Annotated in this window: 44 protein-coding genes and 3 pseudogenes; 17 read left to right on the top strand and 30 right to left on the bottom strand. The window is 57.9% G+C overall.

The window, feature by feature from the left end; all coding sequences use genetic code 11:
- Positions 1 to 551: 551 nt before the first annotated feature.
- Positions 552 to 755 (bottom strand): hypothetical protein, encoded by a 204-nt coding sequence (locus IEX84_RS12465; protein WP_188872915.1) that lies wholly within the window; start codon positions 753 to 755, stop codon positions 552 to 554.
- 230 nt (positions 756 to 985) lie between these two features.
- Between IEX84_RS12465 and IEX84_RS12470 the strand changes: the two genes are divergently transcribed.
- Together IEX84_RS12470 and IEX84_RS12475 are read left to right on the top strand one after the other, a co-directional pair.
- Positions 986 to 1,342, top strand: a complete 357-nt coding sequence (locus IEX84_RS12470) for a DUF7541 family protein (protein ID WP_188872916.1) — start codon at positions 986 to 988, stop codon at positions 1,340 to 1,342.
- Positions 1,339 to 1,620, top strand: coding sequence for a hypothetical protein (locus IEX84_RS12475; RefSeq protein WP_188872917.1), 282 nt, complete (start codon positions 1,339 to 1,341; stop codon positions 1,618 to 1,620). Before IEX84_RS12470 ends, IEX84_RS12475 begins: the two co-directional genes overlap by 4 nt.
- Here IEX84_RS12475 and IEX84_RS12480 read toward each other — a convergent pair.
- Positions 1,617 to 2,357 carry a CPBP family intramembrane glutamic endopeptidase gene (locus tag IEX84_RS12480; protein WP_188872918.1) on the bottom strand — a complete coding sequence of 247 codons (741 nt, stop codon included), beginning with the start codon at positions 2,355 to 2,357 and terminating at the stop codon, positions 1,617 to 1,619. The two genes, IEX84_RS12475 and IEX84_RS12480, sit on opposite strands and share 4 nt — an antisense overlap.
- 178 nt (positions 2,358 to 2,535) lie before the next feature.
- Here IEX84_RS12480 and IEX84_RS12485 point away from each other — a divergent pair, with 178 nt between their 5' ends.
- From IEX84_RS12485 to IEX84_RS12500, 4 genes and pseudogenes are all read left to right on the top strand, one after another.
- Complete coding sequence (locus IEX84_RS12485) at positions 2,536 to 5,130, top strand: heavy metal translocating P-type ATPase (protein ID WP_188872919.1); 2,595 nt, start codon at positions 2,536 to 2,538, stop codon at positions 5,128 to 5,130.
- Positions 5,131 to 5,188: 58 nt separating this feature from the next.
- Positions 5,189 to 6,121 (top strand): cation diffusion facilitator family transporter, encoded by a 933-nt coding sequence (locus IEX84_RS12490; RefSeq protein ID WP_188872920.1) that lies wholly within the window; start codon positions 5,189 to 5,191, stop codon positions 6,119 to 6,121.
- A gap of 79 nt (positions 6,122 to 6,200) precedes the next feature.
- Entirely contained in the window at positions 6,201 to 8,540 is a 2,340-nt protein-coding gene (locus tag IEX84_RS12495; RefSeq protein ID WP_188872921.1) for a heavy metal translocating P-type ATPase, read from the top strand.
- Between the two features lie 79 nt (positions 8,541 to 8,619).
- Positions 8,620 to 8,953 (top strand): annotated as a pseudogene (locus IEX84_RS12500) (helix-turn-helix domain-containing protein); the annotation flags it as partial.
- A 160-nt stretch (positions 8,954 to 9,113) separates the two neighbouring features.
- On the opposite strand, the gene IEX84_RS12505 reads toward IEX84_RS12500, so the two are convergent.
- From IEX84_RS12505 to IEX84_RS12515, 3 genes are all read right to left on the bottom strand, one after another.
- The gene (locus IEX84_RS12505; protein ID WP_188872922.1) at positions 9,114 to 10,523 is read right to left on the bottom strand and encodes an ATP-binding protein; all 1,410 of its coding nucleotides are present in this window, start codon (positions 10,521 to 10,523) and stop codon (positions 9,114 to 9,116) included.
- A gap of 125 nt (positions 10,524 to 10,648) precedes the next feature.
- Positions 10,649 to 11,023, bottom strand: a complete 375-nt coding sequence (locus IEX84_RS12510) for a hypothetical protein (protein ID WP_188872923.1) — start codon at positions 11,021 to 11,023, stop codon at positions 10,649 to 10,651.
- Complete coding sequence (locus tag IEX84_RS12515) at positions 11,020 to 11,973, bottom strand: ParA family protein (protein WP_188872924.1); 954 nt, start codon at positions 11,971 to 11,973, stop codon at positions 11,020 to 11,022. The genes IEX84_RS12510 and IEX84_RS12515 overlap by 4 nt, the downstream gene beginning before the upstream one ends.
- Before the next feature lie 1,667 nt (positions 11,974 to 13,640).
- On the opposite strand from IEX84_RS12515, the gene IEX84_RS12520 reads away from it, so the two are divergent.
- Positions 13,641 to 15,005: an orc1/cdc6 family replication initiation protein gene (locus IEX84_RS12520; RefSeq protein ID WP_188872925.1), complete on the top strand. Its 1,365-nt coding sequence runs from the start codon at positions 13,641 to 13,643 to the stop codon at positions 15,003 to 15,005.
- A gap of 301 nt (positions 15,006 to 15,306) precedes the next feature.
- Here the strand turns inward: IEX84_RS12520 and IEX84_RS12525 are convergent, their stop codons facing one another.
- A complete protein-coding gene (locus IEX84_RS12525) occupies positions 15,307 to 15,639 on the bottom strand; it encodes a hypothetical protein (protein WP_188872926.1) in 333 nt (110 codons plus the stop codon).
- A 195-nt stretch (positions 15,640 to 15,834) separates the two neighbouring features.
- On the opposite strand from IEX84_RS12525, the gene IEX84_RS12530 reads away from it, so the two are divergent.
- Positions 15,835 to 16,002: a DUF1931 family protein gene (locus IEX84_RS12530; RefSeq protein ID WP_188872927.1), complete on the top strand. Its 168-nt coding sequence runs from the start codon at positions 15,835 to 15,837 to the stop codon at positions 16,000 to 16,002.
- A gap of 104 nt (positions 16,003 to 16,106) precedes the next feature.
- On the opposite strand, the gene IEX84_RS12535 is transcribed toward IEX84_RS12530, so the two are convergent.
- The 4 genes from IEX84_RS12535 to IEX84_RS12550 all read right to left on the bottom strand — a co-directional run bounded on the left by IEX84_RS12535 (position 16,107) and on the right by IEX84_RS12550 (position 18,776).
- Positions 16,107 to 16,922: a hypothetical protein gene (locus IEX84_RS12535; protein ID WP_188872928.1), complete on the bottom strand. Its 816-nt coding sequence runs from the start codon at positions 16,920 to 16,922 to the stop codon at positions 16,107 to 16,109.
- Positions 16,923 to 17,113: 191 nt separating this feature from the next.
- On the bottom strand, positions 17,114 to 17,284 hold the full coding sequence (locus tag IEX84_RS12540) for a hypothetical protein (RefSeq protein WP_188872929.1): 171 nt from the start codon (positions 17,282 to 17,284) through the stop codon (positions 17,114 to 17,116).
- 139 nt (positions 17,285 to 17,423) lie between these two features.
- On the bottom strand, positions 17,424 to 17,699 hold the full coding sequence (locus IEX84_RS12545) for a PadR family transcriptional regulator (RefSeq protein WP_188872930.1): 276 nt from the start codon (positions 17,697 to 17,699) through the stop codon (positions 17,424 to 17,426).
- A gap of 141 nt (positions 17,700 to 17,840) precedes the next feature.
- On the bottom strand, positions 17,841 to 18,776 hold the full coding sequence (locus IEX84_RS12550) for an ImmA/IrrE family metallo-endopeptidase (RefSeq protein WP_188872931.1): 936 nt from the start codon (positions 18,774 to 18,776) through the stop codon (positions 17,841 to 17,843).
- A gap of 214 nt (positions 18,777 to 18,990) precedes the next feature.
- Here IEX84_RS12550 and IEX84_RS12555 point away from each other — a divergent pair, with 214 nt between their 5' ends.
- Positions 18,991 to 19,266, top strand: coding sequence for a hypothetical protein (locus IEX84_RS12555; RefSeq protein WP_188872932.1), 276 nt, complete (start codon positions 18,991 to 18,993; stop codon positions 19,264 to 19,266).
- 42 nt (positions 19,267 to 19,308) lie between these two features.
- Here IEX84_RS12555 and IEX84_RS12560 read toward each other — a convergent pair whose 3' ends face one another.
- From IEX84_RS12560 to IEX84_RS12650, 19 genes and pseudogenes are all read right to left on the bottom strand, one after another.
- Entirely contained in the window at positions 19,309 to 19,611 is a 303-nt protein-coding gene (locus IEX84_RS12560; RefSeq protein ID WP_188872933.1) for a hypothetical protein, read from the bottom strand.
- Positions 19,612 to 19,683: 72 nt separating this feature from the next.
- Positions 19,684 to 19,896 carry a hypothetical protein gene (locus tag IEX84_RS12565; protein ID WP_188872934.1) on the bottom strand — a complete coding sequence of 71 codons (213 nt, stop codon included), beginning with the start codon at positions 19,894 to 19,896 and terminating at the stop codon, positions 19,684 to 19,686.
- A gap of 62 nt (positions 19,897 to 19,958) precedes the next feature.
- A complete protein-coding gene (locus IEX84_RS12570; protein WP_188872935.1) occupies positions 19,959 to 20,222 on the bottom strand; it encodes a DUF7389 domain-containing protein in 264 nt (87 codons plus the stop codon).
- 18 nt (positions 20,223 to 20,240) lie between these two features.
- On the bottom strand, positions 20,241 to 20,624 hold the full coding sequence (locus IEX84_RS12575) for a DUF6166 domain-containing protein (RefSeq protein WP_188872936.1): 384 nt from the start codon (positions 20,622 to 20,624) through the stop codon (positions 20,241 to 20,243).
- Between the two features lie 392 nt (positions 20,625 to 21,016).
- Positions 21,017 to 21,508, bottom strand: coding sequence for a hypothetical protein (locus IEX84_RS12580; RefSeq protein WP_188872937.1), 492 nt, complete (start codon positions 21,506 to 21,508; stop codon positions 21,017 to 21,019).
- A 187-nt stretch (positions 21,509 to 21,695) separates the two neighbouring features.
- The gene (locus tag IEX84_RS12585; RefSeq protein ID WP_209590425.1) at positions 21,696 to 21,917 is read right to left on the bottom strand and encodes a hypothetical protein; all 222 of its coding nucleotides are present in this window, start codon (positions 21,915 to 21,917) and stop codon (positions 21,696 to 21,698) included.
- 419 nt (positions 21,918 to 22,336) lie between these two features.
- Complete coding sequence (locus tag IEX84_RS12590; protein WP_188872938.1) at positions 22,337 to 23,200, bottom strand: biosurfactant protein 1; 864 nt, start codon at positions 23,198 to 23,200, stop codon at positions 22,337 to 22,339.
- 67 nt (positions 23,201 to 23,267) lie between these two features.
- Positions 23,268 to 24,188, bottom strand: a complete 921-nt coding sequence (locus IEX84_RS12595) for a transcription initiation factor IIB (protein ID WP_188872974.1) — start codon at positions 24,186 to 24,188, stop codon at positions 23,268 to 23,270.
- A gap of 85 nt (positions 24,189 to 24,273) precedes the next feature.
- A complete protein-coding gene (locus IEX84_RS12600; protein WP_188872939.1) occupies positions 24,274 to 24,720 on the bottom strand; it encodes a hypothetical protein in 447 nt (148 codons plus the stop codon).
- On the bottom strand, positions 24,717 to 25,292 hold the full coding sequence (locus IEX84_RS12605; protein WP_188872940.1) for a DUF7342 family protein: 576 nt from the start codon (positions 25,290 to 25,292) through the stop codon (positions 24,717 to 24,719). The genes IEX84_RS12600 and IEX84_RS12605 overlap by 4 nt, the downstream gene beginning before the upstream one ends.
- Positions 25,293 to 25,347: 55 nt before the next feature.
- The gene (locus tag IEX84_RS12610; protein WP_020220543.1) at positions 25,348 to 25,614 is read right to left on the bottom strand and encodes a type II toxin-antitoxin system HicB family antitoxin; all 267 of its coding nucleotides are present in this window, start codon (positions 25,612 to 25,614) and stop codon (positions 25,348 to 25,350) included.
- A 467-nt stretch (positions 25,615 to 26,081) separates the two neighbouring features.
- Positions 26,082 to 27,407, bottom strand: a complete 1,326-nt coding sequence (locus IEX84_RS12615) for a Cdc6/Cdc18 family protein (RefSeq protein ID WP_188872941.1) — start codon at positions 27,405 to 27,407, stop codon at positions 26,082 to 26,084.
- Positions 27,408 to 29,660: 2,253 nt separating this feature from the next.
- Positions 29,661 to 30,575 (bottom strand): hypothetical protein, encoded by a 915-nt coding sequence (locus IEX84_RS12620; protein WP_188872942.1) that lies wholly within the window; start codon positions 30,573 to 30,575, stop codon positions 29,661 to 29,663.
- 144 nt (positions 30,576 to 30,719) lie between these two features.
- Positions 30,720 to 31,322, bottom strand: a pseudogene (locus IEX84_RS12625) (transposase); the annotation flags it as partial.
- 269 nt (positions 31,323 to 31,591) lie between these two features.
- Positions 31,592 to 32,263: pseudogene (locus tag IEX84_RS12630) on the bottom strand (IS4 family transposase); the annotation flags it as partial.
- 101 nt (positions 32,264 to 32,364) lie between these two features.
- Complete coding sequence (locus tag IEX84_RS12635) at positions 32,365 to 32,739, bottom strand: hypothetical protein (RefSeq protein WP_229732373.1); 375 nt, start codon at positions 32,737 to 32,739, stop codon at positions 32,365 to 32,367.
- 59 nt (positions 32,740 to 32,798) lie between these two features.
- A complete protein-coding gene (locus IEX84_RS12640; RefSeq protein ID WP_209590421.1) occupies positions 32,799 to 33,431 on the bottom strand; it encodes a DUF6735 family protein in 633 nt (210 codons plus the stop codon).
- 102 nt (positions 33,432 to 33,533) lie between these two features.
- The gene (locus tag IEX84_RS12645; protein ID WP_188872944.1) at positions 33,534 to 33,794 is read right to left on the bottom strand and encodes a hypothetical protein; all 261 of its coding nucleotides are present in this window, start codon (positions 33,792 to 33,794) and stop codon (positions 33,534 to 33,536) included.
- Positions 33,795 to 34,109: 315 nt separating this feature from the next.
- Positions 34,110 to 36,368, bottom strand: a complete 2,259-nt coding sequence (locus tag IEX84_RS12650; protein ID WP_188872945.1) for a DNA cytosine methyltransferase — start codon at positions 36,366 to 36,368, stop codon at positions 34,110 to 34,112.
- A 179-nt stretch (positions 36,369 to 36,547) separates the two neighbouring features.
- Between IEX84_RS12650 and IEX84_RS12655 the strand changes: the two genes are divergently transcribed.
- From IEX84_RS12655 to IEX84_RS12680, 6 genes are all read left to right on the top strand, one after another.
- Positions 36,548 to 37,339, top strand: coding sequence for an HhH-GPD family protein (locus IEX84_RS12655; protein WP_188872946.1), 792 nt, complete (start codon positions 36,548 to 36,550; stop codon positions 37,337 to 37,339).
- A gap of 370 nt (positions 37,340 to 37,709) precedes the next feature.
- Positions 37,710 to 40,427 (top strand): hypothetical protein, encoded by a 2,718-nt coding sequence (locus tag IEX84_RS12660; protein ID WP_188872947.1) that lies wholly within the window; start codon positions 37,710 to 37,712, stop codon positions 40,425 to 40,427.
- Positions 40,428 to 40,432: 5 nt separating this feature from the next.
- Positions 40,433 to 44,248: a helicase-related protein gene (locus tag IEX84_RS12665; RefSeq protein WP_188872948.1), complete on the top strand. Its 3,816-nt coding sequence runs from the start codon at positions 40,433 to 40,435 to the stop codon at positions 44,246 to 44,248.
- Between the two features lie 6 nt (positions 44,249 to 44,254).
- Positions 44,255 to 46,216, top strand: a complete 1,962-nt coding sequence (locus IEX84_RS12670; RefSeq protein ID WP_209590418.1) for a hypothetical protein — start codon at positions 44,255 to 44,257, stop codon at positions 46,214 to 46,216.
- Positions 46,217 to 46,243: 27 nt separating this feature from the next.
- Positions 46,244 to 47,176, top strand: a complete 933-nt coding sequence (locus tag IEX84_RS12675) for a phospholipase D-like domain-containing protein (protein ID WP_229732374.1) — start codon at positions 46,244 to 46,246, stop codon at positions 47,174 to 47,176.
- A gap of 158 nt (positions 47,177 to 47,334) precedes the next feature.
- Positions 47,335 to 51,450 carry an Eco57I restriction-modification methylase domain-containing protein gene (locus IEX84_RS12680; protein ID WP_188872949.1) on the top strand — a complete coding sequence of 1,372 codons (4,116 nt, stop codon included), beginning with the start codon at positions 47,335 to 47,337 and terminating at the stop codon, positions 51,448 to 51,450.
- A gap of 117 nt (positions 51,451 to 51,567) precedes the next feature.
- Here the strand turns inward: IEX84_RS12680 and IEX84_RS12685 are convergent, their stop codons facing one another.
- Positions 51,568 to 53,148, bottom strand: a complete 1,581-nt coding sequence (locus IEX84_RS12685; RefSeq protein WP_188872950.1) for an Nmad2 family putative nucleotide modification protein — start codon at positions 53,146 to 53,148, stop codon at positions 51,568 to 51,570.
- 126 nt (positions 53,149 to 53,274) lie between these two features.
- On the opposite strand from IEX84_RS12685, the gene IEX84_RS12690 reads away from it, so the two are divergent.
- Positions 53,275 to 56,217, top strand: a complete 2,943-nt coding sequence (locus tag IEX84_RS12690; RefSeq protein ID WP_188872951.1) for a helicase-related protein — start codon at positions 53,275 to 53,277, stop codon at positions 56,215 to 56,217.
- Between the two features lie 47 nt (positions 56,218 to 56,264).
- Positions 56,265 to 57,629, top strand: coding sequence for a DNA cytosine methyltransferase (locus IEX84_RS12695; protein ID WP_188872952.1), 1,365 nt, complete (start codon positions 56,265 to 56,267; stop codon positions 57,627 to 57,629).
- Positions 57,630 to 57,671 lie beyond the last annotated feature (42 nt).

A 57,671-nucleotide genomic window follows, 5' to 3' on the forward strand; every position in this document is an offset into this window, starting at 1 on the left:
GTCGTCTATAACATCAAGCGGGCTGTGAAACAGTGAATTCCACCGCCGTATGGCGATTCAACACAGCCTGCGAAAGAGAATATCCATCTCGTAGCATGTCGAACTCTCGTACCGGTCGTGGGCCTCGAAGCGAAAGTAGGCCAGCGGGATCGAACAGACGAACTGCTCAACCGAGTCATGATCAGGGTGCGTAAACCAGACACCCGAGACGACTCGAACATCCGATTCTAACCCAGCGAGCGAGGTGCGATCGTACAGCGGTGTCGAGTCATATTCGGGCCACTTGACGTGCTGGTGTGCGATTCGTCGAAAGACGCTGCGCCGAAACTCGCGAGTCGCAACCACTACAGAAGAATAGCCCGGAGACACTCAAGAGTCCGTCCAACCGACCCGTAGAGGAAGAGTTCTGTGCTCTGTTGGATCCCTCAATCGCGAACAGGACTGGTGCAGCTAATCGTTAGATATAGCTGATTCGACTTTCAACACGTGCCAGCGCCGCCTCCCCTTAACCTTATCCTGAACAACAGAGACAGAGATGCTGTTAAGCTTGCTCAATGCGCCTCAGATTCAGTTCCTGTCGCTAAGGATACAATAAGACCGATGATGAGAACGCCAACAACGCCTAGAAGTCCCTGAATAACCAGTTTCACACTACCTGATTTTGCTGGGCCGGGGTACATGAGGAAGAGAACTGTGATTACGAATAGCAGTACAGTCATGAGACCGACACTGGCGTCTCCGAGAATTTTATTCATAGCCGTATTTTTGGAGATGGGTGGCTTTGTTGAAATCCTTTAGAGTTGACAGTGGACAGAGCCCTTCTTCTCATCGGATTCTACGGATACAATGAAAAACTAGCGCCTCAGAAAATCGCAAGACGGCAAGAGGGTTTCAACAGAGCCAGATGGGTTATTATCTCATTCGGATTCTGAACGCTCAGTTGTGCGACCGGTCGGCTCTTATATCGGTCGTCCAAAGGGGGTGTATGGCTGAGAGTGGTCTTGCAGCAGGCTACCAACGATCGAGTCCATGGCCCGTCTTCCTTGCGCTTGGACTTGTCCTTTCCGAGGTTGGCGTCTTCCTTGCGGGTGTACTCCTCCCGGTCGCAGTCGGTGGACTCCTACTTCTCGAGATGTATATTATCGGAATCTTCAGAGAATCCGGGTATGCACGTACGCTCTCGCGCCCAGCCCTTGGAATCGGGAGTCTCTTCACAACGGCCGGACTCGTATTACTCGCGGCAACAACATATTGGATACGCGGCGTTACAGTGCTCGCTGCTGGTGTCCTAGCAGCTATCGGTGCAATTGTGTGCTGGCTCTACGAGACACGTCAACTATGAGTGAGCGTGCCCCAACCCGATCCGGTTCTCATATCGTAATCGCGATGCTCATCGTCGCCATTCTTACAGCCGCTGGATTCGGATACGCGGTCGGTGCCTCCGTCCTTCAGAGCGCTGTTGAGAAAGGGATAGAGGCGACGCTTGGTCCGATATCGTTCGCACTCTCCCCATTCAACCTCTTCCTCTACGGGATGATTTCGGTCAGCATTGGGATGGCCGTCATACTGGGTATTGTGTTCTTCCTCTCGAAGTATGATACTGCGTCCCTGAGAGACTAGCCGAGAAGCACTGCGGGTGCTGAAGAGAGAGAGAAATACGCGACGCCGAATTGGACCGCGTTATACGTCGCATGAACAAGTGCTGGGACGGCGAGGTTCTCTGTATATTCGTAGAGGACACCGAGGACGAGTGCGATGAGGAACACACCACCGAGGTAGACAAGCTTTCCGTCGCCGGAGAGCGAAGAGACATGCAGAACTGCGAAGGTTGCACTCGCGATCGGGATCGCAACAATCGGTGTGAACTCGCTACGGAGCCGTCCTTGGATGGCGCCACGGAAGAGCAATTCCTCGCCAGGCCCAACAAGGAGGTAGGAGAGCGGGATCATGAGGAGGAGGACGGCGGGGTTTTCGGCTGCCGTAGTCACGACTTGGTTTGTCGCCGAATCAAGCCCGAGGAAACTCGCCGTCATGGAGAGACCGACCCAAAGCGCGAGTGTCGCGACACTTCCAGCGGCGATAATCGCGAGATCACGCCGCGATGGAACCGCTACCGGGAGTGGTGGAGATGTATTGCCAAGTCGGCTGTAGAGGAGCGCGACCCCTCCAAACGCAATACCTTGGAGAAGTGTGGCGCTAAGTACGAGTTGAATAGCGGGACGGTCAAAGACCGGAATACCAACAGCAGTGAGGAGTCCGGCTCCCGTCGCGACGAGGAGTGTACCGACACCGAACCCAACAATAGCGAGTGCGATGGTGAGAGTCACCGATCGGACACGGTCCGAGATCGCATTCATACACAAAGATGTGCGTTGGCCGTAGAAATGCGGGTCGGTCTTGACCATCACTCTATTATATACGAATCAGTTCACCCAGCTGAAATAATAATATGGAGGGTTAAATTGGCAATACAGGCCATATAGACCGTTTCAGTTAACAGGTGGATTAATAACTGTATGGTGGTTATCTCCGAGTATGAGCGATCCACCAGCATCAGCACACGACCATAATCACGACGATGACGACCATGATTACGACCACGATCATGGCCACGAGCATGATGAGCCAGTGGCGGACCTGTTGAACGGAGAGGTAGTACAGTTGTCCGTTCCGGAGATGGACTGCCCGTCCTGTGCCGGGAAAGTCCGGAACAGCGTGCAGCAACTCGACGCCGTCGAGACGGTCGACCCGCAGATTACCACCGGCACCCTCACCGTCCGCTACGAGGAGGGAGAAACCACGCCAGAGGCCATCGCCGAGCGCGTCAAGGAGGCCGGCTATACCGTCGAATCTGGCGTCGGTGAGACGACCGAGACGTTCACCGTTCCGGAGATGGACTGCCCGTCCTGCGCGGGGAAGGTTGAGAACGCCCTCGATAACCTCACTGGCGTCAGCACCTATCAAACCCAACCCACGACTGGGAAAGTCGTCGTCACGTACGACCAGGCGCACGTGTCGGCTGACGACGTGACACGGGCGATCGAGAGCGCTGGCTACGACGTCACTAAGACGACGGTCTCCGGGGAGGGAGGGAGTAGTGGACTGGCAGAGACGGACGGGGTCTGGCAGAGTGATCGCGCGACGAAGACATGGATTAGCGGTGGGTTTGTCGCGCTCGGCCTGCTCTTCGGGTTCCTCCTGAGCGGCCAGAACGCCACGCTCCTCTCGGCGCCGATTCCCCTCTCGCTCGCGGACGGCCTCTTCCTCGCCGCCGTCGCCGTCGGCGGCCAGGAGATTCTCGAGGGCGGCTACTACTCGCTGCGCAACCGGAACCTCGACATCGACCTCCTGATGTCCATCGCGATTACCGGGGCGCTCGTCGTCAGCGTCGGCTTCGACGAGGGTCTCTACATGGAGGCCGCGATGCTCGCCTTCCTCTTCAGCGTCGCCGAACTCCTCGAACGCTACTCGATGGACAAGGCCCGCAACTCCCTGCAGGAGTTGATGGACCTCTCCCCGGACGAGGCCACCGTCAAGCGCGACGGCGAAACCGTCACCGTGCCGGTCGACGATGTCCGCGTCGGCGATATCGTCGTGGTGCGGCCGGGCGAGAAGATTCCGATGGACGGCGAGGTCAGCGTCGGCGAGAGCGCGGTCAATCAGGCCCCCATCACCGGCGAGTCCGTACCCGTCGACAAGACGGACGGCGACGAGGTGTACGCGGGCACCATCAACGAGGAGGGCTACCTCGAAGTCCGAGTCACCTCCGAGGCCGGGGACAACACGCTCTCGCGCATCATCGAGATGGTCGAGGACGCACAGGCGAACAAGACCGAGCGCGAGCAGTTCGTCGAGCGCTTCGCGGGCTACTACACCCCGGTCGTCGTCGCGTTCGCCGTCCTCGTCACCCTCGGCACGCCGTTCGTCCTCGGGGCGACCTGGACGCAGTCCATCGTCTATGGCCTCACCTTACTCGTGCTTGCGTGCCCGTGCGCGTTCGTCATCTCGACGCCGGTGTCGGTGGTGTCGGGCATCACGAGCGCCGCGAAGAACGGCGTCCTCATCAAGGGCGGGAGTCACCTCGAAGCGATGGGCGACGTCGAGGCCGTCGCGCTCGACAAGACCGGCACGCTCACCAAAGGCGAACTCGCTGTGACGGACGTCATTCCGCTCAACGAGAACACCGAGGACGACGTCCTGCGGTGTGCGCGCGGCCTCGAATCGCGCTCCGAACATCCCATCGGCGCAGCCATCGTCGACCACGCCGCGGAGAACGACGTCGGGAAGCGCTCGGTCTCCGAGTTCGAGAGCGTCACCGGGAAGGGCGTGCGCGCCGACCTGGACGGCGAGACGCACTACGCGGGCAAGCCGGGGTTCTTCGAGGAACTCGGCTTCGACCTCTCGCACGTCCACGCCGTCACCGACGGCGGGGTCGTCACGCAGACCAGCCAGCGCCTCTGCGAGCGGAACAACTGTCTCGACCTCCTCGAGGACACCATCCCCGACCTCCAATCCGAGGGGAAGACGGTGATTCTCGTCGGGACGGAGGACGAACTGGAGGGCGTCATCGCCGTCGCGGACGAAGTCCGCCCCGAAGCGCGTCGCGCCGTCGCGCGCCTGCACGACCTCGGCGTCGAACACGTCGTGATGCTCACCGGCGACAACGAGCGCACCGCACGCGCCATCGCCGAGGAGGTCGGCGTTGATGAGTTCCGCGCGGAACTCCTGCCCGACGAGAAGGTCGAAGCCATCCAGGACCTCGACGGCGAGTACGACGGGGTCGCGATGGTTGGCGACGGCGTGAACGACGCACCGGCGCTCGCAACGGCGACTGTCGGTGTCGCAATGGGTGCGGCCGGCACGGACACCGCCCTCGAGACGGCGGACATCGCGCTGATGAGCGACGACCTCGCACGCCTCCCCTACCTCTACGAACTGTCGCACGACGCGAACGGCGTGATTCGGCAGAACGTCTGGACGAGTCTCAGCGCGAAAGCCGCCCTCGCGCTCGCCGTGCCTTTTGGCCTCGTCCCCATCTGGGCGGCCGTCCTCGTCGGCGATGCCGGGATGACGCTCGGCGTCACCGGCAACGCGATGCGCCTCTCCCGAATCACCCCCGAGGACGACTAGAGCGCTCACCCAGTCGCACTACACTCTCACTGATGCGCTTCCACTCGTTCCCAAACTAATGGAGAGCCACAACCATGACACGACGACAGATTCAGACCACGACCACGGCGACGGCAACCACACCGAGCCGCGAAGTATACGTAAACTCGGCGTCGTCGCCGCGATTAACACGGCTGGCTTCGTCATCGAACTCGCCGGTGGTCTCCTGTTCGGATCGCTTGCACTCCTGAGCGACGCCGTCCACATGCTCTTCGATGCGCTGTCGTATCTGATGGCGTTTGCAGCCACCTATGTCGCCGACCGGTACGAGGAGCGCGATTTGTGGACGTACGGACTCCACCGACTCGAACCGTTCGCCGCCCTCCTCAACGGGGTGCTCCTCGTCCCGATGGCGCTCGTCATCCTCTACGAGTCCTACCAGCGATTCTACAACCCCGTCGACCTCGACCCGACGATGACCATCCTCCTCGCCACGGGGGGCCTCGTCGTCAACGTCGCGTCCGTCGGCTACCTCCACGGTGACGAACTCAGCTTGAACGAACGTGGTGCGTTCTACCATCTGCTCGGCGATACCGGAGCGTCCGTCGCAGTCATCATCTCAACCGCCATCGTCGCCGTCTTCGAGATCCGCATGGTAGACCCGATCACGGCCGCGCTCATCGCTGTCGTCATCATCTGGTCGGCATACACCGTGTTGCGTGACAGCCTCGACCTCCTCCTCGAACGTAGCCCGATTCCGATCGCCGACCTGCAGGCATCCCTCATGTCGATCGAGAGCGTTGAGGCGGTCGAGGACTGCCACGTCTGGCAGGTCTGTAGTCGGCTTACCATCGGGACAGTTCGAGTCAAGGTCTCAGTCGATTCGCTCAATACCCAAGAGGAGCTACGGGCGACTATCCACGAGAGACTCCGCGACGCCGGCCTTGACCACGTCACTGTCGAACTCGTGAACGAAGCAACGACGCACCGCACAACTACCCATACACATTAGCGACCGTGACGCCCACCATGATCCAGAGACACACCCCGCTAGCTCAGGCGCGTCTCCGTTCGGACTCTACGAGGCGACCGTGACTACGTGTTCGTTCTGCGGCCGCGAGATCGATAGCGAGCCGATTCGTGATAACGGGGAGGTGTTCTGCTCGCGTGGCTGCCAACAGGGGGAGACGAGAACCAGTGGCGCACACATCGAACACACTCCTGAGACAACGCAGCAGACTGACGGCGAGACGGCGTATTTCTCGATCAGCGGCATGCATACGCACGCATGCGAGTCGTATCTCGAGCGACGCGCCGTGACACTCGATGGCGTCAACGGTGCGTCCGCGAGCTATACGGCCGAGATGATGCGCGTCAGCTACGACCCCGAGGCGGTTGAGCGTGACACCATCGAGGACACACTTTCTGCATGGGGATATCGAGCCTCTGCGCCCACACCAGAGGAAACCCCCGCCGACCGGAACGACTTCGACTTCGACCATCTCCGCACGATTTTCTCCGTGATTGCCGTCGCACCCATCTACATCATCTATGCTGCCTTCTTCTACCCCGTCTATCTCGGACTCCTTCCGACCTCCTCACTCGATAATCACGCAATCGTTACTGGTCTCTACGGGCCTGTCGCGATGTTCACCACGATCACTATCTTCGGCGTCGGATTCCCCATCCTCCGGTCGGCCTACATCAGTCTCCACGAACGCCAGCTTACCGTCGACGTCCTCATCTCCATCACTGCGGTGAGCGCCTACGCGTACTCCATGGTCTCACTGCTCTATCTCGACCGTCTCTACCTCTTCTTCGATATCGCGACGGCAGTCATCGTTCTCGCGACAATCGGGAATCACGCCCGTGCCCGATATAAACGCCAGGCGGTCGAAGACCTCACCGAGTTCGTCGACGAGACAGAGACCGCTGCACGCCGCCTCCTTGAGGACGGGACAACGACGGTCGTCCCACCCGAGGACTGCACGACTGGGGATCGGCTTCTCGTCCGGCCGGGCGAACGAATCCCACTTGACGGCACGATCGTCGATGGCCGCGGAACGGTTAACGAGGCGCTCATCACTGGCGAGGCACGACCCCAGCGGAAAGTCGTCGGCGACACGGTCATCGGTGGCTCCATTGCCGCCGACGGCTCATTCGAAATCACGGTCGACGAGGGGGCGACGAGCACACTCGACCGACTCCGCGACCTCGTCTGGGATCTCCAGACCGAACAGTCCCCGGCCGAGCGGCTCACGAACCGTGTGACAGCAATCTACATCCCGGTTGTCTGTGTCTTCGCACTCGTCACACTCGGTGCGTGGACGGTTGCTGGCGCGCCAGCCGAACCCGCACTTCGGACGGCACTCACCGTGCTGATTATCGCCTGCCCCGTCTCCCTCAGCCTCGTCACACCACTCGCCGTCGGTCGTGGGCTCTCAACGGCTGCCGAGCGAGACGTCCCGGTTTTTGATCAGACGATCCTTGAACGGGTGACCGACGCAGACGTCATCGCGTTCGACAAGACCGGAACACTCACCACCGGCGAAATGCGTGTCGCCGCCGTCCACGCAGTTGAGGAGTGCGATAGTAAGGCGGTTCTTCGGCGGGCAGCGGCCGTCGAGTCACGTTCGAGCCACCCGATTGCCGCCGCAATCCGCGACCGTGCACCGGACCGCTCACAAGCGGTTACGTCGTTCGAACGGTACCGCTACGGTGTCGTGGCCGACGTGGACGCGTCGCGGACGGCCGTCGGAAACCCCGCACTCTTCGACGACCTCAACTGGAGCATTCCCGAAGCCATCCGTGACACAATCGACCGTGTCCGTGACCGTGGTGAGCTCCCAACGGTCGTCGGCTGGGAGGGGACCGCAACAGGCGTGATCACACTCGAAGATCAGCCCCGCGAGAAGTGGACGGAAACTGTCGCGGAGCTCGCGGCCGACGACCGACAGATCGTGGTCATCACGGGCGATGATTCACGCGTTGCACGGCAGTTCGAGGCACACCCGGACGTCTCCAAGGTCTACGCGGACGTCCCACCAGAAGCGAAAGAAGAGCTCGTCCGTCGCCTCCGCGATGAGGGTGTCGTCGCAATGGTGGGGGACGGGACGAACGACGCACCAGCGCTTGCCGCTGCTGATCTCGGTGTGGCGATGGTCTCCGGAAGTGACTTCACCGTGACTGTCGCGGACGCTCTCGTAACGGCCGACGATCTGACGCCGTTCCGCGATCTCTTCGGAATCGCGCGTGGGACGCGGCGTCGCCTTCTCGAAAATCTCGGACTCGCTCTCACAGTGCCTGCTATCGGTGTCCCGCTCGCTGCCGTTGGGTTCGTCACACCGCTCGTCGCGACGACGCTAATGGCGACCGGAACCATACTCGTGCTCGCAAACAGCTACCGCCCCCTCACCAGCAACTTGTGTTGACATCCTCCCGCGCCTGAAGACATCCCCAGAACGCTTAGTGGTTAGGGGAAGTTATGGAGGTGGCGCCTGATATGAGAGTATGCCCGGAGATCGCCGCAAAGAGATCGTCCGTCACCTCAGTGAGGACGATCTCGACCGGCTCCTTGCGGAGTCTACTGACGAGAAACTCACTGAGCGGCTGATCTTCGTCAAACGTCTCTACAAGGGAGCGACGCTGGAGGACGCTGCCGACGATGTCGGCAGGTCCTCCGGGACGGGAACACGCTGGGGCCCGCCGGTGGAACGAAGGTGGTCTCGGTCTCCTGATGCCGAACTTCGGGGGCGGCAGGCCCCCGAAGCTCGGCGACGACCAACGCGAGCACCTCTTGGAACTCCTTCGTGACGGCCAACCGTGGAAGAAACAGCAAATACAGCTCTGTTGAATAGCGGTGATTGGGCTGGCGAGCAGATTATGAGTCGGCTCGTGAGCGGGTGACTCCCAAGGTCTCAAAATCGGGGTCACTTGACTCCCACTCAGAGTTCGCTATTCAACACAGCACTGAACTCTACTATAGTAGCAATTCACTTCGATCGCTACTCCGTGATCAGTCCAACGACGTCATTGACGGTCAACAGGTGAAGATCGTCCCGTTCCGATTCGGCTTCCTTGACTGCGGATGAGAATCCAGACCGACTGAATAGCGCATACGTGTACTCTGGGTCACCACCGCTGTCTGGATGCCAGTCTACTTTTGGGGCTTCAGATTCGAGTCGACTGAGAACGTCATATCCAACCGCGTCCTGTTGGAATTTTGCCTCACCGACGAGGAGTGTCGCTCCATTCGTCGGCGCAACGATGTCGATCTCGCTTCCGCTCCCATCCCACCAGTTCCCGGGCTCCTCTACGAAACGATACTCGTCACCGAATGCGTATAAGACAGCACGCTGGCATAACTGTTCGAACGTCCCACTGACGAAGTCTGGCAGTTCTGGGTCGATGAGGTCGATATAAGCGTCCTCACCATATACCTCGTACCGCGCTGTCCGCCCATAGACGAATCTGAACCAGAACCGGAATAATGGATCTGTAATCGTATACCGGCCTTTCCGGCTTCGATCTGGGTCGACGGTGACCGGGTAGTCTCGTTCAATAATGCGCAAGTCATTCAGTCGGTTGAGATAATAGCCGACACTACTATTACTGATTCCGGCACCCTGGGCGACTTCGTTCTTGACTCGGTTTCCTTCCGCAAGCGACTTTAATATCGCAAAATACCGGTCAACTTCGTCCAGTTCTCGGTGGAGCACGTTTTCAGGCTCCTCGTGGAGCCCTCCATCACGCCGTAACAGCGTTCTCGTGACGTTCTCCTCAAGTGTCTCGTGATCTTCGACGGCTCGCAAATACTCTGGCGTCCCGCCGAAGACACCGTAGGTCATCACCTGTTCAACGGGGGAATAATCAGCGAAAAACGACATCGCCGCCTCAAAGTGAAGTGGGCCAACTTCGATTTCCCCGTTCGGGTTCTTGGCGACGCGACCGTACAACGGCGCTGTTCCTTCAAGCGCATACTCATGCATCATTCCGATAGCGGACCCGGTCAGCACGAAGGTCGTTGCAGTTTTCTCAGCGGTATGGTCCCAGACGCGCTGCAAGATCGATGGGAGTGCGTCCGTTTGCTCAACAAGATACGGAAACTCGTCGACGATGATGACTGCATCCTGCTCGGCAAGAAATTCGAAGAGCGGTTCCCACTCTTCACGGATCCGCGTGATCCCTGGATACACCTCGGCAGCGTCGTTGATGAACGAGGAAATCTGCTGGTCTGCAGTCCCTCTAGTCGCCTGGTAGTAGACGGCGTCGTTGCGGTCTCGGATCGACTCGATTGCGAGCGTCGTTTTCCCCATTCGCCGTCGTCCCCAAACTACCGCCAGTGCTGCCGTATCGCTCTCGTAGAGTTTCTCGAGGCGTTTTAGTTCCCGTTTCCGGTTTACAAATCCAGTCATGGTGCTCACTTTGAGGGGAGCACGTAAAACTGTTCCTCTAAAAGAGTTTGAACTAACTTAGTTTAGACTAACGTATCTTCGGCACCCATAAACGAGTTCTTGATGCTGTAGTATTCCAATATCAGTTAGTTATCGGGGTCAAGCCCGCGTCCTTCCATAATTAACTCTCCGAGGCGCTCGGGATTCTCGATAGCCATTCGATAGAGCGCATCATGGATTTCGCGCGTCTCAACATTCTTGACGCCTCGTGTGACGAGAAACGGCTGCACCTCGGCCGTATCAATCTGCTGGAATTTTTCGAGAATATCCTCGCGCGGGTACGTTGAATACTGACGAACGTCTTCCGTTCCAAATGGTGGCTCTTCCTTCGGATCCACCACTTCCTCGCTAGTGGTGTCCTCTACTGACGGTTCTGTCTGCTCCACGTCTTCGACTGACTCCTGGTCGGCCGGATCGTCGTCTGCATCTTCTGCGCTTTCCCCAAGGTCAAATCCACTCATGCCTGAATCCCTCCATTCTCGACGATATCAGCAAGCGTTTCGAAATGTGCTAACTGCGCGTTCTCTGGGTTGTACGCTGTCAGCGGCTGGCGTTCCTCGTAGGCGTCCCCGAACTCGCCGGAATGCCGAATCCCTGGCTTGAGATGGAGATCACCGTTATCGATCTGTTCCCACTGGTCGGGCGTAATTCGTGCGAACGGCGGGATGTGTTCGTCCAGAACTGTCTCAACGTCGACGCCGTCATGAAGTTCGGGCTGGCTGCCCGTCCAGTCGGCACGGCGGCCAGCTTCAAGGTAGGCAGCAAAGGTAGGGTCAGTGTTCATCGCCTCAAGCAGGTTGCGATCCTTCGTCCGCTGGTCGATTCGCTGTGAGAGATTGTTCGGTATAGTCGCTAGAATCTCGAAATCGAAGGCTTGCCGAATATCCATCACGAGCTTCTTTGAGGTTTCTCGCAGGCCGTTCAACGCTTCTGGAGCCGGCATAAGCGGGAGAATCGCATTTGGTGCGCCGACGACAGCGTTGTTTACGAGCTTGTTTCGCGAACCCGGGACGTCAAAGAGGATATAATCGTAGTCATTTCCAAGCAATGGGTCGACGAGCTCGTTTTTGAGTTTCATATCGCTCGCGAACACGTCGTCGCGGGCGAGATCGTCATTGACGCGTTCAAGGTTAAGTGCGGGAACGAAGTCGAAGCCGTAACCAGGATGCTTGATTATTTGTTGAGGGTCGGTTTCATTGAGGAGGACGTCTCCGAGGTCGGCTTTATCTTCGTCTTCGCGCGTATAGTAGCCAAGTCCGGTGGAGAGGTGGCCTGCTGGGTCAAGGTCTGCGACGAGGACGTTGTGACCTCGGTTGCCGAGAACGCCGCCAAGCGTGTTCGCACAGATTGATTTGCCGAATCCACCTTTGAGCATCGCAAATGATACGGCGCGTGGTGTTGGCCCGTTCATTGTGATAATTTCTATAATTCACACCATCTTAAAACCTTGCGCGACCTTGAGAGATTGTATAATTTCTATAAAGTATAAGATGTAGAGGAGAGACGTGGATGTTGAATCCAGTATATGCATTTCGGGAATTTTGTAAACCATGCAGATTTTAGAATTTTTGTAGTTTCCAAGATTTTCAAAAATTATAGGAATTTCTAAGATGCTACGATGACTAGAGCGGAAGATGGTGGCTCACAGAAGACCGATATATCGGACAAGGGTTGCCTGATACGAGGGAGTGAGGTACCACGGGTGGGGTGGGCCGTGGCTTCGCCGTAGTCTCTGGCACGAGGGCGCGACACAGGCCCGGCGCACCGCGTCGTATCCCGGAGTGGGGTGCGCGGGTTTTGCGAGGCTGATAACGTGGGTTCCATCTCACAGTAGGGCGTCCAGATAGTTGAAAACAGGGACGCAGCCGAGCCCACGCGCTTCACCCCCGCCCCACCGTGGGCGGGGAACTCCCGCTGTCTCTCCTTTAGATTCGGGATTCCCCACTACGAGCAATACCGAGCCAGACGCTCTTGCGCGGGGTTCCAATGGGAGATTCCTCCAAGACACTCACGGACTGGGCTACCTGATCATCCTGCATCGGAGCGAGCTTAATGTACCCTCCACGCTGTTCAACTTGCTGTCGGTTACGGATGTGTGTCTTCATGGTCGGGTGAAGGCAATCAAGATCGCCTCTGCCCATCCTGGGCGTGAAAAAACCGGCATATAAGGATCGATCACTCACAATTCTTCTCTCGGACGGGAACACCCACACCCCGTGTGCGAGATGAAATCTCTATGAGGACTGCAGGCTGATTTCAGTAAGAGCGACTGATTTGGACGCATAGTCCAGAAAATAGGAGGTAGAAGCCCTCATCCAATTGTTTAGTCTTATCCTGTAGTAAGAGGAAGATTTATTACTTTATCGACTCAACCAGACCCGTAATGCAATTACAAAACAAGCAAGATAATTTATTATTAGATATTAATACATTTTATGCTGACTATCTGTAGAGGCTCTACAATGCAAATATTGGACCTCTAACCCCCTAAATCACTATTTCTCCTCTTCAGATTAGTCTGCACCACTTCCGGTTTCATTTCGCACACGGGGTGTGGGGGTAGTCGCTAAACCATTCGTCTTTAGCTAAGACTAGTAGTAATATTTTAACTCTGTATTATTCCCTGTAGTATTAGAAGAGCGAAACCAGGGACTGAGACGCTCTTGCTACTGAGAATAGGCAGTCCACGGCGTCTGAAAACCGTGTTTTTGCCCCGTATCGAACGTGTTGCGACGTAATTCGCCTGTGAAACGCAGCTGTTCGGTATTACTGTGAGTATTAGCTAAAGACGAATGGTCGCTAAACTTACTGCAAGTACGTCCCGCTCCTGATCTCATTTTGCAGACGGGCTACCGATTCTCTTTTGGGTAAATCAGTTCCTCACCCTTGTTTCCCCCGACCTGTTCGAGATTTCATTTCGCACACGGGGTGTGTCCCCCTCAAAATTGATTTTGCCCGCGGTCATCAACATCATCTCCACAGGGTGCTATAGAAGGCCTGAAACGCTTGTAAATAGATGATTTAATCTGGCACACGGTCACCCATATCTATTTACGCGAGGCTGCTCACACCAGTACTATGACAGACCGAGACGGGGTATCGGAGGACGACGGACAGTCCTCACTCTCGCAGTCTATCAAGGGGCGTCTCCAAGAGGGTGCGAAGAACTCCGTCTTCCGTGAGAAGGCACTCCTTGATCCCGACACCGTAATCGATGAGGACCGAATTGTCGGTCGCGACCAGCAGCTTGATGACGTCATCACGTACCTCCGCCCGACTCTCCAAGGGAACCGCCCGCCAAATATGCTACTCTATGGGCCCTCTGGCACGGGGAAATCGCTCATCATCAACGCGGTCTGCGAGCAAGTTGCTGAACTCGCTGAATCGCAGGGCAGTCGATTCGGTGTTATCAACATTAACTGCCAGACGATCAAATCGCACGACCGCGCCGTCTACCGGCTTGTCGAACGTGCTGCAACTCAAGCTGAGGTTGATCCAGGTGTGCCGCAGAGTGGGGTCTCGACTGACCAGAAGCTCGGCCGCTTCTACGATATTCTGAGCGAGCACTTCGACTCGGTCATTATTATCCTCGACGAAATCGATCTTCTCATTGGTCGACAGCGTGACCCAAACGAGGAGCCTGCATACTCGAAACTTCTCTATCAGCTTTCTCGTGCGTCGCAGCTTGGGCGCATCGATGGGGATGTCTCCGTCGCCGCGCTCACAAACGACCCGCGGTTCATGGAGGAACTCGACGGGCGTGCTGAGAGCTCATTCAACCCACAAGACGTTGTCTTCTCAGACTACGATGCGAACCAGCTTCAAGTGATCCTTGCACGGCGGAAGGATGCCTATCATGATGAGGTTCTTGAGGATGGGATTATCCCGTTGAGTTCTGCGTTCGCCGCTCAGGATCATGGTGATGCTCGGAAAGCGATTGATCTCTTTCGGAAAGCGGGAGAGATTGCGGACCGCCGTGGTGACAATGAGGTTGCTGAGGAACATGTTCGTGACGCCCAGACGGAAGCTGAGCGGGATCGAACGCTGGCGCAGATGAAGGGTCTGTCCTCGCAGAAGAAAATCTCTCTTTATGCGACGGCAGTTGTCCCGATCTACTCAAGACGCAATCTCACGGCAGTTCCAACTACTATCGCGTACCGTGTGTACCAGTATCTCACTGAGATGCTTGGCGTTGACGAGAAATCCCGGGACTCCTATCTCCGGTATATGAGTGAGGCGGAGACATACAATTTTGTCACGACAGAAAAACGAGGGAGAGGCTACGGAAATGGTGTTCATAAGGAGTACACTTTGGTTGATGACCCTGAGGTTGTCGCAGAGACGCTTCAGGCTGACGTTCGTCTTAAGGAGGCTATGGAGGACGAGGACCTCATCCAATCTGTGGTTAACGCACAAGTCACTGAGTTCTTTGAGGGGAAGTAGCTATAGGAGGGTTCTATAGCTAGATATCGAGGGTCTACATTTCGCACACGGGGTGTCTGACGAATCTTGTTTGTCAGCTACACCGAATTGGCGTGGTGAGGGATCGTCTTATTCCTGATTGTGTCTCTCTCACACTATTTCATCTCGCACACGGGGTGTGTCCCCCCATCTCCACTTTCAGATTTCATCTCGCACACGGGGTGTGTCCCCCCATCTCCACTTTCAGATTTCATCTCGCACACGGGGTGTGTCCCCCCATCTCCACTTTCAGATTTCATCTCGCACATGGGGTGTCCCCCGACTAGCCTGTCTCTTCATCGTCGCCGCTGACCGGACCTTTATACCGAGAGCGAACTTTCTCGCCATCACGCCACTGCCAGTAGTAGTAGCGGTTACCGTTGATTTCTTTGGTGGTAAGCGTCGCTCGCGTCGGAACGTCGTCCGGCAGCTCTTTGGGACGATCCTCTACTTCGTCCTGGTTTTCCTCTGTAAGTCGAGTCTCTCGCTCACGGTACTGGGTGAGCGCGTCGGCATAGCGCTCAACCGCTCGGAGTTCCTCCGCTGAACAGCACTCTATCGATTCGACAAGGTCGCGTGAGAGCTTCTGTGGTGGTTTCGGTGGTGAATCGGACATCGTGTAGTCGTCTTAACCAACAGACACGGGAATTGCTTAGATGTGTTGGTTAACACTCTCAGCCAACTCTTCAATTTCGAGTCGAACGGGCTCTCCGCCGAGACTAACTCAGGCTCCGATCTGTCCCTGTCAGCTACCGCATTCTGATACTCTCACCCCTACTTATATGTGATCGATGGACGAACTCGATGCTGTATGTCGGATCTTGTTGTCAAAGCTGCGGTGAAGGATGCACTGGCAGAGAAGAACGCTGCTGGCGATTTCTACGAGGCGCTGGACGAGGAGGTCGAAGAACTGCTCGAGGAAGCAGGGGCACGCGCTGAGGCGAACAGCCGCAAGACGGTCCAGCCGCGCGACCTCTAAACTGGCTCTCAACGGCCTTTTCCCAACTCTCACCGCCTGACCGCTAGCTGGCCGTGCCCACCACTGTTAACCAACAATGACCTGCCCTCGCAGTCTCATGTTGGTTAACTCTCCGACCTCGGAATTTCGGGAAGTCGGCCATCCGGCCGTGGGACTCGTCCGTGCTTAATCTCGTAGTCGACGCGACGGAGGTGCTTGCAACTGCCGTCAGGTTCTCGCTTCTGGTAGTCCGGACAGGTACACGTCTCGGCGATGATGTCGACGTCGTAGATGCTTCCCGAGGCTGAGCGAACCTCGTACTGGCCGCCCTTCGCAAGGAGGGAGACGTCCATCTCCTCGTCGATCGCGCGCTGCGTTCGGGCTTCGAGGCCTCCCGTCTGCGCTTGGTCGCTCACGGCTTCGCGAGCTCGGACGTCGCCCGCACAGCCACCGTCAGTCGCGACGGCCTGTGTGTCTCGTTCGAGGCGCTCGTCGAGTCGGTCCTCAACGGGGTGGCCGAGTGGCCAGCAGTAGTGGACTTCGCGACGGCTCTGATACTCGTAGGCGCCGACGTCAACGGCGTCGCCCGACCAGACGCGCCAGGCGCCGAGCGCACCTATCACGTCGCTGATTGCTCGTGGGACGTGTGCGACGTCGTCGGGGTAGAAGACGCGAAATCGCGTGCAGTCCTCTCGGACGGGCATTTCGTCCCACCAAGAGACCGTCGAGCGCCAGGTGTCCGCCATCGCCGCGTCCCTCCCGTACCCGACGGTCACGTCGACTGCCGGTGAGCGCGGGCCGGCGTCGCCTTCGAGGAGACGAAGGACGGCATACCGCAGGTATTCGTGGAGCGAGTTATCGACGCCGTTCGCGACCGCCGGGTAGTTGTTCGCGACGTGCACCGCTTCGTTGAGCAGCGTTGCCAGATCATGTTCGGGCATCGCTTGGAACGGGGGTCTGTGCGCCCCGCCCCTCGCGGGCGCTGACAAACCTTAACCAACGCTCGCATCGGAATCACGCAGACTGTTGGTTAAGAGTGGCTGGAAGCGTGGCCGCTCTCTGTACTCCGTCTTGCAGAACCGGGTCCCCAGTTCCGGTGAGTCGTGGGCGTCTGAAATAGAGTAGGCTGGACTCAGAACGCGTTTTTAAGCTCTACAAGCGCGAGTATGATAGCAATAGCGCCGAATAGTAGGCCGATTGTGCCGAGGAGTTGATTTCGCGGAACAACGGTTGTTTGTGACACGACGAGCAGGGCCATCAATATCACGTGGAGGGCAAGCAGGCGGTCAGTCCGATCTGACATACCACACCTATTCAACAGTCCGACATAGCCGTTCGGTTGTACTCTCCTTCATACCGGCTGCTTCATCGACTCCGACTGAAGAGCCCATATTGTCAACGACCGATACTCCGACTGCTTCAGGACGGATAGTGAGAATGACCTACAGGTCGACGTACTGGTTTTCCCACTCGCGGCGGGCCTCAAGCTCGCGGCGGCCGCGTCGCGTGAGCGCGTAGGAGTTCGTTCGGTCGTCGATCTTCCCCTTGTCGACGAGTCCCTTCTCGACGAGGGTGTCGAGGTTCGGATAGAGGCGGCCGTGGTGGACTTCCGTCTCGTAGTACGTTTCGAGTTCGTCCTTGATGGCGAGGCCGTGCTGCTCGTCCAGCCCCGCGATAACGTAGAGGAGGTCACGCTGAAAGCCAGTGAGATCGTTCATTATCTTCTTTTAGACCTGTCGGCTTATTAGCGCATCGGATACGACCAACGCCGATGGTTTACCCATGATACACGCGGGTTGCCACCGATTCCTATTGGATATGCAACTATTCGAATTGCGTTACGCGAGGAATTTGGGTCGCTATGCGGTTTCAGAATCAACGACGTCGATGAGTTGCTCGGCCGTCCGGCTAATGCGGCTGAGCCGCTCCCGGATTGCCTCCGGGTCGTCACCGGCCCAGGCGGCGAGGTAGAACGATGAATTACTCGTGTCGAGGCCATAGTGTCGGCCGACGATGTACGCGACGGCCTCGGCTTCGAGTTCCTGTTCGGATCGCGCTAGTGGGTCGCTGATGGCGCCATGCAGGAGGGCGTGCGCGAGTTCGTGGACGAGCGTCACCGCGAGGTCAGCCTCGTTCGCACGATTCCGAACCGCAACGAGTGGTGGTTCATCCGACTGACGTGGCTTGCAGATGCCTTCGGCCTGTCCATGGATCCACTCGTCGGCGTCGACGATGCGCACCTCGACGTCGAGTTCCGAAGCTGCGTCTTCGAGGACGGTGACGAGGGTGCCAGCGTCGCCGGTCGCCGTCGTCTCGAGTTCGGGGAGTGGCTCGCCCTCGGTCTGTGAGACATCGAAGACCGATGCCGGTCGAAAGCCGACGAGTCCCTCTGACCACTCTTCGGGTGGCGTCTCGTCGTACGCACAGTCGCTTTGTTCGTGGTAGCTCGGCGAGTTCCCGCACTCTGGGCACTGCTTCGCGATGATGGGTGCCCAGATCCAGATGGCGCTCTCACCCTCCTGGACGTATCGGTCGAACTCCTCCTGCCACGCTCGGTAGCCCGCGACTCTCGTCGCCTCCGGACACTGGAGGTGGATCAGGAGGGTGTTCCGGTAGGAGTAATCGTGGAACCGACTCTGCACCTCGAGCCACTCTTGGAACGCCTCGCTTCCGCGTGCCTCTTCGACGTGCGTGATGAGGTCCTCAACCCACGCCTCGATCGTTTCGGTCATCGATTCGCTTCGCGAGCTCGAGTCCTCGAACGCGACTGCTGACTCTGTGTGTGCGTCACTCATGGATTTGGTCGCGACGACGCGCCTCGTGGGCGCGCCCGCACCCCTCCCGGGCCAACAAACTCTGGCGCTGTGTCCCGATCGACGTCACTGCTTTTTCGAGTCGGCAGCAAGGACTCATCGCTCGATGCTGTCGCTGAGGAATTTGCCGGCGCCGTTCTCTTGGCCGCCGACACAGAACCAGAATCTACACGGCGTTCTCTCCCGAGCGTACGGTATGGCTAAGACCGTCGACGACCTCCGAAACGAGATCCGGGTCGCCACGGGCCGCTTCGAGCGAGAGATTTCGGCGACGTTCACGAAAGAGGACCTCGCCGCCATCTGCGATGCCGTCGGCTACGAGATCGACGCCAACTCGCTGCCGCCGACAGCACAGATGCGCGCCGGTATCCTCGCGAGGATCGATGAACGCGACGACGATGCGACGAATGAGATCGGTCGGGCATTCCGGAAGGGCGAACTCGAAGCGATTGCCGACGCGCTCAGCGAGTAGCTTTTCTCCCTCTCACTAACTGTCCATGTCGGGTAGTCGCAGCTAGTCGTCGAAGAGGCAGCGTGTTGCGGCGCGCTCACCAGTGAGTGTCTGCTGGTCGTCGTCGGTGTCGGGGAAGAGTACGGCCTGTTCGTCATCCTCATTTGAGTCTTGTACTTCGGGGCGGTCGTCGACGCCGAACTCGCTGGCCTCGGGTCGATCGCGTCGTGATTCGCGGTCGCGATGGTCGACGTCGGCGCCGAAATCCTCGAGAGACGTTTCGACGCTCGACTCCTGGACTTCGAGCCCGCCATTGTCACTGAATGCTGCTTGATGGTGGACTTCCGGATCTGGTGTGTCGCTCATCATTGAATGCCTCCACCCTCTTGGGTGGCTCGATAAACGTCTCGTCGGGCCACACACTGAGGCGCCGACTATCTAGCTCTCGTCTCGGACTTTCGCGGCTTGCTGCGCGAGCAAGTGGAGGATGGGCTCACGATTCTGATGCGCGTTCTCGTACGCGACACACTCCCGGACAGTCTCGACGTCAGGAATCGTCACGATACAGGCGCGGAGGACGTCGAAGCTTGCCGGCGTAAGTCGTTGTTCGGGCGTGAGTGTGCTCGCATTCTCGCTCTCTTGGTTGGGCATGATGGACGCCTCGCCCGCTCCCGGCGTCGACAAACCGATATCGAGAGCTTTCGGTGTTGTTTCTACTCAAGTTCAGCCTCGGGTTGAATTTGGCGTGCGTCGTCGGCGAGCCGATGCAGATACTCGCGAAGCACGTCCATGTCCTCTCGCGCGTCGGCGAGTGTCTCGGCTTTCACTTTGCCCGTGATCTTGTCTTCGTCGCGTGTTCCGGAGCCGCGTTTGAGTTGGACGGTGATCGAGACGCCGATGTCGGTACGTTCGACGTGCTGGGTTTCAGTCGGCTGTTCGGCGCGTGCGTCGCTCGAAGAGTCAGTCGTATCGGACATCGTTGGTGTGAGAGATGGCTAGGCAGTCGGTGCGACGTCGTCGTGGAGGACGTGTTCGATATCGGCGTCGGTGAGCGTCCAGGTGCCGTCGGCGCCGTACTCGAGTTGGCTGATGACCTCATCTTTGAACGTCTGATAGTGTTCGCGGGCGAGCGCCGCGTTGTCGGTGTAGTCGAGGAGGACGGCGAGTGCGAGCTGTGCCGGGCCACTCCCGCGATAGCCGACGGCGAACCCGCTCGGACTATGCCGGGCAATCTGGAGGCTGCGCTCCGGCGTGAGGCGCTCCCCACCGGGATGCGTCGTCACGACCATCTCTCCCTGCTCCCGGGAGCCAATGTAGCGAATCTCGTTCTGGTGGTGTGTCGTCTGTGCCGTCGCGTGATCGTCGAAAGTTCCACTCATCGTTCGGTTCGAGAGCACCACTCAGGCACTCCCGCACCCCTCTCGGGGGCGACAAACACGACGGCGGTCTCGGCCCACCCAGTTTAACCAACACAGTCTCGGCCCTACTGCTACTTGTTGGTTAACACGCCACTAGACGAATTCCTAATACTGCCTCTGAGAGCTTGAAACGGTATCAAAGTGGATATTTACACTTTGCACACGGGGTGTCTACACGTCGCTCGTCTTGGAAAGTTCTTTTTCGAAGTAGCAGTCGGCACACCGTTGATCACCCTGTGCAGCGTAGACTGGGTCCGCCGGCACCGTCTGACAACTCGTACAGTAGCCGAAGGCAGTTTTCGGGATTGGCTTCTGCCACGGCGGCCGTCGACGAGTCGTGTGGCCCGCCATCGTTAGTAGTGGACGTCGGCGGGGACGATCCAACATGACTCGGCGCCGTCGAGAATCCTGTGGAGCCGCTCCCGGTCGCGAATCCCCTGTTCGTACTCGTCGTAGAGGACAACCGATGGCCCACGATAGGCGCCAAGGTTGTGGCAGGCATGCCGGACGAGGTCCTCGTCACGCATGATTGCCTCGTCGTCGAGTTCGTCCAAGCCCTCGCGAACAGCAGCGAGGTTCTGTTCGAACGCCTCAATGGTCGCCTCCCAGCCGGCCTCCAAGAGGTCTTCACCGGCGTCCGATTCGACCGGCGCCGCGGCCGGCTGCTCACCCCATCGCCCCTCGCCCGCCCCGGTGACGTCCGTCTCGTCAAACGTCACGTAGTAGTCGAACACGGCGTCGGCGTCTGGGGTGACGCCAACCAGTCGGTCGAACGCAGATGAGCCTGCCGCCAGTGCTTCGTCGCGTATCGATGCCTCCACTAATGCGTAGATGAGCATGTGCATCATCGAGTCCGACGCACACCGTTTAGGCGCGCGTCGCCACTCTCCGCGCGACAAACTCCTCAGAGACTACCGCAGGAGACAGGATTTTCCTGTGATGGGGCGATTTATACTCGACATCTGGTGTGTCTCGCCGTCGTCGTCGTACTCCTGCTGGTGCGACGTTGAGCGTTAGATAGAGAGGTCTAACTTAACGGCCGTAGAGTAAGTACGAGAATAGAGAAAATGCCAGTATTGCACTGATAAAGAAGATGACTAATCCGAGAAATCCAGACCACATCGTCCCCACAACAGCGCCGAAAACAAATCCGACAATAGCCGAGCCGAGTAGAAGGATAGCTCCCATCTGCCACTCTGCAAGAAATGCCACAACCTTTTCTCTCATACCATCACTTACCTTTTCCTCTCCCATACTGGTACCTTTATTATATATTCGAATAGTCTTTTCGACAGTAGATATACAGTCTGGTTCGGCCTCGTCGCGCTGGAATTATCTACACCCCCGATTCGGTTAATACAGGCGACTAATCTCTCGGTTTGTCAGGCGGCTGCTGGAATGTTCGGAGCGATAGCGCTCGCAATGAATAAATCTGCGATAAAAAGAAGAAATGCAAATCCGCCGCTGAACTCGTGGGTATCAGTAGTGAGTGATGCATAAACGTACGCAGACAGACATATCACTATAATTCAAGAAATTGGATGTAAGTCAATAAGTCCACTGGAACCGCATGTTCAGTAGACCTGCGTCCCGATACAATCGCAGACCCACCTAATGGTTGTTTCATCTAATATATCGCAGCAGGAAAGATAACGGTCTATCTGCGCTCCGGGTTACGATGGGTTCGGGCCATGGCGTGGTGCCCCACAGACTCGACAGTCCCAGATTGGCTGCCCAGCCCACTGTTCAACTGGACCGGTTTCGGCGCCGCGGAAACGATGAGTGGTTTCGCGCTCGCAGCGTCGACACATGAGTGTCTCCCGCGTCGGCGTCGCGGACGACTGCCGCTCTGCATCATCGCGACGCGACGGCTGTTGGAGTGCGAGCGCGGGAACGAGCCAGAGAGCATCCTCTGCTTGCTCACGCACTGTGCTGAGTCGCTGCCGCGAGTTGATCGCGTTCCCGGCACGGTCGTAGAGGTAGGTCGCGTGTCCACCCGAACCTTCGCCGTCCTCCCACTGTGTTCGCCTACATACCTGCTGAAGAAGGTGTTCGCCGACGTCGCTCTCGACTTGGACGACGTCGGGAAGGCTGCCCCATCGTTTGGTGAGCGTTCGCGACGGCGAGCCATCACCATCCGCGACGAGCTCGCACTCGTGGATCGCGGTGTCGCCCTTCGTAACGAGGAGTGAGTGTGCGGCGGTCCCCTTCGCGAGCGCCGCGTACTCCGTTCGTGCTGGGACGAGCGTGAAGACGAGGTGGAGGAACTCCAACTCTGTCTCCTCCCCCTCTTGAATCGGTGTCTTCGACGCCGCGTGTTCGCGGCGACACGACGCACACCGCTCACTCGTCGGTGGTACGGACTGACCACACTCGAGACACGTCGACGATGCCTGTACAGACTCAGGATAGTCAGTACTCGCCAACTGGTCGCGTGGCTCCTCGTCTTGTTCGAGGACGTGGTCCGGCTCTCGGGTCGTTTCGCCGTGGGGCTGAAACGCCTCGTCGTCGCGACGACGGTCCGGGTGTTGCGTCACACTCCCTTTGCCCTCGTCTTCCAGTATAAACCTGAGCGGGGCTCCGCTCAATTTCCGCGCCACCAAGCTACTCGAGTTCGTTACGGAGTGTATCGCGATGCCCGCGAACTGTGTTGGCCGCGACACCGGCGATGTCGGCGACCGCGGCCTGCGTGAGTCGATAGTCAGCCCGCTGTGCAGCCTGATAGAGGCAGGCTGCCGCGAATCCCGGTGGTGACGCACCGTGGACGATCTGTGTCTCTTCAGCCCGCTCTGCGAGTGTCCGTGCGCGCCGCCGTACCGCGTCCGGAACGTCGAGATTGGAGGCGAAACGTGGGAGGTACGCGTGTGGCTGCATCGGCTGGGCTGGCAGTCCGAGTTCCTCGTTCAGGGTCGCGTAGGCGTTCGTCACGCGATTCTCGCCGACACGTGCGGCCGCGACGACGTCCGCGAGTTGGAGTGAGCGGCCGTTGCACCGGCAGGCGGCATAGACGCTCGCCGCTGCTACCGCCTCGATGGATCGTCCATGGAGGAGTCCCTCGGAGTGGGCGCTGCGGAAGAGCTGGCACGCCTGCTCCTGGAGCGTGTCGTCGATGTCGAGCACGCTCGCGACTCGCTGTACCTCTCCAAGTCCGTGGCTCAGGTTTCGCTCCTGTTTGGAACGGAACCGCCCCCGTTTCTGCTCGCGGCATAGTCGGCCGAGCTGCCGGCGCTTCTTCGCCGAGAGCGTGTTCCCCCTCCCGTCGCGTTTCCGCCCGATCGTCGTCGAGAGTCCTCGGTCGTGGCGCGATGTCGTCAATGGAGCACCTGTTCGTTCAGTCTCCTCCTCGTACACCGGCTCGCCGCCATGGTCAATTGCGTGCTCTGCCAAGACGAGTCCGCACGCCTCGCAGACCGTCTCCACCGTGTTCGTCTCCACTCGCCCATCGCACTCCGGGCAGCCATTCGTCTGGTCGTCAGCCTGGACGTCCTCGTCGAACCCGTTCGCGTAGATCTCTCTCGAAGCCATCTCGATCACGAGGCATCCGCGGAATGAGTCGGTCCGCCGAACCCCTCACCCCTCTCTGGGGGTGACAAACAGACTGTGGAGTCAGCTAGTCAGTCCAGAAGCCACGCTGGCGGTCCTCAACTTCGCTCAAGACTGCTGCAAGAACGTCCCGCCAGTCAGCGGGATGGCTGGTATCCTCCCCCGGCGTCGGCGCGTCCGGCCCTGGGTGAATGTGATCTAGCGCGTTGTGCGTCGAGGGATGCCGATCCCATCGATGGTCGAACTCGCTCTCGGCATGGCTTTCGTGGTAGTGGATGGAGAACGTTCCATTCTCAAACCAGACGATGTCGAGACGTGCCTCGTCAACCTGTACTGGATAGAGCGCGGAATCGAAGACACAGACGAGCCGCTCTGGTGCGGTCGGCGGCGATTCCTCAATTCGAGCGAAGCGAGCGTCGTTTCCGAGACGGTCGGCGATGATCGAGAGCCGTTCGAAATCGACTGGTGCACCATCATCGACGTTGAGCTCGGGCGTCTCGCCACCGTCGCTCATGCCGGCGACTGCTGGCCAGCAGCACCGTCGTCCACACCAGTGAGCGCGCGTTCGAGGAGTGCGATCCGCCGTCGCGTCGTCATCCAGAGAGAGACGTCCTCCCAGACGTCCTCTACTCGCTGGTCGTGTTCCCGTGCGTACGCCGTGATCGAGACGTCCTCGGGTGCGTCGACGTCGAACTCGGTCGCGTACGATTCATCGCGGTCCGTCGCAGCCTGGAGGAACTCGAGCAGTTCGTCCTGCGAGTACTGCTCTTGGAGGTGCTGTATGCGTCGCCACTGGAGATATGCCTCGTTGCGCTCGTACGTCGCCGGCGACTCCGTCACCCGCGTGACGACGCCCATGCGCTCGAACCACTCCAAGTACTCACGTGCGGCATCCACACCATGCTCGGCACGCTCCGCGACCTCCTCGACAGTCGTTGGGCTATCGAGAGTCAGGATCGCATCAAAGAAGTCGTCGCGCGTCCGTCCTCCGCGGACGACGTCCTCGGGTGGTGTGAGCGCATCGAAATCCGGAGCGTTCCGCTGCTCCGCCGCGTCGGCTTGCAACTCCTCACGCGGTTTCTTCATACTACTCCCAACGCAATCAGACGGGATAAATATTCCTCTAGACGGAATATTCCGTCTACTTGAGGAAGTCCGGACGGTCGGTGTCGCGAGTCGTGGTCGCCTCGGGGTCGATCCCCAACTCGCGGAGCTCCGCATCGGTCGGTTCGTGACCGATCTCGCCCTTGTGGAGCGCGACTGCCTCATCGAGATTCTCGAGGGCGTCTACTCGTGACTTTCCTTGGGTCGTGACGCCGGTCTCGACGTCCGTCGCGATCCACCAATCGTCCTCCCGCCACAGCCGAATCTCCCCCGGACGCGGACTCTCCTTCGACGACCCAGCCATTATCGTCCAATTCGGCCGCTAGCCGGTAAGTATCCGATGCTGCCGTCAACCCGTTGTGTGGAGCGGGACCGGTTTTAACCAACACTCGGGGGTACTCCCGGCTCAGTGTTGGTTAAGCGAAGCAGCCCCCCATTGTTTCCGGAGTAGAGTCCAGTGACTGCCGTGGCCAGCCAGTCCCACACACCACTTTTCACGAGTGTTTGTGAGTAAATAGCATAGTAATGGCTGGTAGGGAGACACCACTTTGCATCTGTTAGGACGCCCAGGATGACGACTGCAATCACAGAGAGTGACTCTGGGGTCTCGTCCCCGGTGATAATCGTATCACCGTCCCCGCCGCCATGTTATGAAACGGTGGGGATGGTTCCCAGAAGAGCAGGGGGAATCGCTAGGCATGGCTGAAATTGCTGAAACGGTGGGGGTGTTGGCCGAGTGAATAGGGTGTTGAAAGTTGCCCGGCGACAAGACTACGTATTCGGTTGATCAGCACCGATATGCTCGAAATCAATATCTGCGAATCGAGCCGTGTTCTTGAGAACTTCGACAGCGATCTCGGTGTCGACCTGAAGTTGATATTCCCATGCTGGCCCACCAATTGAGCCTGCAGTCACCTTTTCGCCATCGGCGATCCCTTGCATATCGAGTTCTCTGAGATGGTCTTTGAACCGCCGCTGGCCGAGTTTGTCGGCGTCAATTCGGGAGGCAATACGTTTGTACACGCCGTAGATTGGTTTGGCGCGGACAGGCGCATCGCCGGAGAGTTCTAGTGCAGTAAGGGCGGCAAGGGCAAGATGTGCTTGTGTCGTCATATCTCGCATTGCCTCAACGACGGCTTCGCGCTCGACGAGTTCTTGGGCTTCGCGTGCGTGGTCCGCGCTGACATGATTATCGCCGTCTTTATCCGCCAGTTCACCAGCCTTGCGAAGGTATTTGATCGCCTGGCGAGCGTCTCCTGTGTCCTGTGCTGAAAGTGCGGCGATGAGTGGTATCACATCGTCAGTCAGGACGCTACTCCGGAACAGATATTCCTGGCCGGATTGGTCGATCTCCACCACAGTTCCGTCCGGCTCTCTATCGGCGTTGAGCTCGTTGACAGGGATGAGTTCCGTATCGCGGAACGCCTTTGCTGCGCGCCGGCGGAGAATCTGTTGGAGTTGTGTCGCATCATATGGTGAGAAGAGCACAGAATCGTCGTAGAGTGAGCTTTTCACTTTCGGGCTGAGATTATCGCGCCACTGTAGATCGTTACTGATGCCGATAATGCTGGGAAAGACGTGGTCCTCAACGTAGTCTTGAGCCCGAGCTCGAGGGAGGCTATAGAGTATCCGATCATCGTCACCGAGTGTATCGATTTCGTCAAGCACGATGATGATCGTGCCACCGATGTCGTTCATCGCTTCGAACATCATATCCATCACGACATCGGTCGCGTAACCTGTGGGACGGCTATCGCCTGTGAGTGATTGGTAGATTCGGGAGGCGGCTTTATATGACGTTGAGAGATCGTGAGACTCACAGGAGACATACGCAGTCGTGAGATCGAGGTGATCTGATTCTTGTTCGGCGTGTGCTTGGAGTTCTGCGAGCTTCGCTTTCGCAGCAGCCGTTTTTCCCTGTCCGGCTTTCCCGTGGAGAAACACGTTGTTGGCTCCGACTCCTCGGGCTGCAGGAGCTAATGACATATGGAGATCTTCCATCTCATCGGATCGCTCAGGAAGCTCATCAGGGCGATATTCTTCCCGGAGAACTTCCTCTCGTTGGAAGATCGGCGAAGTATTCGAGAACCCAGTCATATATGGAACCCACTGAGCGAGAATTCATAAAACCCCAGTTTCAGGAACGACAGAAATGTCCTCAATGGTGGGTGTATCCAAGAGCGTGAGGTACACCACACCCCCACCACCATTTCAGCAATTCCTGCGTGGGATAGAGGGAGAGTTCTTTGAATGCAGGCAAACTTAGCGAACTGTCAAAATACGCACGGTGAGCCGTGGAACGTTCGAGTTAGCCGAGATAGGAATGAGGGGCTCTATTATATATTATAACGTTTTCGTCTAGTAATAGTAAGTATAGCAGTAACAGGCTGTTACCACGGATATAAACACTCCAATCACCCCTATTTGTTTTATTTATATACTACTACTCTTTTTGAGTCTCTTCCGATATTTTGCTCCTCCTCCTAATTCGCGAGAATTGCTGAAATGGTGGTGGGGGTCTCGTAATTCCATAGCCACCTTATCCATAGTGGGTCGTAGTTGCCCCTGCAGCTATAGTAGTGGTTAGAAACTTATAATGATAGCCGTAAAGCCGAGTGTATTCGCTGATCCTTGAAGATCTAGCGTGAGGGGGAAGTAGATATCCCCGGTGATCACTATAACTGGACCGCTGAAACAGTGCGGTTCCCTGTATCACTGTTTGAGGTCGCTCCCCCCTCGGCTTGAGGCGAAATTCGTGAAATAGTGGTGTCCCCTTATCTTTCAAATTCGTCTCTTGCTCTTCTCTCGACTCGAATCTCGAGGCCGTGGTAGTAGCCCTCGCTGGAAAGCGTATATCTCACCGTCTCTCGAAGATCTGGGGAAAGACGTGAGGAGATTCTTTTGGGCTCCCCATAGCTACCCCCCTCGCTAAATTGATGAAATGGTGGTGGGTGTTCTCCCTAGACCGACGCCTACTTCGTATAACAACCAGACCACGTCAGCCAACCAGCAAACCGCTAGTGGTCTGCGGATACTGTTTGTCCCGCCTCCTCTTAGTCGCTTTCCACGTATTAGGATGTTTCTCACCGTTCTCCGGCTCTTACTCGTGCAATCTGGGGGGTCCGCTGTCGCCGCGAAAGACAACGAGTGCTCGCCGAGCAATCAACTAGCAGGCGGCAACACAAAACACGACTGCGATGACACCATCACCGAAGCATACGTTGCGGCAATTCGTGACCACGTCAATCGCGGCCAGCTCCGGAATCGGATTCATGACTAGCCGACTCATGCCTGCCTGGTGCTTGCAGGTGTCGCTCACGCAATCGAATCAACCCCAGCCTAACACTCGAAACGACCTCTGTCTCCCCCATCTCGGAATATAGCGATATACACGCTCTTTGACCGCTAAGAACGCCGTCTATGGAATACAGAGGGGTCGTTTCGAGTGCTTCAGGGGACGGTCTCTCTAGTTCTGTGGCGACAGTCGCTCGGTCGCTAACTCGTGCAATCTGGGGTCCCCTACTTATCCATAGCGCGCCGTCGATCCCTGTCTCAGAGATCGCCCCGCGAAGCGTACGTTGAGACACGTCGACTGAGACTCGCGGATTTTTGCACTGGAAATTCTACTCCCCACTGGAAACACCACCCGGGGGTAGTGGCACTGGAACCACCACTCTTGCTCCCAGCTTAACCAACACTCCGCGCATTACTGCTCGTACTGTTGGTTAACGCGATGGCGCGCTCTCACAGATTCGTTGTATCCGCCAGATTGGGTGCTCCACTGACCGGCAGCAGTCCTCCCCAGTCGTCGACGTGACCTTCTCGCAGAGACTCACGAAATACGAGGGTGGCACCCCCCAGATTTCATGAGTCTCTCTTGCCCTTCGGACGGGCTTTGAGGGGCTACAGCCCCATCTCCGGTTGGTTGTGGTGTCGATAACTGTTTCCGACGAGTAGTTGCTCCAGTCTGCGAGTGGTGAAAGCTCCGGAAACGGTGGAGGGGATGGACCCGTGCTTCGGCACCCAACTCTGTGAACTCGTCCCATATTATGCGGACACGGTGGGGTGTGTATCCTTGACTTCTCATGAAATGTGGGGGGTCCCCCTACTGCAATCCCCGTGATATGACGTGAATCCCGCATTAGCACTCCCTTCGTGGAACATCCCCTCAAGAGTCCTGCGTACGGCGCCGTCGTTCGCGACGACCCTGCACATCGCGGCGCCCGTTGACGACTTTCAGCACGTCGAACCTCCATGAACCCTCGCCGTTGATTGATTCACCCTTGTATCAGCATCTGCCCAGCGAGCAGCTTGGCTCAGCCCCACTCTGAAACGGGGGGTAGATAGCGATCAGTGCTTGGGGAGCGGTGCGGGCTCGAAGTCGAAGTCCGTCCGATTAGCGGGTGCGTCCTCAGGAATCTCCTTGTGGTTGAGGAGGGCGTCTGGGTATGCATCGTAGGCGAGTCCAATGAGGAGGGCTTCGACCTCCGCAAGGTAGGCTGGATAGCCGTATGGTCCGGGATACTCGGCTGGATCCCACGCGCGCACCCAGAGGTAGAGTTCGTCTGTGAGCTGGTGGGTGCCGTCTTCGACGAGTTCGCTCGCCCAGCTCAGCTTCTTCGATGCCTCCCCGAACACTGTCTCCGAGAGCTCACCAACGTGCCAGTAACTTCCGTCTCCCCAGCGGGCGAAACTCCGCGTCCCGTCGCGATTCTGCGCGATCTCCTCGAAGTTCGCGCTCACCTCGTTCTTCTTCCCGTACGCTTCCGCCTTCCCGATATATCGCGGCACGATATCACCCGGATCGGGGTCGTCTTCGTCGGCGAGCTGGTAGAGTACATAGAGGAGGCCGTTCGGGCCGTCGGTCACTCCATCCTCGTCGACGCATTTCCGCCCCTCGCTGCGGATTCGGTCGTCGATTTCGGCCGTCCGCTCGAACACCGTCGAGGATCCGATCTCGGTCAACGACACCGTCAAGTCCGCGTCCGTCTCGAACAGTGGGATCGGATCCGCCAGCGATTCGTCCTGCAGCTCCGCGTGAATCGTCTCCCTGACCCAGGCCTCCCAGAGGTCAGCCTTCGTCTCCCCATCGCGGTCACGCGTCGGCGGTTCCCCGGCCAGCATCGCTTCCTCGCTATGATCGTCCGTGTCGAACGCAACCCATTCCGGCCCAAGCGCGCCCATGCGTTGTGCGACGCGATTCGGGACGAAATCCCGATTCGCCAAGACACGATCGAACCCCGGATACGAGTGCGCGAGCCCCACCAGTTTCCCCTCGAGCTCGTGGCGATACGTCGGATAGCCATACGGGCCCGTTTCGATGTCGTCGACGTCGACGACCCACGCGCAGAGTGGCGCCGTCGACTGCTCGTAGACGGTGGCGATATGGTCGTACTCATTCGTCTTTAGCTAAGACTCACACCTCGGTTGTGTAGCGGTAGCGAGCGTCTCCTGTAAGACCGGTCGTTGCTGGTGAATCTTCTGAGCATCCTCGATCAGCCGCTCCAGCAACGGCGGTGGTGAGTAACCGAGATACTCACCGAGTTCGTGGAGGATGAGCTGGGCGTGCGACCGGAAGGTCGCCGCCCAGCGTTCTGGCGGAAACACGATCTCGTCATCAGCCTGCTCGGTCACCAGATCCAACAGCTCACGACTCACCAGCAGCGACAGCAACGCCGCATACAGCAGAATTCTCACGATATCCGGGTCGCTTGTGTCGAACTCGTCCAACTCGTACTGCGTCTTCAGTTCACGAAACAGCGTTTCTACCTCCCACCGACACCGATACAGCGTTGCTAAATCCTCCGGGAAGAACTCCTCTCGCGATAGATTCGTGATATACAGATGGTAGTCGTCGGCGTCCTCGTCACGGACGCCGACGACGCGGAACCGCTTCGTGTCCAGCGACCGCGTTCCTTCGTACTGGCCTCGCTTGAACTCCGCTTCGACCTCAACGTCGATGTACTTCCGAGAGAGATCATCGACCACATCGTGGATCTGCTTGCCCTCTAACAGCGTGTCATAGAACTCTTCACATGGTATAGTCATATTCATTATCTTTTTAAAGAGTAACAACCGTAAAAGAGCGTGCACTAGGTGCACGACGCTTAGGATCATTCAAATATGAGTGTTTTATTCTCGTATAGTGACTCTTCTTGCTTCGTTGGCGTTATTCGACGTAGCGACCGTGATTTCTATGAAGCCGCAGACAGCAGGCTTGGAGTCGGTAACGCTGAATCCGTCGATAGCCATGAGAACAGTTCTATGACACCCTCCTCTAAGGGAATGGCGCGCCCGCGCCATTCCCGTAATTCCTCCGTTATCACCGGATTCGCGTTCTGCTTCAGCCGACTCACGAAGTAGCCGTCGTTCTCGTCGATTAACGCGAACCGGCGGTACTTGAAGTACGCTAGATCGAACAGAACGAGCCGTCCTTGGAGCCACGAGCCCGTTTTGAACAGCGTGCTGTCGTGCGCTTTTTCGTCGGTCACGTCGAGTCGTTCAATCGTCTGCTCGGTGGCGTTGTGGAGCAGGTGGAGCTTCGCTCCAGCCTGCTCCTCGTGACGGGCTTGGAACTCATCAGAGAGGAATTCGTGCAACCGCAACACCGTTCCATCAGCGATCATCACGTCTCTGAATCGGTCGATATCAGCGTCAACAGCGTTGGGAACAGCGACCTCGTCGAGACCACGCTCGACGAGGTCGCGGAGATACTCTGCCAACGTCGGCGTCAACCGCTGATGGAATCCACCGGGAGAGATCGTTTCATCAGCTGTGGAGTTGTAGCAGCGTCTGAACCCGGCGAGTGTTCGGCTCTCGCCTGCGGCGAAGCCGAACACGAGCGCCCACACGAGGACGGGAATCTGAAGCTTGCCCTCTCGCTCGACCACGCCGAGTTCCTCGGCGTGCTCTTCGAGGAACTCGGAGGGAAAGAGAGTAGTGAGCCGACGCATAATTCCCGATGAGGAGGCTCTGTTGGACACAGCTACGCCTCCTCATTCCTCCCGAAAAGTAGCCTCGATAAGTCGCTGCTATCACGCGGTTTCTGGCTTAGCTAAAGACGGATGTGGTCGTACTTCCCGTAGCTCCCCCAGGAGCCATCATCCTCCCAGTCACCGATCGGCACCGCATCACGGAGCCGCCGGAAATGCTCAAGCAGCCGACTCGCAACGCTTCCCGTTTCGCCGATATAGACCGGGCGAATCGACTGTGGGCCATCAACCGGCTCTTCGAGCAGATAGAGCAGGTAGAGATAGTCCCCAGATCCCCGGCCGAGGCGATATGCATCGTATGCCTCAGTCATCTCGAGTTCCGGCCCGGAGGCGTCGATCATCCGGACGGGATCCGGCGTCTCCACGTCGCGAATATCCGAGAGCACCGTCGCCTCAACCCACGCCTCCCAGACATCCGCCTTCGTTCGCTCCATCACTATGCTTCAAGTATCGGCCTCAGACATACAAAAACACTCGGCACAACCGGCAATCGAAACTACTGCAGCACGACGTGGACATCAGCGTCGGCACTCCACTCACGGAACATCCGTTCGAGATACGCGAGCGCTTCCTCGTCACTCGCGAAGACGCCCCGATCGAGGAAGTCCCCGACGATGGCTTTCAGTGTGTCGAACTCCCCACGCACGTACTCGTCGTTAGTGGGGTCGCCGTCGCGCCAGGTGACCGTGCGCAGTGCGCCATGGCCGACGGTTGGCGCACGGCGCGCCGTCGTCGCGACGTCCTCCAACCCGAACCAGAACACCCGATACGCCCTCACCCGCAACTGCCAGTCGTCACAGCGCACGACGTAGAACGCCTCGTGAGCGAGGTAGTCGACGTACTCTTGGCGGATCTTCCGAAGGCTGAGGCCAACAGCACACGGCTCAACCCCGACTCGTGTCGGTATCTGACTCTCCTCGCACCCCGATGTCGGAATCTCGCCATCTGCGGCGGTTCGTAAGCACTCATAGATGTGTTTCGTCCACTCGTTCCCGCTCGTGTACGCCCCGAATGGCGTCTCCAGCGTGAGCAGCTGCTTCAACTGGAGGTTTTTCGCCCCGCGATGCGAGTAGTGGAGGTTGTACTGTCCGTCTGATCGTTCGTAGGCAACGAGAGCGCGATGACCCATACTGACTCCGCGCGACGCCTTTCAGGACGCCCCGCACCCTTACAGGGGCGACAAAACTACAGACGATCGACAGAGTGGGGACTACTCTGCGTTTCGTTCCCGTTATTCCGATCTCTCTGCAGGGACGAGATCGCGATGGCGAAACGAGACGCCGAGTACTTCGCCGGTCTGAGCATCTTTCAGCGTGTATGTATAGGTATCCAGCTCTCGGCCTGTTTCAGCACTCAGATCGTCCTCCATGACATCTACAACGATACAGACCAGCCCGTGGAATCGGCTATCGAGATCATCCTCAGCGAGATAAATCTCAACCCGGTCACCAACTGAGTACGATTCCGTCGCTGGATTCGGGATGTCTTCCATCATGCTCTTTCTTGCCCGCGGTCATATATGGGTTGGTGGCACTGTCTAGATCTGCAATAGGCGTCTCTCTGATTGGAACCTGTCTCTAACGATTGATCTAGTACCTATAATTTTCAGATACTTGTAGGTACGATGCGTTGATTCATTTTTCCGTGTCCTCACCCAGCTCCGTCGTGTGCGCCGCGATGCGCGTAGTAGAGATTGTACTGCTATCTGGTTGTTCGGAGACAACGGCAGCGCGATGACTTATCGTGAGTTCACGCGACGGCTCTGCGGACGTCCCTTCAATCCAGAACTATACTCTGGGGTAGTTGGTTAGTCGTCTGAGATAGCCTCCGCTATCTGCTGTCCACTTTCTGTATGGTTAGCGGTCTCTTTAGGTTCCAATACGATATTTGATACCGCTTCTCCTAATCGTCTCCCGGCAATTGGGGGGACAGCATTGCCGATCTGCCGAAACCAGCTAGTGAACGGGCCAAGGAAGATGTAATCGTCAGGGAAGGATTGTAGTCGAGCGGCTTCCCTTGGAGTAATCCCTCGATTCCGACGCTTATCTGCCCGATCTGGGTCATGGCGTGCATGTTCGTAGTAGTCTGGCAGGACATACGCATTTGCGTCTTTCGCCAAATGCGCGACAATCGTTGGGGACGGCTCATCCCACTCCAGCATCCGGTATTTATCCTTGAATCGCGGTTTCTCTGCCGTCCCAACATCATATTCGATGTACTCGGCATACTCGCCATCTCCACCATACTTCACATCCCAGCCTGTGTCACCGGGGCTTAACGCTTCATCGAACAGTATCTGATCCTTGGACATTGGATGGTCGCGGGCCTGATGATTGAACTGTAACCGTGTTCCCGTTTCTAGGTCATTCGTGATTACGTACTTGCTCCGGTTCCCTTGAGTTGTCTCGGCCAGTACGCGCCCACCTTCTCCACGCCGGAGCCGCGACAACCCCGATAGGCCCTGTTGAATCGACGGTGCATCCTTGTTTATCGCAAGTCCATCTAGAATATCAGTGACCTCGTTGCTGTTCTCAGCAAGATCTTTTCGCACTCCGACCAGCAAAACGCGGTCGCGTTGCTGGGGAACGCCGAGTTCACTCATGTCTTGAACCCGGAAGTCAACATAGTAGCCGGTTCCTGTCTCATCTAGTGCAGCGAGGTCCTCACGCACCCAATCGATCACACGGACACCGGTATTCCCGACTTCGTTCACCATTCCCTCCACGTTCTCCATCACGATTGCCTTTGGTCGTACCTCACTCACCACATTCACGTATCGGGTGTAGAGCGTGGTCCGATCATCGTTGAGGATGCTGTAGTCATCATCGCTAGCGCGCCGTGAACGATAGCCGGCTTGCGAGAGAGATTGACAGGGTGGACCTCCGACGAGGATATCCGGCTGGCTAACTGCCTCTCGGATTCGATCCGCGACTGAAACCTCCCTAACATCTCCACAGACAACGTTCTCATGAGGAATCTCGGGATGGTTCAGACGATAGGTCGCGACCGCATCTGGCTCAATATCAATCGCCCACTGGATATCGTATCCAGCCTGTCTAAGTCCACAGGAGAGGCCACCCGCCCCTGCAAACAGATCGACGACCGTCGGACCATCGCAGCCAGCCTGTTGCTCGCGAAGACGATGGGTAAGGAGAAACTTCCGTATCTCACAGGTTTCTCCACAGGCATCTGTTCCTGCCGTGACAGCGTGCGTTGCCAGTGCCCGATACAACGGCGCGATCAGCCGATCTGTCAGCTCTTCCTCCAAACCACTGTGGCGTACTGGCGGATTCTCGACAGCGGCCGGGTCTAGGAGGCCCAACGCACCTAGAAGTTCATCGATCTGGGGGTCTGCAGGCCAGACTGGCTTGTCGAATGCAGTTTGGACAAGCCACCATGCATCGGCCTCTGTGACCCCCGGAAGTGTGGCAAGGAAGTCGGCATACGTTTCGTACTGGACATTCGAAAAGCCACAGAGAGTAACGCCATCCGTGTAGTCCGTCCCAACGACGGCATCAAGGAGCGATTCGAGGCGAGTAACTCGATTTTCGCTGATGCCTTTCCGCACACAGACGTCATCTAGTGCGGCCGCTAACCCATTGTGGTCCAATGCGCTGATCTCCGCCCACGTACCGTACGTTTCGCGCAGCCGAGCGATTGTCTGGCGTGACTCGCGCTGGAAAAACCGTGCAGCCGGTCCACTAGTTTCACTGCCGAGGGCCACGGCGGCGACTGCATCAAGCGGGTCGTCACTGTCGAGAAGTGGGTCGGCACACGGGCAGGGTGCTTCATCGTCGTTGGTGTGCTCACGGTTAATGAGCGTATACCGGCAGGTATCACCAGTTGCTCTTCGTCCCCGGGCTAGTCGCTCCGGGGTTGCGTCCGGGCACCCGACAGGCAGCATGTGGCCGCGGCGGGACCGGTGGCGTATATGAGCGGCTGTTAGAGTATCGATGAGGAGCTCGGCGCTATCGAGGAGGAGCTGGCGGTGGGCATCACGCTCCGCGGTTGACGCAGTCCGGATCAGCGCCAATGGAGAATCGCGAGACGTGACCGAATCGGACATACAACATTGTACATCGGCACCAGGGATAAACCCCTGGATGATCTGTGAGCGTGACCGGAACCGTACCGCGATAACACCTGTAAACGGGTGTTCTGACGTGTGATCACAGGTAGGCCCTGTAACATTGTGCTCTTCACTGCCGATTCGCTCAAGGGGGATGGTCGTCAAAGTGAAGAGCAATGCCGCTGGCACGGCTGCCGTTCGGGCGGACACAGGTGGGGACTGCTGAACTCCGGAGCCAGGTCGATATCTCCGCGGCTCGAGATGCGCTGAGGGAAGCTGGGGTTCCTAACGCTGCTGCGCGGATTGATGCAGTTCTCGATACAGTCCCGGATCTGCTAGCGTGGTTGGCAACACATGGGCGTACGTATCCATGGAGATATACGACTGATCCATGGCGTGTGTATGCGACCGAAATCCTCCTGCAGCGTACCCGGGGTGACGCAGTCTTGGACGTCTATTCCCCATTTTTTGCGGCGTTCCCCACACCTGCGGCGCTGCTCGAAGCGGATGACGGCGTGATTCGTGACTTGGTACGATCGTTGGGATTCGTAAACCAGCGGCTACGCACGCTTCGGGAGGCTGCTGAACTCTGCGTGGTCGAGTATGATGGTGCTGTCCCGGCGGACTTGGAGGCATTGCAGCGGCCGTGGCGGGTCGGGCCGTACACGGCGCGGGCGTGCCTCCTGTTCGCATTCCACCAGCCCTTAGCACTCGTTGACGCGAACACGGCCCGGATCACGGGGCGTGTATTCGACTATCCACTGCCGTCGCAACCCCACAAAAGCACGGCTGTCTATCAGATTCTCGATACGCTTGTTCCAGACGACCCGGGCCTAGCTCGGGCGTTCAATTTCGCGCTTATCGACCTCGGAGCGTCGCGGTGTACAGACTCGACACCAGACTGTGACCAGTGCCCCCTCCAGTCAGGTTGTTTCTCTGGTAGTCGTGGCGGAACGGATGATGACTGATATAACGGCTGACACGGCAGCTGTCCTCTGATGCGGGTTGTCAGTCTGGTCGCTGAACAGTCGATTGCGAGAGAGGTACTTGATATTGCCGTATGAATCGTGTGGTGCAAGCTGGTACGCACGCGTGTGCGAGCGCGGGTGGGAGCGCGAGCGCAACGCGCGGCCACACGCGCGAATCATCACCAACACTCAACCAGATCGCGCCCGAACTTGAGAGGGCGCGATCTGCCCCAAAGCTTATGCGGTCCGCTCCGGTGCGTAATGGCATGGTTCCGCTGACCATCAGCACGAACCGCTGTGGCGGCGCTGCTAGCCTGCAGTGCCGTTCCACAGCGCGTTCCGACAGTACGACCGTGTCGTGTGGTAGTGAATGAGCGAGCGCGTGTGCCACGCGGGCACCGAGCTGAAAACGTTCGCCGACCGCTTCCTCACGGCGAACGACCCCAGCGAGGTCCACCGTGTCCTCGCTGACCTCGACGACGCGCACCGCGTTACGTGGGTGCCGCTGGGAAACGACGAGAACAACTATTCCGACGTCTACACGCAGGCCAGCTCCCCAATGGCAGCGTTCACCGAACTCCCGCTGAACGCGGAGGACGCCCTCATGTTCCGGTTCTACGACGCGGCCGACGGCGTCGAACCGGATGCCTATTCATCGATGAAAGACGCCGTTGCCGCCGACTGGGTCAACCTCGACGACGCCGAACTCGAGATCATCGCCGACGGAACGAAACCCACTGACGGTAACCTGCTCAACCTGACCGTCCGCGACAACGGGAAAGGCAAAACCCGTGAGAACTTCAGTGACTTCGTCGATCTTCACGCTCCCGGGCTGAAAAAACAGGAGTACGGGTTCCTGCAGGGCCAGTATGGTATGGGAAGCACCGCAGTCATGCAGTTCTGTGGAGACATCGAGGATGAGTACAACGAGAACGCGTTCAAATTTATTGCGAGCGCATCTCCCGACGCACCCGGCGAGTGGTCGTGGACACTCGTCCACGATAAACCCCGGAAAGGCCGCGTCGAATACCTCACCATCGACGGCGCGTTCCCCTCTTTCGATGGCACGTTCGGCGGGGCACTCACCGAGAAATTCCGTGCAAACTACCCCGACAAGTACGACTTCGCTGCGAACACCACCACCCCCGATCCCCAGACGCACGGATCGTTCATCAAGGTCTACGACTACCAGACAAACGCCGCGCGCTCGCTCATCAGCGGTGACGAGGGCTTCCGGCGGAAGTTTCAGCGCTCCGTCGTTGACTCCCCATACCCGATCCGGCTCACCGACATGCGGTACAACACGAAGCTCCCGCAGAGTACTACTCAGGGGTTCCTGCCGGATCTCCGCCACGGCTACGATCACCTCCTCAAGGGAGAAGACCACCTCACCGTCGACACGGGCTCGGAAACGCTGGGTGAACGTGACATCACCGTATTGCTGTTCCACAGCGACGACGCCCTCGAGGATATCGACACCACCAGTCGGGGCAAGTCAAAGTTCGTCGCCGGTACCACCGGGCACAAGGACTCGGCCGGCCGAACAGGGATTCAGCGTGACCACGCCGTGATGTTCACCATCAACGGCCAGACGCACGCCAGTAAGGGTGAATACTTCCTGAAGTCTCTTGGCTACTCAAAGGTCGCCTCAGACACGGTCGTGATTATAGAGTTCGACGACCTCGCGAACCTCGGCATGGTCAACCTATTTGGTGCATCTCGCGACACGCTCAAGGACTCCCCGCAGGCGAACAAGCTCATCACTGCGCTCAAGGATGCACTTGACCGAAGCGACCTTCTCAGTGCCGAGGAGGACCGACGTCGGGCTAGCCGGGGGAATGCCGAGCGCGCGACCGACACCGAGACGTTCGCTGACTTCATCGAACGGAACCCCGAAATCGGGAACTACATGGCAACCGGGGAACGGGTTGATGCACCTCAAATTCGTCCGAGCGACCGCGGAGACGATACGCCTGCTGTGCCCGGTGCGTCCTCTCTCCGTGACCATACCGACCCCGGACACGACGACGGGGACGACACCGATGAATCCAGCGGGCCTCCGGCACCGAAACTCCCAACGTATCTCACGCCCATTAGCGGCTACCATCCCGGGACTGGCGACCACGATCTCTGGGATCCCGCTGACGGCGTGATGGCTGTGGACATGCCAGCGAACAGCCGGACAACGGTCCGGTTCGCCACGGACGCGCAGAGCGATTACCTTACGCGGGATATTCTGCGTGGATCGCTCACCGTTTCTCCGTCCGCGCAACTGCACGCGGTCGAACTCCAAGACGGCCTGCTCACTCTCACGCTCACCCCGGGTACTGGCGCCAGCCCCGGTGACGATTTCGCGCTCACCGTCGAATTGACGCGTCCTGATCCTCGTGAATGCACGGCACTCAGTGATCCAGCTGACGCCTATCCCGGCGAGGATGCGGGAGCAGTGACGGACGGTGGATCCATGGTTGACACGAGCCCGCTAACTGCGATGTGCCGTATCGACTACACCGAGCCGGAGCCATCGACGTCCGAGACGCCATCGACTGACAGCGAGGCGGACGACTCCGAGGGGAGTGGCGAATCTGGGAGTGGTGACCGTAACGGCGAAAGTGGGGATGACGGCCAGACGGATGACTGGGGATTCGAGATGCCCGACATCGCACGGGTCTACGAGGAGAATTGGCGGACTGACGACGACGAGAATCCGATTGTCCCTGACGAGTTCGACCGTGAGGCTGCGGCTCACTTCGACGAGCACACACTCATCCAGCTGGAGCCAAGTCGTGATGGCTCCATCAGCGGCCTCTCACTCACCATCAACATGGACGCGGCGCCGCTCCAGTCCTTTATCGTGAACCGCAACGTCAGGGACAATTGGAAGCCGTCCGTTGAGCGTCAGTACGAACTCGCGATGGTGTTCTACACCATCACCATGTACCGTGACTACGTCGCGGAGTACGGTACGAGCCTCGAGGGCACGGATCTTATCACAGCTGACGTTGTAGCCCGCAGTATCAACGCTCTCGCTCCCACGATTATGCCGACCATCATCCCGGACGACCAGCTCGACCGAATTACGGAATAATCACAATGCCAGCAGGAAATACTACCGGGGCTGAACCCCCGTCTGACGACGAACGAATCGCCCGGCACCTCCGCGAGACGGTGCTGAAACAGGCTCGTGGCGATATCGACGAGCGAGTCCAGCGAGACTTCCCCAGTGAGCGGTTCTTCGCAGGCGCACTGGCGCCCGAAAGCGAGGACCAGCTTGACGATCCTGACGACGATCTCCAATCGAAGATGGAGCCGACTGGCCTCGGTGCCACCGTCCGCGTACGAGGTGGCACCGAAGGCGACGAGTTGATTCTCTCGGTCAACGCGAGCGTCTGGGTCCGTGTTAACCCCACGTATAGGGAGATGGTGAACCGCGACTCGTTTGTCGCGCTGGGAGACCGCGACGAGGATGACGAGGGGGACAGCCTGCTCCCTGTCTTCGAGCGGATTGAGCTTGATATACCTCAGATCAAGATTCCAGCGTCTGTGCTCCAGACGTCGAGACAGACCACTCCAGAAGTCGTTCAAGAGCGCGCCCGCGAAGCGTTCGAGACGGCCTTCACACACGCCCGCGAGTACGCCCGTGAGAACTACGACCTCTATGTCGAGACGGAGGACGACGACACTGTCCCGACGGCTGCACTGGCGGACGAGGAGAGCTTCCGTGGCTACCTTGCTGAACGGGCTGCCGAGGGAGACACGGTTCTTCCTGATTGGCATGCTGCTCTGACCGTTGAGGTAACGCCTGATGAGGAGAATGGTGGCGAGGGTGTCATCGTGGATCTCGAGATCGCCAACGAGGCGATTCAGTCGCGTGATGATGCTATCTACACTATCCGGGATCCCACTCTGTTTGAGGTCGGGCTCGAACTGGAGACGACAGGTGATCTTGAGTTCGTTCCGTTCACTTTCGACCCGCTTCCCGAGGACTTCCGTTACAACCGCGATCTCTGGGGGCATGGGCGGAATTGTACCGTTACCGCACCCGACCGCAACGACCAGCAGGTGGACGAGGCGGGTATCCCGCCTGGACGTCGTGCCCCTGATGCAGCCCCGACGGCGACGCGGCTAGAGACACAGTTCATTCCGGAGTATCGCCAGCTCGTCTACGAATCAGCTGATCGCAACGTCGACGCGACGTTCGAGGTGCTTGCAGACCTAGAAAACGGCGGCTTCGACACTCTCGACCAAGTAGCGTCCAAGATGCGCCAGTATCTCCGCGAGGAGTACGACGCCGCGCTCGAACAGTATCGCGAGCGCGATGACTGGAACGACGACCCTGAGACGGGCGATCTCGCTGACTTCAACGATGACCGTGCTGCGTTCGAGCGCGAGATCAAACGCTTCGAACGCGGGGTTGAGTGTCTCCGCCAGCATCTCGAAACGGTCGGGCGTGCGTTCGAACTGATGAACGAGGCGATGGATCGGATGCACGAGTTCCCCGGCTGGCGTCTCTTCCAGCTGGTGTTCATCGTCATGGAGGTGCCCGACGTTGCGAGTCGTGAGTACGAGGAGTGGGCGGACGTTGACTGGCGCGATGGGACGACCGAAGACCGTGCGGAGGATGCCGATTCAGCCCTCGGTGTCGTTGACGTACTCTGGTTCCCGACGGGTGGTGGGAAGACCGAAGCGTTCCTCGGGGTCGCTGTCTGGAGTATGTTCTTCGACCGACTTCGGGGGAAGGACTTCGGCGTGACCGCCTGGACGAAGTTCCCGCTCCGCCTGCTCTCCCTCCAGCAGTTCCAGCGGATGACGGAGACGGTGATGTACGCCGACCTCGTTCGCCGAGAACAATCAGATATTGGCTCCCATCCCTCCCGTCCGTTCTCGATGGGCTATCTCGTCGGTAAAGCGAACACGCCGAACGCCCTCACTGGATACGACAATAATAACCATCAGCGGTATCAGGGAGCTTCTGGAGAGAGTCTCCGTCGTGAGGCGAAAGTCGTCCCCAGCTGTCCGGCCTGCGGCGCGGATGTCGAGGTTCGGATTACCGAGGACGACCACCGGTTGACGCACTGCTGTACAGGTAGCAGCTTCGACTGTCCTTGGCAGTCACGCTCGCTGGACTCCGGTGAAACATATGCGGAGGAGGAACTTCCGGTCCACGTTGTCGACAACGAACTCTACCGGTACGCACCAACGATTCTCGCGGGCACGATCGACAAGATCACCGCCATCGGATATCAGCGGAAGTTCGCCCATCTTATTACGGGTGAGATGACGCTAGAGTGCCCGATTCATGGGTTTGCGAGTCTCGATGAGTGTACTGAGAAGTATGGCTGTCCGATTGACCAAGACGACTTTGCGGACATGGCTCGGCCCGTCGAACCCTACGACCCTGCGCCGTCGTTGATGGTTCCTGACGAGCTCCACCTGCTTGAAGAGAGCATGGGGAGTTTTGACGGCCACTACGAGACGGGAGTGGCTAAACTTCAGGAGCTCGTTGATGCTGGGAAAACGAAAGTGATCGCACCGACAGCGACGATTACTGGATTCGAGGACCAGGTGCATAACCTGTTCATGCGACCAGCCGAGCGGTTCCCTTCTCCAGGCCCGTACCTGCGTGAGAACTTCTACGCCCAAGAGCGGGCAGAGACTCAGCGGTACTATATTGGGCTGGTCCCTCACGGGAAAACCCACATTAACTCCATCATCGATCTTCTGTTCTACTACCACCGCGAGGTCCAGAATCTCTTCCGGACGGCCCTGAATGAGCCAAGCCAAGTACTAACTGGCGCCGCACTGGAAGGGACGGACACGACAGCATCGCTTGAGGCTGACTCGATTGACGAGGTATTGGCGCTGCTCAGTTATTACAGCACCAGTATCACCTATCTCCTATCCAAGAAAGACGGTGACCGGCTAGACCAGTCCATCGTCTCCCAGCTCGACACATATCTTCAAGAAGACGGTCGGCCGCCACTCGCGTCCGAACGTATGACCGGTGGGACCGGGTTTGAGACCATCATGGAGGTTCTCGACATCGTGGAGAACCCATGGGACGAGGAGGCTGACAAACAAATCCTCAACCGCCTGATCGACCGGGACGTGCTTGAGGAGGACGTGACCGACCAAGTGCTCTCACTCCGGAGCACGCTCGAGGCGAGTCTCGACGAAGAGAACGAGGTCGTCGACAGCGATCAATTCGACGTCGAGCGCGCCCGTGCGAGCGAGGACACGCGTGAGGCACTCGCGTGGCTGCTAGCGAGTCGTCTGAACACCATCACGGCGACAAACATGATCGCGCACGGGGTTGACGTTGACCGGTTCAATATGATGACGTTCTTCGGCATGCCTCGCGGGACTGCTGAATACATCCAGGCGAGTTCCCGGGCAGGGCGGTCGCGCCCTGGCCTCGTGTTCAACGTCGCCCACCCCATCCGGGAGCGTGACCTGAGCCACTACCACTTCTTCGAGAAGTACCACGCCTTCCTCGATCGGCTGGTTGAACCGGTGCCGATCAACCGCTGGGCGAAAAACAGCGTCAAACAGACCCACCCAGGTCTGTTCATGGGGCTACTGCTCAACCACTACATGTACCGCGAAGGGGCGGGGAACCTCTACTTCGGCGACAACGCAGAGGCGTTCGCCGACTCCGTCGACGAGGGAGAGCTCCGGCAGCAGATGCTCGGGATGTTCGGTGACCCGGACGACCACGAGGAGTTCCGGGGCGACATCGAGGATCTCACGAGAGACGCGCTCTCGCAGCTTCGTCTCGACGACGACCAGTGGACGAGTAGCCGTATCAAGCGCTCACCGATGCGCAGCCTCCGGGACGTCGACGAACAGCTTCCGATCCGGTCTGAATACCGCTATCGCGAGATCTTCGAGACCATGGACAACCGGTAATCAACAATGAGCATGCAACGTAGCCGCCACCAGATCCTGTATCAGTTCCTTCCCGGGAACACGTTTGACTACAGCGACAAGCGCGGCATCTGGCAGGTGAACCGCCTCGAAACAACTGACGCAAGCGGCCAAGTCGACCGAGAGTATATCGTTGATCGTGTCTTCGCCCGGGCGAAGAACTGGGACGGCGGTGAACAGGGATTCACCTCAAGCAACTCGTCGCACTACGACTTCGCCGCCCCGGAGGAAGTGAAGGCCCGACCGTTCCCGACGACCTTCTACTGTACGAGCTGCCAGAAGGCCCACGGGTACTACTCCGCGGACGACCTCAGCGGGAAGAATCAGGCACTGAAGTGCCAACGCTCGGGCTGCAATGGCGACCTGAAGCAATACCAGTTCGTCAGCGTCCACAGCTGCGGCGAAATCAGACGGCTCTACCCACAGAAATGCCCCGAGCATGGCGACCAACACATCGTCCTCGATACACAGGACAGTCAGCGTGCCCAGAACTTCAAATGGCGCTGTAACATCTGTGGATGGAATACCCGCATAAGCTACTATCAGAACTGTGGCTGTGACTACGTCCCACCAGCCTATGCGGACGATCCGGACGAGGACAAGATGTACACCACCGTCCATCGTGCCGGTTCAACGTACTACCCACACTACCTGACGACGGTCAACCTGCATACCTCGGGAATCGGGCACCTTCGCGGGAGTGAGGACGGCTCACGGAAGGCACTCGCCAAGCATCTCGGACTCTCTGAGTCCCCGCTGCAGTCCGTCGACATGAACGAAGGGATCGAGGGCGCCGAAATCGACGACGACCGCAAGATCGAGGTCTACCAGACCGAACCCGAGGTCGAATCGCTCGACGAGGCCGAAGAATGGCTCCGTGAGCAGGGCGAAATCGATAGCCAGACCGTCGGTGAAGCCATCTCAGACCTGATTGACTTGGATGGAGGCGAGAATTCTGAGGAGATGACGAATGCGGGGGACGAACTTCTCCAGTATGTGCTCAGTCTCGAGGAGCTCACCGCCCACACGATAGAGGAACTCGAGCAGGACGCTCGCCGTGAGGAGTTCCCACAGAAGGCCGATAAGATTTCGACCTACTCGGATGATCTTGAGCGGCTCGGGTTCAGGAACGTTCGCGTCATCGAGGACTTCCCCGTCCAGACGTTCGTCTACGGCTACACGCGTGGTGGCCGTGAGGAGGATGAAGCGCGACTGAACGCGTTCTCCCAGAACGCGAGCAGCGGTGACGGGACTCCGATCTTTGTCGACACCTCAGAAACCGAGGCGACGCAGTTCGACCTTGAGCCGGCCGCCGTGTTGCTCTGGCTAGCCGTCAACATTCCGGGAACAAGCGATGAGGATGCGGTTCGAGGCAGCATTACGCTTCCCGAAATCCCTGAGAATCCCGGGGAAGCCGACATCGAGCAGGCACGCGGTGTGATCGAGGAGTTCTCCGAGGCGGAGCAGTGGGCGTTCCTGCTGAACCACCTCGACCCGGTCGACCAATACGGTAGATTCGACACCACGACCGAAGATACCGTTGAGGGCCAGGTGACGAAGTATGTGTTCGAGATGCTGCACACGCTCTCGCACATTCTGCTGAAGCAGGCGAGCACCATCAGCGGGTTCGACCGGACGAATCTGAGTGAGTTTCTCTTCCCGCGTGCGCTGTCACTGGTGATCTACACCAACAACCGCGAGGAGTTCAATATCGGTGGGATGACAACCATGGTCGAACAGCAGCTGGACGACCTTCTCGGCCAGGCAAAAGCCCACGGGAACGAATGCATGATGGACCCGGTCTGCTCCCAGCGGGATGGCGCGTGTCTATCCTGTCTCCATGTGAGCGAGATCAGCTGTTCGTACTTCAACCAGGTGCTCTGTCGGGACTACCTGTTCGGCAGCCGGCCGAACACTGACCGGTCAATCGAGGGCTTCTGGCGATTATAACAGGACAACACACCTCTTCTCTCTCACATGATGGATGAACACTGGTCAACCACTGACCGACTGCTCGCGATCGCGGATATCGTCGACAGAGAAGAAGCCCTTCTTGACGAGCTGGAGGGGATCTTCCTCGTCGCCGCTGGCCGATCACAGCGGCTGACACCTGCTACAGTGGCTCGAGATACACAGCTCAGCCGTACCTCTGCAGCTGACCTGTTCCGGCAGCTGATCGAGTGCGAGGCCGTGCAGCGGGTGGGCTACGATGCCGAACTCGTGGAGGCACGCTTTACCGTTAATGCTAGCCGAACACGAGACATATTCGACCAGACCCGGAACGCAATCTCGATTGTGGAAGCCCACACGGATCGCGTGCCCCATACGACTGTGACGCCGCTGGTCACGTTTCCCGATGATCCCGCATTCGGCGACACGACTGCGGCCTCCTTCGGTATGGACGGGCTGCTCTCAACACTCGCAAGCCAAGTCAAGCGGTGTGAGACGGAGATCATCCTGCTCTCCCCGTTCTTCGAGGGTGAAGGCCTCGGTCGGCTCGCGGATGTCCTGCTCGACGCGCTCGAACGGGGAGTCGACCTGACAATCGTGACGCGATACCTCGCGGATGCCGATTCACACAACTATGGCGTTATCAAGTCATTCGCTGACCAGGCCGCCGAGCGGGGGGTTTCCTCGCAACTGTCCCTCGTCGACTATACCGTCTGGGACGACAGTGTACCACCCGAAAAGCGAACGCAGAATGGAGAGAATCCCCGTTTCACACTCCACGCGAAGGTGATGCTATTCGACTCTGATGCGGCGTATGTCGGGAGCGCGAACGTCACCGACTACGGCTTCGACCGGTATCTCGAGCTGGGTGTTCTACTTGAGGGCGCGCAAGTCACGCCATATCGCGAACTCTGCAGGTTCTTGCTCGACTCGGAAGGAGCGGTGTCTATCTCCCTTTGAGGCTGCACCCCTCCAGAACCGGTTTCGTGCAGAGTTATCGTCCCAGAATCGCCGGACTCGCGTACAGTCGGCATGGTGGGAAATATTAATCACGTGGAAGGACCCCAGTATAGTATAACTATCGCGCCCCCACTTACCGCGCTCCCCACTCGCCATCAATGACAGAGTCAACCATCTATCGGACGAATCGCGACCTGTTCTCGAATCATTACCTCGATGATCACCTCCGGGACACCGAACCCTGGAATGAGGTTACTGATGCCGAGGTTGAAGCGGCCTTCGAGGAGATTAACGAACTCCTCACCGAGAAACGCGACCGTGTCGAGGACTACAACGAGGCTCAGCTTGAGCGGAACGTTATTCGGCCGATCTTCGACATCCTCGGTGTCTCCTTCGAGATCGAGGAAACGGTTATGCGGAATTCGCGCCGCCCAGATTATGGCTTCTTCCCCAGTGCGGAGGCCGCTGATGCGGCATTCGACCGTGAGGACTTCTACGAGGAGGCCACTGCCGTCGCAGACGCGAAACGATGGGGGCGCAAACTCGATACGCGGGGTGAGGAGAAGCGTGACTTCGAGAACCCGAGCTATCAGATCCACCGCTATCTCCAAGAGACACCGCCCCAGTGGGCGGTCCTCACGAACGGTGAGAAGTGGCGGCTCTACTATGGGCCGACCAGCCATCGTCTGGACTCATTCTATGAGATCGACCTCCCGAAGCTTCTCGACGCCGTCGACGATGATGGGGACCTCGAGGCGTTCAAAGAGTTCTATCTCTTCTTCCGCCACGAAGCGTTCCTCCCTGACCAGTCGGGTGATTGCTTCCTCGACGACGTCTATGATGAGTCCAGTCTGTTCGCTGAGGATCTTGGTGAAGAACTCCAAGAGAATATCTATGAGGCGATTCGCGTTCTCGCTGAAGGCTTCCTCGACACCAACGACGGTTTGGACGAGGCGGATCTCGAGCTGGTTCACGACAGCTCGCTCATCTATCTCTATCGTCTGATCTTCGTCCTCTATGCGGAGAGTGAGGGGCGGAACCTCCTGCCCACGGACAACGAGATCTACAGTGGGAGCTACAGCCTGAACGACCTCAAACGGACCGTCGTTGAGAACCGGAGCAAGACCCAGCAGCAGTACCAGGCATGGCAGACGAACCTCTGGGATCGACTTGAGGAGCTGTTCGTCCTCATCGACCAGGGGAGCCAGGGGCAGGGGATTCCGAAGGAGGACCTCTACATCCCCGCATACAACGGGGGGTTGTTCCGCACGAACCCGGACGCGGACGACAGCGTCGAGTCACAGTTCCTCGCATCCCACGAGGTCGGTGACGCTTACATCGCGGAAGTCATCGAACTGCTCACTCGCCATGAGGCCTCCGAGGGTGACGGCAAGGTGTTCGTCGACTACTCCTCACTCGACGAGCGGAACCTCGGGTCGATCTACGAGGGGCTGCTCGAGTACAAGCTCGACGTCGCTGCCGAGCCGCTGACTGTCGACGATGGGGAGTACGTCACCGCCGAGGATGGTGACGCCATCACCGTCGAGGAAGGAGAGGTCTACCTCCGTACGGACGACGGCGAGCGCAAGGCCACGGGGTCGTACTACACCCCCGAATATGTCGTCGAGTACATCGTCGATGAGACGCTCGGCCCGCTCGTCGACGAGATCCGCGAAGACATGCTGGCTGAGAGCGCTCGCGGGGACGAGCGCGGCTTCGCCAAAGAGTTCGCCGACCGCGTCTTCGACCTGACGGTACTTGATCCCGCGATGGGCAGCGGGCACTTCCCCGTCAACGCGGTGGACTATCTCGCCCGAGAGATCATCAACGCCCAGGAACAGCAGGACCGGCAGGCTCTCGACTCCGAAGACGCCGAGATCCGCTCTCCTACCACGGAAGAGGGTGAACTCCGGGACATTAACTGGGCTCGCCGCAAGGTAGCGCAGCGCTGTATCTACGGCGTTGACGTGAACCCGCTCGCCACGGAACTGGCGAAGGTCTCACTGTGGCTGCGCACCCTCGCTGCGGAGCAGCCGCTCGCGTTCCTCGACCACCACCTCAAGACGGGGAACTCCCTCGTCGGTAGCGATATCGAGGAGGTGCTCTCGGACGAGGACGACGGCGCCACGGAGGACGGCCAGCTCACCCTCCAGCAGTCCTTTGACCACACGCGCAAGCGTGCGATGAAGCACGTCACCGACCGCTTCCAGGACCTGCTCACTATCGACAACGAGACGCTGGAGGACGCAAAGAAGATGGAGGCGGTCTACGACGACGTGCGCGAGGACCCCCTCTACCGGAAGCTGCTCGCGATGGCGAACGTCCACACCGCCGACGCGTTCGGCCTCGACGTCCCCGACGACGCCGACGAGCGGATGGCCCGTGCTCTCCACTCCGAAGCCTGGGAGAAAATCGAGCAGCAGGACTGGTTCAAGAGCGCGCAGGCGATGGCCGAGGAGGAGCGGTTCTTCCACTGGGAGCTGGAGTTCCCGACCGCGTTCTACGACCAAGACGGGAGCCGGAAAGCGGATGCCGGGTTCGATGCAGTGATCGGGAATCCGCCATATAGTAAGCACTTGGACAGTCAGAGAAAGGACTATTTCAACAAAGTATTCACATATCAAAATTACCAACTTGACCAGTATCTATTATTCATAGAGAAAATCATAGGAGTGAAAAAACCGGCGCATAGTAGGGCTGGAATCATTACGCCGAATACATGGCTAACCAACCTAACCTTTGATAGAATAAGGGATCTTATATTTGGAGAGCAAGATATTGAGTCATTTATCACCTATTCAGAACCTGTTTTTCCTGAAGTAACTGTGGAACCGACCACTATTATTTTCTCAAGTTCTTCTTCTGGGTCCCAGAATATTCGCATACGGAAAGCATCTGACGGAAATATAGTCCAAGAAACGACTATTGGCCAAGAAGTGTTATGGGATGGATCGGGGTCAGTGAATATCTCTACTAATTTAGAAACAATATCTATAAAAAACAAGCTGTCTTCCCACACCAGACTGTCCGATATCTGTGAGATAAATCTGGGTACAAAACCGTTCCAAGAAGGAAAGGGGAACCCTCCTCAAACGAAAAAAATAGTTGAAAATAAACCTTTTGTATCGGAGGAGAAAGAGACGGAGGATTTCCGTCCTCTCTTGAGGGGGAGCTTGATTGATCGGTATATTATCAAATGGGATGGGGAATATTGGATCGAATTCGGAGATTGGTTAGCTGAACCCCGCTATTCGGCAGATTACGACGCAGATAAAAAGATAGTCACACGCCAAACTGGTGATTCACTAATATCGACTGTTGACGAGGAACAATTTATTGTGCGGAATAATATGTATACTATTCTCCCAAGAAAGGAGTCATATAATATTCACTTGATAAATGCGCTATACAATTCAAAGTTTTTGAATTGGTATTACCAGAATATTATAAATCCTGAGAAAGGAGAAACACTAGCGGAAGTGAGAAAGGGATATTTAGTGCAATTACCTCTTCCTGAAGAGGATAATCAATATGTCGATGAACAGGAAACTGGCGAATCTCAGTTATCGACGGACTTGACTACGCTAATTGAGAAACAGAATATAGATTCATATGACAAATCATGCCTCTGCTCTATAATCATAAGCTCATCAAAGAAACTCACTGATTTCAAAAACAAAAAGTTCAATCTCAACACCAATCTCCTCGACTACCTCGGCAACTACGCCGACGGTCCCGACCTCCCCGATATCGGCCTGTTCCAGCCTACCGGCTCAAATATCCTTGACGCCACGACCGAAGAGTACGAGAAACTCCAGATTCAGCGCGCTCGCACGAAGCGCGACGGTTCGACCGTCACCATCGAGGCGACGGCGCGCTACAAGCCCGAGGACGAAGACGAGTTCGAGACCGACACCTATGGCTACACCGAGACGGAGTTCCACGAGGCGTTCACGCTCACGAACCTGAGCGACGAGGAGGCCGCACTGGTCGAGGCGTTCGTCCCCGTCGCCGTCGATGAGGAGGTCGGCGGCTTCCGGGACAACGCCACCAAGACCAACTCACTCATCGACCGCCTGAAGGGGATGACCCTGCCCGATCCCGACGACGTCGCCGACGACCTCCAACGCTACATCGAGACGAAGGAACGCGCCGACGAACTCGACGAGAAGATCGAGAAGACTGACCAGCTTATCGACGAAATCGTCTATGACCTCTACGACCTGACTGATGAGGAGATCGAGATCGTGGAAGAAGCGGTCGCCGACAACTGAACACAGCGAGGCTCCTCACCCGACGCGTTTCGCGTGACCGATCGCCGGTCGGGGGTTCTGAGGCTATGGAACCCCTCTCCCGGGGAGGCTGCCGATACTCCGTGGCCTACTGGCGGTTCAACATCCGGGCCCGGACGTTTCCTCCGGGTCCAGTGTGATCTCGCGTGACACAGGAGTACCGTGTCGACCTGGTCGGAAGTGATTCCGAAGCCAGTCGACAAACGGGGTAATGTCGTCGACACGCCCCGATGGCTCCCGTCGATGATTACGCCGACCATCGTGGTCACCGTATCCCGGTACGCTGAGCGACGCGATCTCCTTGGGGATCTCGGTACCGTCGTCGCCGAAGTAGTAGTAATCAGCCGACAGCAGCACTTTCTCGCGGTCCCCCTGCTTCTTGACGTCGGTCTGGTAGTTGTCTAGGCTGTGTCCCCCCTCTGCAAGCTGGAAGTACGCACCGCCGACGTGCGTGTAGCACAGGTCATCGTCGACGTATCCTCGCTCGTAACTCTCGGTCGGGGCGGCCCCGGAGTCATCCGGTAGCTGATCACCGCTGACGCGTTCGATCCTCTCAACCATCTCACGTGGGGCGTAGATATTGTCTCCGCGCGGGTTCTCATCTTCGTCCGGTCGACGGTGCTCGAACCGTTCGTCCACGAAGTACTCTTTCATCGACAGTGTCTGTTCGACTCGGAACGCGTGGACAATCTGCCGAGACGAGTCATGATCCGATCCGCCGACACCGACTACCCAGTCACCGACCTTCGTTGAACTCCGGATCATGGGTTTACAGGTGGCGAGTGAGAGCAGCCCGTTCTTGATATGTGGCGCAAACCCACTATCTGAATCAACTACATAGGACCGCAATTTCGGCCTCCCTGAGGCCGCTTCTTGGTCATCTGTACTCTCAAGATACACCTTCGGTGGACTATAACGTCTCCCTGCCTCTACCTCTACGTCGCTATCCAGCCAGTCACGAACTTCCCCCGGTGATCCTCGAATCTTCTTCGGGTTCGATCGCTTCAGATCTGTCGCGTTCAGGCCGAGTAGGTCCTCAGCGACACCAAGTGGCCGGTATTTCTGAAACCACGAACTATCTGTTCCCGTGGCCGTCGCACTGGAGAGGGACACAGCTCGATCCAGCAGTCGACTCTGATCAGGGTCACCAGAGACGATGACTGGATATCGGTCTCGATCTGGATCACTCGGATGGAGCGTTTCAGGACCGAGGCCTTCCCGTTTTACGTGGGCATTATTGGAGAACTTCTTGAGGAGTCCGCCACGATCGCTCGGCGATAGCCCTTCCAAGTCGTGGACTGCTTGGACAGTAAAATACCCGATAGCGTACATACGCGGGCGATCAAGACCGTCCGTCGGCTTGAGTCCGGCACAGAATACCAGCAAATCACCCGATTCCATCTTATTCAGTGAAGCACACTTGTTGTCGCCAACTTCACCGTAGGTGTATGTCTCGAACTCAGGGTCCATGTGAACAGGTCTGTTCGTACCAACCCCAACAAATTCCGGAGGAGACTCCCCAATGCGCGAATCGAGATCATGGTAGTTCCTTGGTTCAGAGGTGTCACAACTGTCCGGAATCGGAATGTAGTCGAACTCGCTCGAACGAGCTACTGGCCCGAGTCCCTTTCCTCCAGCATCGGTCGAGTCGAGTCCGACGCGAATCAGATAACTAGTCATGATACGAACTATCCAGCATTGATAATAATGGTTTGGCTTCGATAGTTCGGATTCTGTATCTGAAGATAACCAACCGACTATCACACACGAAGAGATTAACATCACTAATCACGTTTGCTTTCAGCAGTGTCTGATTGCGACTGTGGCTTCGAAATCGGTGACCGGGTCAGCTTCGCAGGTGGCGAAGGGGAGATCGTCAAAATCAACCATCGCGACTCCGGAGAGTGCCTACTCCACATTCTCACCGACGACGATACATCGAAAAAGCTCCCTGCTGCAGTCGCCGACCTGATCGACAGCAGCGACGCCCTGCTCGAGAAGGGGGAGTTCGACGATCCCGAGCGGTTCAACCTCCGTGCCCGCGCGGCCGAGCTCGACCTCGCTCACCGGCAGGACCGATTCGTCGCCCTTGAGAACAACCGGATCGACATCGCGCCCCACCAGGTAAAGGCCGCCCACGAAATTCTCACCTCCTACGACCACCGCTACCTCATCGGTGACGAGGTGGGCCTCGGAAAGACCATCGAGGCCGCTATCGTTATTGAGGAGCTCGCGGCGCGTGGGCAGGCCGACCGTGTGCTCATCGTCGCCCCAGCGCCGCTTACGACACAGTGGCAAGAGGAGCTCCGCGAGAAGTTCGACACGAACTACGTCATCTACGACCGCGACTACGTCCAGGCGAAGAAGGACGCCCACCCCTCTGAGAACGTCTGGTCACACGAGGACCGCATCATCACCTCCATCGACTTCGCCAAGCAGGAGGATATGCGCTCGGCGCTGAAGAACATCCAAGAGGACTGGGATATCGCACTCTTCGATGAGTCCCACCACCTCACCGCACGCCGCGAGGGAAAACGCGGCGTCGACAAGACCGACCGCTATCGCGTCGGGGAAGTCGTCTCTGAAACCTCGGACGGCCTGCTGTTCCTGACTGGAACTCCACACAACGGCAAACGCGACCAGTTCTACTTCATGATCTCGCTGCTTGACCAGTACCGCTTCCGCGACGAGCATGACGTGAACAAGGAGGGGCTCACGGATCTCATGATTCGCCGTCTCAAAGACGAGATGTATGAGGCAGACGGATCCCCGATGTTCCCCGAGAAGAACATTCAGACGCTTCCCGTCGAATTCACCGAGCAGGAACGCGAACTCTACGAGGATATCACAGAATACATCACTGAGCACTATAATCTCGCCAGCCGAGAGGAAAACGACGCTGCGGGCTTCGCGATGGTGCTGTATCAGAAGCGGCTTGTCTCTTCGATCTACGCGATTCAGCAGTCACTCCGAAACCGGATGGAGTCAATCAAGGCAGGCGGTGCTGACCTAGGTGACCTCTCACCGGTCACGAAGAGTCTTCTCGACGAGTACCGCGATGACCCAGAGATGTTGACCGAGGCACAGCGCGAGAAGGTTGAGGAGGAACTCGGCGCCGCTGCTGCCTCTACAGACCCTGCTAAGATCGACGAAGAGCTCTCGATGGTCAAAGACCTCTACAACCAGGCGAAAGCAATCCAAGTCGACTCGAAAGCAGAACGTCTGCGGGAATACGTCGACGGCATTCTCGCCGAGGACCCGGAGGAGAAAATCCTCATCTTCACCGAGTACACGGACACTCTCGAATATCTCAAGGGCCGGGTCTTCGACGACAGAGATATCGCTGAGATCTACGGTGACCTCTCGCAGTCCCAACGCCAACAACAGTTCGAGAAATTCGAGGGACCAGCGAACGTGATGCTTGCGACTGACGCCGCCAGAGAGGGGCTAAACCTGCAATTTGCCCACATCATGGTGAACTACGACCTGCCGTGGAACCCGACGCGGATCGACCAACGTATCGGGCGCCTCCACCGCTATGGCCAGGATGAGACCGTCGAGATCCGGAATCTGTTCTTCAAAGACACCAGAGAGAGCACGATTCTTGAGCGGCTACTGGAGAAGATTGACGAGATCGAGGAAACACTCGGCATGAGCTCTGACGTGCTAGGGCTGGTCCTCGACGATGTCGACCTTGAGGAGCAGATCATGTCCGCGCTTGCGAGCGGTGAGAGTCCCGACGACGTCGCCGATGACCTCGAACAGATAGTTGAGGACCAAGAGAAGGCTGTCCGCCGCGTTGACGACGAGCTTCTTATCCGCGATAAGTTCGACCTGAGCAAGGAAGATAAGGAGATCCTGGATATTGTCGAAGAGAGTGCTGAAGACACAGTTGGGGAAGCGGACGTGGCGTATCTCGTCGAGACCGTCTGCCGCGAGTTTGGTGGGGGGCTCGTCAACCGACGCCTAGGCCCTGCTGAAAATGGCGACGAGGTCTTCGATCTCGTCATGCCCGAGGAGCTGACTGGTGACGATGTCCAGAGCCGGTACGACGGTGCCACATTTGATCGAGAGAACGCTCTCGCAGACGAGGATCTCGAATTCATCACGCTGGATCACTCCGCTGTTCGGGCGATGATGGCGTACTGTCTAGACACGGACGCTGTTGGTGGCCAAACAGCAGTACTTACTACAGGGGAAGGCATGGACACGCCTGGACTGCTCTGCCATTACCGGATTGGCTATCTCTCTGGGACCGGCGACACTGTCACCGAGCGACTCGTCCAAGTGTACGTTACGCCGAACGGGCACACACGAACTGAGGATATTGACATTACTGGTGGCCTCCCCCCGGCATCTGTGGAGGAGTATCCTGTGGTTGACGCTGTCAGTGCTGAGGCCGAACGACTTGTCGAGACTGCAGAAGAGGTGGCGTGGGATCTCATCGATGACTTGGCTGAAGAAGCTCGCGCCGAGCGGGAACGGGAGGTCGGGATTCGGAGAGAGCACGCAAAGAACTACTTTGAGCACCGAATCGAGGATCTTGAAGAGCAAATCAGGACATTTGAGGAGCGTGACAGGGCGGGTGAGGACATGAGTGCGGTCCTCGCGAAGCACCGGAGTGAGCTTGCCACTCTCCGAGAGAAGAAAAACGCTGAATTAGCACGGCTTGACGGTGAGAAACAGGTTGTGCCGGATGAGCCGGAACTTGTGAATATGGCGGTCGTTATCGACGCCTTTGAGGACTGACTGCGTTTCCGAATCGCTTTCCACGTTCCGGGTGCAGTACTATTGCAATGGGTACTCAGCCATCTGCATTCGATCTCTTCTGTGGTGCTGGCGGGCTCACTGAGGGGCTCAAGCGAGCTGGCTATCACGTATGCTGGGCAATTGACCATGATGCCGCAGCTGTCGAAACCTACCAGGAGAACCACGGTGGCCACGCTATCGAGGCGGATATTCGAAAGACGGATCCTGCTGTCGATGGCCCAGATATTGAACCGGGTGAGCTTGACCTCCTTGCAGGTGGCCCCCCGTGCCCTTCTTTTTCCACGATTGGCCGGTCGAAGCTGGGCTCCCTTGAGGACCGCTCTGTAGACGATGACGATCGAAATGTGCTATATCTCGATTTCCTACGGTATGTGGATCACTTTCGGCCACGAGCGTTCGTGATGGAGAACGTCCCCGGGATGCTCTCAGATACTGCCACTGTCGAGTCTGGTACTATCCAAGAATCACTCCCGGTTGGGACAGAGCAAGAGACGGAACGACACCCGGTCGGCGAAGAAATCCCCATCCCCGAGATCATCCTCGATGAGATGGCCAGTCTCGGCTATACTGCGGACTACTTTCTTCTTGATGCAGCGCAGTTCGGGGTTCCACAGCACCGAGAGCGGCTTTTCTTCGTCGGGCGTCGAACTGGGGAGACACTTCCGGATTTCGAACGATGGCGAACACACCGCGAACCTCACCGTCGTGAAAGAGAGCAGCCGATGACGATCCGTCCTGAACTCAAGGATGGAGATACTGCTCAGGAGACGCTTGGCGAGGATCATCCGGGGTCACTGCCGTCATTCAAACCCGATCGGAAGCAACGGCAGCCATATCTGACGGTGGCAGATGCGATTATGGATCTCCCTCCAATTTCGCCGGAGGGAGAGATGCCGCCGAGCCAAGCGACTGAGTATACACTCCCACCAATCTCGCCGTATCAAGAATGGGTACGCAATATTCCCGACGGAGACTGCTGGGAAGACCAGCCGCTTCGAAACCACGAAGCACGATGGCACAACCATCTCGATCTCTCGATTTACAAGCTCCTCGGGCACGGTGTCGGGTGGAATATCGGCCAAGTGAGCACCGAGATTCAGCCGTATCGGGACGACATCTTCCCAGATAAGTACAAGAAGCAGAATCCGGCGCAGCCCGCATCAACGATCCTCGCCCACATTCAGAAGGACGGCCACATGTATATCCATCCAACTGAGGCGCGTTCGCTCTCGCCCCGGGAGGCTGCTCGCCTCCAGTCATTCAGGGATACATACTGGTTCCCTGAAAGTCGGACGAACGCCTATCGCCTGATTGGGAATGCCGTTCCGCCGCGGTTAGGAGAGGCCGTTGGGACCGCGATCAAAGAAGTAGTTCTTGGTAGCGACGATTAGTTAGATAAGGCTCTGTTGATACCCTCATCTATTGATAGCTTC

The sequence above is a fragment of the Halarchaeum rubridurum genome, from assembly GCF_014647115.1.
Lineage (GTDB): Archaea > Halobacteriota > Halobacteria > Halobacteriales > Halobacteriaceae > Halarchaeum > Halarchaeum rubridurum.

Coding starts and splice junctions, on each gene's coding strand:
- IEX84_RS12480 (WP_188872918.1), bottom strand. CDS start 2,357: ATGAATGCGATCTCGGACCGTGTCCGATCGGTGACTCTCACCATCGCA.
- IEX84_RS12695 (WP_188872952.1), top strand. CDS start 56,265: ATGGGTACTCAGCCATCTGCATTCGATCTCTTCTGTGGTGCTGGCGGG.
- IEX84_RS12605 (WP_188872940.1), bottom strand. CDS start 25,292: ATGAAGAAACCGCGTGAGGAGTTGCAAGCCGACGCGGCGGAGCAGCGG.
- IEX84_RS12685 (WP_188872950.1), bottom strand. CDS start 53,148: ATGACTAGTTATCTGATTCGCGTCGGACTCGACTCGACCGATGCTGGA.
- IEX84_RS12505 (WP_188872922.1), bottom strand. CDS start 10,523: ATGACTGGATTTGTAAACCGGAAACGGGAACTAAAACGCCTCGAGAAA.
- IEX84_RS12530 (WP_188872927.1), top strand. CDS start 15,835: ATGTCGGATCTTGTTGTCAAAGCTGCGGTGAAGGATGCACTGGCAGAG.
- IEX84_RS12650 (WP_188872945.1), bottom strand. CDS start 36,368: ATGTCCGATTCGGTCACGTCTCGCGATTCTCCATTGGCGCTGATCCGG.
- IEX84_RS12485 (WP_188872919.1), top strand. CDS start 2,536: ATGAGCGATCCACCAGCATCAGCACACGACCATAATCACGACGATGAC.
- IEX84_RS12640 (WP_209590421.1), bottom strand. CDS start 33,431: ATGGGTCATCGCGCTCTCGTTGCCTACGAACGATCAGACGGACAGTAC.
- IEX84_RS12665 (WP_188872948.1), top strand. CDS start 40,433: ATGCCAGCAGGAAATACTACCGGGGCTGAACCCCCGTCTGACGACGAA.
- IEX84_RS12670 (WP_209590418.1), top strand. CDS start 44,255: ATGAGCATGCAACGTAGCCGCCACCAGATCCTGTATCAGTTCCTTCCC.
- IEX84_RS12580 (WP_188872937.1), bottom strand. CDS start 21,508: ATGCACATGCTCATCTACGCATTAGTGGAGGCATCGATACGCGACGAA.
- IEX84_RS12675 (WP_229732374.1), top strand. CDS start 46,244: ATGATGGATGAACACTGGTCAACCACTGACCGACTGCTCGCGATCGCG.
- IEX84_RS12575 (WP_188872936.1), bottom strand. CDS start 20,624: ATGAGTGGAACTTTCGACGATCACGCGACGGCACAGACGACACACCAC.
- IEX84_RS12570 (WP_188872935.1), bottom strand. CDS start 20,222: ATGTCCGATACGACTGACTCTTCGAGCGACGCACGCGCCGAACAGCCG.
- IEX84_RS12585 (WP_209590425.1), bottom strand. CDS start 21,917: ATGGGAGAGGAAAAGGTAAGTGATGGTATGAGAGAAAAGGTTGTGGCA.
- IEX84_RS12550 (WP_188872931.1), bottom strand. CDS start 18,776: ATGAGTGACGCACACACAGAGTCAGCAGTCGCGTTCGAGGACTCGAGC.
- IEX84_RS12510 (WP_188872923.1), bottom strand. CDS start 11,023: ATGAGTGGATTTGACCTTGGGGAAAGCGCAGAAGATGCAGACGACGAT.
- IEX84_RS12610 (WP_020220543.1), bottom strand. CDS start 25,614: ATGGCTGGGTCGTCGAAGGAGAGTCCGCGTCCGGGGGAGATTCGGCTG.
- IEX84_RS12560 (WP_188872933.1), bottom strand. CDS start 19,611: ATGAGCGACACACCAGATCCGGAAGTCCACCATCAAGCAGCATTCAGT.
- IEX84_RS12475 (WP_188872917.1), top strand. CDS start 1,339: ATGAGTGAGCGTGCCCCAACCCGATCCGGTTCTCATATCGTAATCGCG.
- IEX84_RS12655 (WP_188872946.1), top strand. CDS start 36,548: ATGCCGCTGGCACGGCTGCCGTTCGGGCGGACACAGGTGGGGACTGCT.
- IEX84_RS12470 (WP_188872916.1), top strand. CDS start 986: ATGGCTGAGAGTGGTCTTGCAGCAGGCTACCAACGATCGAGTCCATGG.
- IEX84_RS12565 (WP_188872934.1), bottom strand. CDS start 19,896: ATGCCCAACCAAGAGAGCGAGAATGCGAGCACACTCACGCCCGAACAA.
- IEX84_RS12600 (WP_188872939.1), bottom strand. CDS start 24,720: ATGAGCGACGGTGGCGAGACGCCCGAGCTCAACGTCGATGATGGTGCA.
- IEX84_RS12660 (WP_188872947.1), top strand. CDS start 37,710: ATGAGCGAGCGCGTGTGCCACGCGGGCACCGAGCTGAAAACGTTCGCC.
- IEX84_RS12465 (WP_188872915.1), bottom strand. CDS start 755: ATGAATAAAATTCTCGGAGACGCCAGTGTCGGTCTCATGACTGTACTG.
- IEX84_RS12680 (WP_188872949.1), top strand. CDS start 47,335: ATGACAGAGTCAACCATCTATCGGACGAATCGCGACCTGTTCTCGAAT.
- IEX84_RS12515 (WP_188872924.1), bottom strand. CDS start 11,973: ATGAACGGGCCAACACCACGCGCCGTATCATTTGCGATGCTCAAAGGT.
- IEX84_RS12645 (WP_188872944.1), bottom strand. CDS start 33,794: ATGGAAGACATCCCGAATCCAGCGACGGAATCGTACTCAGTTGGTGAC.
- IEX84_RS12555 (WP_188872932.1), top strand. CDS start 18,991: ATGGCTAAGACCGTCGACGACCTCCGAAACGAGATCCGGGTCGCCACG.
- IEX84_RS12615 (WP_188872941.1), bottom strand. CDS start 27,407: ATGACTGGGTTCTCGAATACTTCGCCGATCTTCCAACGAGAGGAAGTT.
- IEX84_RS12540 (WP_188872929.1), bottom strand. CDS start 17,284: ATGTCAGATCGGACTGACCGCCTGCTTGCCCTCCACGTGATATTGATG.
- IEX84_RS12535 (WP_188872928.1), bottom strand. CDS start 16,922: ATGCCCGAACATGATCTGGCAACGCTGCTCAACGAAGCGGTGCACGTC.
- IEX84_RS12490 (WP_188872920.1), top strand. CDS start 5,189: ATGGAGAGCCACAACCATGACACGACGACAGATTCAGACCACGACCAC.
- IEX84_RS12595 (WP_188872974.1), bottom strand. CDS start 24,188: ATGGCTTCGAGAGAGATCTACGCGAACGGGTTCGACGAGGACGTCCAG.
- IEX84_RS12525 (WP_188872926.1), bottom strand. CDS start 15,639: ATGTCCGATTCACCACCGAAACCACCACAGAAGCTCTCACGCGACCTT.
- IEX84_RS12520 (WP_188872925.1), top strand. CDS start 13,641: ATGACAGACCGAGACGGGGTATCGGAGGACGACGGACAGTCCTCACTC.
- IEX84_RS12545 (WP_188872930.1), bottom strand. CDS start 17,699: ATGAACGATCTCACTGGCTTTCAGCGTGACCTCCTCTACGTTATCGCG.